Raw genomic sequence first — 56,089 nt, forward strand, 5'->3', positions numbered from 1 at the left:
CGTTGCCACCTACTCGTTTGAGCTCAAAACTCCCACCACCGATGGTCCAGGGGTTGAGAGCAACGTCTTTACCCTGAGCACGTCCGATGGCACCACCAGCTCAGCGAATGCGACGCTGACCGTCAACATCACCGATGATGTGCCGGCGGCTATCACTGATCGTGTGGAGCTTGCGGGTGGTTCCATCACACCGGAGAAACCCAATATCCTCATGATTCTGGACTTTTCTGCCAGCATGCAGGGGAATAACTTTAGCGCTCTTAAGGCGGGTCTAACAACACTTGCAGAAGCCTATGAAGCCAGAGGCGGCTTTACTATGGAAATTGTTGGATTTGGAGGATCCGCAACGGGTGTCAAATCAACGAACGGAACAACGTTCACTCCTACAACAATCCTTTCAGAAACTTTTCTGTTTACAACTGCTGCACAAGTTAAAGCATTCATCAATTCAATCGCCAACACGACGACCGCACTTGACCCCTGGGGTCCAGGCAGTGGTACAAACTACGACGCAGCAGTACTGGGCGGTGTCAGGTACTGGGATTATGCCAAGTCACTCATTTCTGGAGAGACAACAGGAAATTCAGTTGCTTACTTCATATCAGATGGGGCACCCAGCACTACCGCCAATCAACTCGACGCAACTCAACAGAGCAACTGGGAAACCTATGTCAACAACAATTTTTCTAAATCCATCGCGATTGGTATTGGGGCGTCAGCGCCAGCCGATGCCGATCTCCAAACAGTGGCTCATACTCCGGGGGGTCCGTCTGGGAACACTGATGACACAATTTATGGAGCAAGTACGACAGATAACTCTGCTCTGATTCAAGCATTGCTCAATGCTTTGAATAGTGTTCCTACTGTTTCCTCCGGCAATTTGCTCCCCAACGACGTCCCCGGAGCTGACGCTCCCCTGACACTTGTTTCAGTCACCTATGGATCTACCACGGTGACATTCAACTCAACCACCACATCCGCCAGCTTCGTTACGGCAGCAGGCAGCGTGGTGATCAACAACACTGGTGGTGTCACCATCACTGGCGTAACAGGTAATACTACTGGCCTTACAGATTCTATTTCATACATAGTCAAAGACGCAGACGGTGACGTAGCGACATCGACTTTAGTAATCAATCAAGGCGTCACATTGATTGGCACAAATGCCGTCAGCACTCTCACGGGAAGTTCTTATGCTGATGTCCTTTATGGTGGACTCGGCTCTGACAGCATGACCGGAGGAGCCGGTGCCGATCGCTTCCTCTTCCTCAAAGGACAAGGTAGCGCAGCGGACATTGACACGATCACGGATTTCACCACTGGTGTTGATTCTATCGTGGTGCAAGGCTCAAGTATCTCTCAGGTTCAAGTATCAGCCGCGACAGTGACAGGCAGTGGGGCTACCACGGTCAGAGATTACACTGTGACCATCACTTACATCGATGGCACAGCTAACGACACGTTCAAGATCAAGCTGACAAACAACAATTCACTTACAGACGGCAACAAGACAGGAACCATTGCTACTCCCAATGGCATTCAAATTTCCTCTACGTCGGCCACGATCGATGGCACCATCGTTGGCGCCACCCTCTACATCGACATCAACCAGAACAACCAGGAAGATAGCGGCGAACGTCTAGGCGTCACCGATGCCAAGGGCCATGTGGAATGGGTGGTCGATCTCGGCAAATTGGATGTCAACGGCGACGGCCAGTACACCCTTGGAGAAGCCCGAGCCGTTCAATCTGGTGGCCTTGACGTTGACACAGGCCTGACCTATGAGATCAATCTCTACGGTCAGGTGGGCGCCTCCATCGTCTCGCCTCTCACCAGCCTGCTGCAGACGCTGCTGGAATCTGGGAGCAGCCTCGCTTCGGCCAATGCCGAGCTCGCCCAGCATCTGGGTCTGCCTGTGGGAGCCGATCTCACCAGCTTGAACCCGATCGAGGGCAGCCATCAGGTGCTCGTCCAGAACGCGGCGGTGATGACCGCAGCCGTTCAGTTCTCTGAGTTGGCGGCTCTTCACCTCGCTACTGATGAGGGCCATGCCTCCTTCGCCGTGTTCCAGGCCATTTCCACGGCTATCACAGCTTTATCCGATGGTCAGGTGGCTGACTTCAGTGACGCGACTCTGCTCCAATCGATCTCCAGCCATCTTGGCCTCTCGGACTTTGCCGGGCAGGATGTGGTGGAGTTCATGGTTGCCAGTCAGCTTGCTCTCCAGCACAGCATCGATAGCCTCCAGCCTGGCGACAATTCCCTTGCGGCGATCAGTGCTGTGCAGCAACTCACCCAAGGCTCCTATGCCGATGTGCTGCAATCTGTCGCGACCGGTGACCTCTCGGTCCATGCTCTTGATGACCTGACCCACACCCTCACGGCCTACAGCCAAGGGGACATCAGCATCAGCCAGCTAAGCAGCTTCGATCATGCCTTGAATGCCGCTAACGCTGATGATCAGATCACTGATCTTGAGTTCACCCAAGCCCTTACCACACTTCCTGGTCACACCGAACCTGCGGCCTTGGTGCTGGTTGCCGATGATGTACACGCTTTGGTCGATAACTTCCTCACCAACCTCCACACCAACGACAGCGACGGTACTGTTCTTAGCCATAACGACGTGGTCTATGAATTGGATGTGGCGGTTAGCGCCTTCATCACGGACCACGGCATCACGGCCGATCAGTACCATGACATCCACCAGCAGGTAATCGACCACATCGCCCAGGATCTTCAGGACCATGGTCTGGTTGATTCCACTGCCATCCAGCACGATCCCGCGGGCCATGCCGATGGCAGCGATGTTATTGCGGCCCTGGACACCCACTTCCAGGACCTCTACGACACCCACGTCATTCACGATGTCCATGTCGACGATTATTCGTCGCATGTGTGATTAGCTTGATCACAGGCCCAGTTTGCTTAAGCACCATACCCCGATTGCTTCGCCTCTCGGGGCTTTTCCTAAGCTTGCCTGTGACGGCGACGGCTTCCAATGCTGTACGCATTGAAACGATGGGCGCGCAGGCATCGCTTCATCAAGCTCCAGTTCGTCTCCTGGGTTAGCTCCGCCTGCAAGACGTCGCCGACCTCTGGCCATGGCGTTGATCAGTCCATCATTATCTGTTCCGCTGTCCTCAGACAGCCCGGTATCAATGACGTTGGCGGGAGTGATGGCTCCCGCCACTGATTCAACGATTCATTCGTACCTGGGTTGTTTCCATTGTTATGTTGCGCTGATTTTTTCTGATCTCGAAAAGTTTTCATCAGCTGCCCACCACTTCTTCGGCACCTCCAACGTGTCAACCCGACATCCGTGGTTCTGTGGATCGGCATGCGCGCTCTTGCCAGGTCCTGCAGATCGTCCATCTGTCCGACGGACCCAGGAGTCGATTGGTCGCGTCACACAGGTCGTTCGCCAGGGGTCCGTTGAGCTCACTCTGATATGTCCCCCCCCCCCCCTTGAGGCTCCAGGTGCCATGGGAGTGAGAGTCCATGCTGCAGCTGCTTCAACAGCCTCCAGGGGCCTTCGACGCCTGATGAGTTTGCCCTGGATCTGTGGATAGGTCGCTATGGGTCACGCCATGACCATCAGACTCTCCATCGATGACCTACCCCACCAAGCCCCGGTGCCGATTCACGGCGCTGCGGAAACAGGAGGCTGTCGCGTTCTGCCCCCAGGATGGCCTCTCCTGCTCCGCCGTCGCCCGGCGGCTCGGCCTTCCCTCCAGCAGCCTGGCCCGCTGGGTGCTCCAGGCCCGGATAGCCCGTGATGATGGCGGCCCCGGGACCCAGGGCCTGCTGACCATTGAGGAGAGGGCAGCGTTGAACAGGCTCCGCCAGGAGAACCGAGAGCACAGGAGGGAGAAGGATTTTCAGGCTGGCGGCAGCGCACTTTGCGTAGTCCGCAGGTCTTCCCTTTGCGGTGAGAGCAGCTGCCGCCGAGAGGTTTCGGTTGATCCACCATCTGACGGTCCGCTTCTCCGTCTCCTGGCTGTGCCGGCAGCTTGGGGTGGCCCGCAGTGGCTCCTCCGCCTGGCTGCAGCGGCAGGAACACCCAGGACCCAGGGCTCGTGAGAACGCTGTGATCACCGCTGAGATTCAGGAGGTGCTCCAACGGCACCGTGGCTTTTACGGCTCCCCGCGCGTCCACCGGGAGTTGGCGGCTGGCGGCCACGAGGTCGGCCGCCACCGTGTGGCCGGGCTCATGAAACGCACTGACCTCAAGGCCAGGACCCGCAGGGGGTTGCGGCCCTGTCGCAAGGCCAGCAGCGGCGCCTGCGGAGTGGCGAAGAATCTGCAGCAGCAGGACTTCCAGCCTCCGGCTCCGTAGCCGCAGACTTCTCGCGCAGCGAGTATCGCTGCTGGGCTGGTGACATCACCTGCATCCGCACCACGGCCGGCTGGAGGTACCTGGCCGTCTGGGTCGATCTGTTCAGTCGCCGGGTGGTCGGCTGGAAGATCGACCGCCGGATGGAGGCGTCTCTTGTGGTGGAGGCGCACAACCGGTCCCTTGGCCACCGGCAGGTGGAGCCAGAGCAACTTATCCTCCACACGGATCAGGGCAGCCAATACCGGGCTGCTGACTACCGCGATCTGCTCAGGGAGCAGAAGATCGTCTGCAGCATGTCCGCCAAGGGCTGATGCTGGGACAACGTTGTGGTGGAGAGCTTTTTTCCACCCTCACACTGGAATTGGACCTCGATGACAATCGAGAGGTGCTGATCTCACCCCAGCAGCTGCAGCGTGACCTGGCCTTCTGGGTTGATGGCTACTGCAACTGGGAGCGTCGCCATTCAACAATCGGTTACCTCAGCCCGATTGATGATGGGCAACAGTTCATCACTGCCCTTCAACTCACCCCTGTGAAGCCCTGAGCGGTGTCCACGACATCGGGGCAACCACTGACCTATGCACCTCAGACCAGCGGCAAGGCCGAAGCTATGGCCTCCAGCCAACTTCGTCTACATCTAAACGGTCCTGGCGGAATGGACTTGCGTGATCGCCAACCAGACATCAGATGAAAAAAATCAGCTGGCTACCACGCCATCTGGGGCCAGACGGGAGCAGAAGGTGTCACATGGTTCGCTATGGTCTTGTACTTCGGCAATGCCCCCAGGGGTTGCTGATTGCTTAATGAGTTAGTGGGAACAATGTCGATTTAGCTGTGACTTGCTGCAGCACTCCTGCGTTGCTGCGATCGGCGTGTACCGAGGACTGACAACCAATCGTCATCAAGTTCCGCTGCAATGGTTCTGCTGAATCAGGAGGTCATGATCGACGCGAACCGTTCAGTGTCCGTTCGCGTTCCCTGGAGCGTGCAAGTGAAATCCCCAGACAGGAGCAGGGGGTTGATGGAGGCGTGATCAGGCCAGATCCTCAGAAACAGAAGGGAAGAAACTGGGTATGGCAGGCGGTGTAGCCATCAACCAGAGGACCGAGACCGATCTGGTGGGCAATGCCGGCACCGGTCAATCCCTCTGTGATAATGCCGATCACGATGCCGAGCATGGCTGCGCGGCCATTGAAAAGCTCAGCACGCTTGAGTTGCTCCATGTGGACCTGATGGATAGGGCCGTCCTGGAAGAAAGTCTTGTTGGCTGGGGTGTTGGTCATTGATCTGAACAGATTTGTGGGAGGTGTTTGTGGGTCAGTCCGCGAATCTTGGCTGTAGCAGTGCAAGGCAAACCCAGGCACCGATGAGGACGATGCTGAGGGAGGCAATCATCGGTGCCTCGGCGCAAGGTCGCTCGGACGACTGAGCACATAGGTCACCATGGAGGTGAGGGCGAGGACAAGGCCGATGACGGCGGTGATAGCTGTGGTGTAGTCGCTGCTCATGGCAATCAGCCCAGACCGATCTGGGAAAGGATGCCCTGGCCGGTGAGCAGTTCGGTACCAAGTCCGATCACGAAGCCGAGCATGGCCAGACGGCCATTCCAGGTCTCAGCGAAAGCAACGAAACCAAAGCGCGGGGAGGAATCAGCCATGTCTGTTTCAAAATGTTTCGTGAATTGTAACAGGTTGTAAAGGCAGGCGTGTGCGGCCGGTCGGGGAAGCACTTAGCCGATGGCCTGTGGCTGCTGCGCGAAGCCCAGCGCAGACGGCCCAGCCGCTGGGGCCCTGACGATCCAGAGATCCCGACCCGGGCTGCCGGTGAAGGTTTGGCCATCGTTCCCCTGGCCAAACCACGTAGACGACCTGGAGCCTGCAACAACTTGCTGATTGCTGAACGGCCGCCGGTGAACAGGATGGATCGGGTTGTTTCGGATTTGTGCCCGTCAGCCCACCCCGGTGGCCCTTGTCTGCGCAGGCAGGTCCTTGTGTTGAAGAATCCGCCATGTCAGCGTCAGCGGCAGCCTGCGCAGGCCACCCTGACCCCGGCTGAGCCCGCTGGCCGTTCAGCGCCGGCAGGGGCGCACCAACAGGCCCTGCTTCGGCGAGGGGCTGGGGATGAGGCTGAGCGTCAGGTCCTGATCCGGCTCCAGCTCCACGCTCAGCTGTTTGAGCAGCCCCACCGCCAGCAGGCGGATCTCCAGCTCGGCCAGCGCCTTGCCCAGGCAGACCCGCTCACCACCTCCGTAGGGCAGCAGGGTGACGGTGCGCTCGACCGCCAGGTGACGCTGGGGCCGGAACACCTCCAGATCCTCGCTGCCGCTTCCGTAGCGATGGCTGGCGGCGATGCTGACCTGCACCACCCGATCGGCCGGCACCAGCACACCCGCCAGGGCAATCGGCTCCCGGGTGCGGCGGAAGAAGCCCCCCACCGGCGGGGTGAGCCGCATCACTTCTTTCAGCGCCGCATCGAGGCGCGGGGCACGGCTGGCCTCAAAGGCGGTCACGGCCTCCCCGGGCGCTGGAGGCCAGGGCAAGCCGTCGAGTTCCTGCTGCAGCCAGGCCAGCTCGGCGGGGTGTTGCAGCAGGCTCAGCAGCAGGCAGCTCAGCGAAGAGGCGGTGGTTTCGTAGCCGGCGAACAGCAGCAGCAACAGCTGCTCGGCCACGTCGTCATCGCCCAGGGGAAGGCCAGCTTCATCCAGGCCACCGGCCAGCAGATCGAGCCCGCCGGCCGCGAGGGGCGCTCCAGCGGCTGCGGCGCTCTGCGCCTTCTTGAGCACGGCGCCCAGGCGTTGAAGCAGCCGTTGGCGGGCCTGAAGGGCTTGGGCGTAGGGGCTGCCGGGCAGGGCGAACGGCAGGGAAAACAGTCCCTGGCACCAGGTTTCGAAGTCCACGAACAGGGCCTCGCGATCGACGGGATCCAGCCCCAGCACCGTGCTGGCGATCACGCTGAAGGCGAAGCGCCTCAGCTTGGGCACCAGGGCCACGGGCGATGCGCCGCCGAGCAGCTCCCCGCTGAGCTCATCGACCAAAGCCACGATCGCCGGGCTGTAGCGCTTGAGGGCAGAGGAAGCGAACAGCTGGCCCACCACCCGACGACGGGCCTTGTGATCGACGCCGTTGCGGTTGGCCAGCGACAGGGGTCCCAGCAGCTTGCGCACACTCTCCGGCCACCATCCCTCGACGGCATCGCCCTGGGCGAACAGGTCGCTGATCGCCTTCTCCCCCCGGATGAACACGGTGCGCTGCCCCAGAAGGGTGGTGCCGTACACATCGCCGTAGCGCTCGAAGCGGGAGCGGGCGAAATCTGGATCACGAAGGAAGGAGAGGGTCTCGAGCACCCCGCTCACAGCTGGCGTGATCGGCAGCGGCCGAAGGGTGGCGGGATCGAACAGCAACCAATGTCTTCCTCAGTGCTGACCAGACTGGCAGCGAGCAGCCGGCACTGCGAAGGCCCCGGCTGGCCGCGCAGCTGCCAGGCTGAATCGCCCTGCCAAGGAACCATGGCGCCCAACGCGACCATCGCGGTGGCCCTGGAGGGGCAACTCCGGCTCGATGACCAGCCCGCTTTCCACGGGGCCGTGGCGCTGGCTCGCCGCCATCGCGGCGGCCGCCTGGTCGTGCTCGCCTGCCGCCCTGAGCTCCAGCGCCTGCGGGGAGCCCCCCAACGACGCTTGGCCGCGGAGGCGATGGCTTCGTTGCAGGCTCGCCTGGCGGAGGCGGCCATCCCCCTGCTCCATGTCCCCCAACTCACCTGCGCAGCGGCGCTCGAAGCGAACCGTTCCCTGCTGCGCCACGATGCCGTGCTGCACTGCCGCGAGTGCCGGCTCTTCGCCGACTGGCCGGTGGCGGCCGAGACGTTTCCTCGCATGTTCTCGGACTTCCGCCGTGGCCTGAGCCGAACTCCGGAGCCACCGTTGCCCCCAGCAGATCTCGCCGGGCTTGGCGGCGGGCTGCAGGACTGGCCCGAGGCCTGGCTCAGGCCGCCGGCACCAGGTCCGCCTCCAGCGGCCCACGGCGGCGATCTCCGCAGCGCCTTTCCCTTCAGCGGCGATGAGCCCAGCGCCCTGGCCCGGCTGCAGCACTACCTGTTCGGCTCCGATGGCCTGCGGACCTACAAGGCTACCCGCAATGGTCTGGTAGGCACGGAGTTTTCCTCGAAGTTCTCCCCCTTCCTGGGCATCGGCTCCCTCTCGGTGCGGCGAATCTGGCAGGAGCTGCTCCGTTACCAAGCGCTCCATGGCGCCGATGAGGGTTCCGAGTGGATGAAGCAGGAACTGCTCTGGCGTGAGTTCTTCCTCTGGTCGGAGCAGCGCCATGGCGCCGCCTTCCACGCCCCCGGCGGCCTCCAGAACCGGCCGCCGCAGTGGGACGCGGACCGGGAGCGCTTCGCCCGCTGGACCCGGGGCGAGAGCGGCCATCCCCTGATCGATGCCCAGCTGAACGAACTTCTGGCCACGGGGTACCTCTCCAACCGGGGCCGCCAATGGGTGGCCTCCCATTTCGTCAACGAGCTGAGCCTGCCCTGGACCTGGGGCGCCCGCTTCTTCGAGTGGGCCCTGATCGATGCCCACCCCGCCGTGAACACCGGCAACTGGGCCTACCTGGCCGGTGTGGGCTCTGATCCCCGCAGCTTCGGCGGCCAGCCGCGCCGCTTTGATCTCGAGCGCCAGGTGCGTCTCTACGACCCCGGCCAAACCCACCGCCAACGCTGGTCCTGACGCCATGGCCCTGACCCTGTGACTTTCACCCTGATCCTTGGCGATCAGCTGCACCGCGGCTGGTTCAGCCCCTCGCCCCTTCAGCTCGCTCCCGGCAGCCGGGTCTTGATGATCGAAGACCTGGCGGTGGCGTCCGCCTACCGCTACCACCAGCTGCGCCTGCTGCACACCTTCGTGGCGATGCGCAGCTTCCGCGATGCCCTGATCAAGCGTGGCGCCTTGGTGCATTACTTCGAGTTGCCGGCCTCGGCGGGTGTGTCCTTCTGGGAGCGGCTGGCGCTTGAGCTGGCCGGAGGCCAAGAGCTGCGGGTGGCGGAGATCGCCGACCGGAGCTTCGCGGCGCGGTTGGAGCGGTTCTGCCAGGAGCAGGCGGCGACCCTCACCGTGCTGCCCTCGCCCGCTTTCCTCGAATCGGGGGCCGAGAGCCGGGCCTGGTTTGAAGGCCGCCGCCGCCCCTTCATGAAAACCTTCTACGAACGTCAGCGCCGGCGCCTGGGACTGTTGCTCGAAGCCGACGGTTCGCCGACCGGCGGCCAGTGGAGCTTCGACGCGGACAACCGCCGGAAGCTGCCGAAGGGATACAGGGAGCCGCCGCTGCCGGCGGTGGCGGCCAGCCCCCATGAACCGGTGGTGCGGGCGCTGATTGCCAGCCACTTCGCCGATCACCCCGGAGAGCTGGGGCCGCTCTGGATTCCCTTCGATCACGCAGGGGCCCAGGCCTGGCTGCAGCAGTTCCTGATCGAGCGATTGGAGGAGTTCGGCCCCTACGAAGACGCGCTGAGTGCCCACCACGACACCCTGAATCACTCCCTGCTCTCTCCCCTGCTCAACATCGGTCTGCTCACGCCCGCCGGCGTGATCGAGGCGACCCTGGCCCACGCGCAGAGCCGGCAGACCAGCGACCGACCGGTCCCGATCGCCTCGCTGGAGGGGTTCCTGCGCCAGGTGATCGGCTGGCGTGAGTTCGTGCGCGGCATCGACCTGGTGCACGGCCAGCGCCAGGCGAGCAGCAACTTCTGGAACCACCGGCGCCGCCTGGCCCCCTGCTGGAGCGAGGGCAGCACCGGCCTGCCACCTCTGGATGCCGCGATTGAGCGGCTGAATCGCCTGGGCTACAACCACCACATCGAGCGGCTGATGGTGATCAGCAACCTGATGCTGCTCTCGGAGATCCATCCCGGCGAGGTGCACCGCTGGTTCATGGAGCGCTACCTCGATTCCTACGAGTGGGTGATGGGCCCCAATGTGTACGGCATGGGTCTGATGAGCGATGGCGGCCTCTTTGCCACCAAGCCCTACATCAGCGGCTCCAACTACATACTCAAGATGGGCGATTTCAGGAAGGGGCCCTGGTGCGAGATCTGGGACGGTCTCTACTGGCGCTTCATCGAGCGGAACCAGGGGTTCTTCCGCGGGAACCCCCGCCTCTCGATGATGGTTCGCCTGCTGGAGAGGATGGATCCCCTGCGGCGGCAGGGGTTGAACACCGCAGCGGAGGCGTTCCTGGAGCGGGCGACCTTGGGGGCCTAGTGAGTCGACCACGACCCCGCTCAGGAACGACGACACCCGGCTCGAGCACTCAAGGAACTTCAGCCTCCACGGCGTTTCGGCCACCATGGCCCGACCGCTCCACGTCCAGGATCCTTTCCTCTGCTGCTTCCTGTGGGGGGTGTGCCTCGGGCCGGGTCAGGACTGATGGACAGGTGCAGGAGGATGTCAGGCCAGATCCACATCCACCGATGGCACTGATCCCGCGCTGGCGCTACATGAGCGAAGAGGCGAAGGCGCTGACCAAGCGAACGGCTGTGTCGGCTCTGGTGGTGCTGCTGGTGGTTCTGATCTTCCGGGCGCTGCTCCCCTGGGTGGTTGTCGCACTGGCGGCCTGGTGGATGTGGAAGGCAGTGGGCAAGTAGGTCTCCTTGGCTCCGCCGTGGGGAAGGGGCAAGCCCTGCCCCTCTGGACTCCTCCATCAACCGTTCGCCCAGATCCGTTCCAAAGCTTTGCGATTGATCCACCAGACCCGCAGACCGCCGAAAACCAGGGCAAGCAGAGCGCGTGGGAGCGAGCCCCCCGTTCAGGTGGTCGATCACGCCGCCTGCCGGCCCTTCGCCCATTGGCGCTCCAGAGACGCGCGAAACAGCTCCACACCATTCGCTGCTGGCACAGGGTGTCTGACGGCCCAGTAGATCCGCCAGACCTTCAGAGCCACGGCCAAAGAAAAGACGGCCCAAGGCCCCAGGATCCAGAGTGAAGACTCCATCTCTCCATTCTGGCCCAGGAGCCCGGGCACCGCTTCGTCTGCTGGTGTTGTCTGACTGACCATGGGTTCTCTTCCCTGATGCCCCATCCCATCGACCACCCCACCAAGCTTTGCCTGGTCTGTGGGCGACCCTTTCAATGGCGCAAGAAATGGAAAGACGTTTGGGAGGAGGTGCGTTACTGCTCAGGGCGCTGCCGCCAAAACCGCCACCGGAGGACCTCCTTGGAAGCTTCGACGGGTGGTTCCACGACGACGCCCGAGCTCACCCCCCCCAGGTCCCTCCCCCTAGGGTCGAGGACCTCGATGTTTCAGGCCTCCCATGCAATCTCCGATGCGCTCCGGCGCAGACAACGGCTTGGGCGGCCTCTGGCAGCTGACCGTTGCGGCGATTCTGGTCGTGCTGCTGCTGCTGTCGCAGACGGTGTTCATTGTTCCGGCGGGCACCGTCGCGGTGGTCACCACCCTCGGCAAGGTCACCGGTGTGCCGCGGCAGCCGGGGGCCAACTTCAAGATCCCCTTGGCCCAGAACACCTCGCTGTTCGATGTGCGCACCCAGGTGAAGCCGGAGCAGTTCTCCACCCTCACCAAGGATCTGCAGGTGATCCAGGCCACCGCCACGGTGAAGTACGCCATGAAGCCCGACGAGGCGGGCCGCATCTACGAAACGATCGCCACGGACGACCAGCAGATCTATCCGCGGGTGATTCAGCCCTCGCTGCTCAAAGCGCTCAAGTCTGTGTTCTCCCAGTACGAACTGGTGACGATCGCCACGGAGTGGAACTCCATCTCCGAACTGGTGCAGGAGAAGGTCGCCGATGAGCTTCGCAAGTTCGACTACGTGACCGTCCAGGGTCTGGATCTGACCGGTCTGCAGATCGCTGAGGAGTACCGCGCCGCGATCGAGCAGAAGCAGATCGCCGAGCAGCAGCTGCTGCGGGCCCAGACGGAAGTGCTGATCGCTGAACAGGAGGCCAAGCGATACCAGACCCTCAACTCCAGCCTCGATGACCAGGTGCTCTACAAACTGTTCCTCGACAAGTGGGATGGCCAGACCTCGGTGGTGCCCGCCCTGCCGGGAGCGGCCGGGGGCGGCAATCCGGTGATCGTCAACGGGCGCCGTTGATCTCCGTGCTGGTGACGGCCCAGCAACGTCGTTCACCGCGATCCCCGCCAGGATCGAGCTCCTTTCGCCACCCCCCCCGCCCGTGTCCAGCTTCGATCGCCGATCCGTCCTGCTGGCCCACAACGCCGGCGTCTGGGAGGGCTGTTTCATCCGTCTGGATGGACGCGGCGTTGAGAGCGAGCGCTTCGGCACACGCCTGCTGGTGCAGGAAACAGGCGGCCAGATCGAAGCGGCCCTCACCTACCTGAACACCGGCAAGCTGGCCACCATGGGCTTTACCGAGCCGCCGGATCTGATGGCGATCAGCCCCGAGGGCCACTGGAGCCTCGGCCCCGACAGGACCGGCCCCTGGCCCGCGGTGATGGAGCTCTGCCTGGTGGACGGCGAGCGCCGCCGGCGGGTGGTGGTGCGCCACGGCGCCGAACGGCTCGAGAGCGTGGTGGTGGTGGTGGAGGCCCGTCCCGGGGTGGCGGATCCGGCTCCGGCGGCGCCCCTGCGGGCGGCGGTCCTGATGGGGGGCGATGGCCCTGCCTGCACCTGGCAGCTCAGCGCCGACCTCACCCTCACCACAGCGCTGGAGCGGCGCATCGGCGCCCCCCTGGCGGTGACGCTCCGCTGGCAGAGCACGCCCGGCCGGGAGCTGGTGCTGGAGCGGGCCTATGGCGCCAACGGCCTGCCCCAGGTGGCGCCTGCGCTGGTGTGAGCGCGCACGGGGGCCTTCCAGTGTGATCATCACCATCGACGTCCACCGAGCTCCCCTGAGGGAGCGCATGCCATGACGACCCCGCCTCCGACTGGCGTTCCAACGGCGCTCTCCGGCCTCGGTGGCTTGGCCCACATCGGGATCCGCGTTCACGACCTGGAGCGATCGGCGGCCTTCTACGCCCGGCTCGGCTTTCAGTTCGTGGCTGGGCCGATCGGCCCTGAACCGGTGGCGATCCTCAGCCACCCCAGCGGCCTGGAACTCAATCTGATCCTCAATGCGCCCACGGCGGCGGCGGCCAACGTCCTGATGGACGGCCCGGACAAGCCGGCGGGCCTCACCCACTTCGCCCTGCTCTGCAACGACCTGGACACCGCGATCAAGGAGCTGCGGGCCGTGGGCCTGGAGCCGAGCGCCGGGCCGGTGGACTTCGGCGGCCAGGCCCGCGGCCTGTTCCTGCGCGATCCCGACCGCAACGTGATCGAGCTGCACCAGCGGCTCTGATCTGAGGTTCTTTTCTGAGTCCCTGGTCGGGGCAGTGGAGCGGTGAGGAAACGTGAAGCCGCTGCTGAGCCGCGGGAGTGGCCCCGACAATGGGAGCCAGGGACGTCAGGATCCTTCGGTTTGATGCCCATGAAGGCGCCCCTGAGTGAGCGAGAGAACGAGCGGCTGGAAGCTCTTCGCGACTACCGCATCCTCGACACAGCGCCCGAGCGGGCCTACGACGATCTGACGGCCCTGGCGGCCTACATTTGCGATGTGCCCATCGCCCTGGTCAGCCTGGTCGACACGGACCGGCAGTGGTTCAAATCGAGGTTCGGCCTGGAGGCCACAGAAACCAGCCGGGACGTCTCCTTCTGTGCCCACGCCATTCTCGAAGACGACATCCTGGTGGTCCAGGACACCCACCGCGATGCCCGCTTCGTCGCCAATCCCCTGGTCACCTCGGAGCCCCACATCCGCTTCTATGCGGGCGTCCCCTTGCTCTCGCCTGAGGCCTTGCCCCTGGGCACCCTCTGCGTGATCGACCACAGGCCAAGGGAGCTCAATGCCGCCCAGATCCGGGCCTTGGAGGGGATCGCCCGCCAGGTGGTGACCGAGCTGGAGCTGCGGCGGGTGTCCGCCCGGCTGGCTGAGGCCCTGGAGACGATCAACCTGATCGAGGGGCTGATCCCGATCTGTTCCTATTGCAAGGCGATCCGCAACGACGCCGGCTACTGGTCGAGCGTGGAGGCCTTCATCAAGCAGCATGCCGATGTGTCCTTCACCCATGGGGTGTGCGAGGCCTGCATCGACAAGCACTTTCCTGAGGTGGCTGAGGCGATGCGCCAGCAGGACGCCGGGCGTCCTTGACGCGCTGGCCAGGGCTCACGGCGCCGGTGCCCACGCCCAGCGCCAGCGAACTGGGAGGCGGCGAGATGGGGTGCCGCACGACGTCCGCCGGTCGCAGGAGACAGACGCGATGATCAGAAGCCGGTGCGGGCCAAACTCCATCGCCCACCCTTGATCCGTGCGTTCAACACCACAAAGGCGAGCAACCGCCAGGGAACTGGCGCGATCCCCGGGCCCCATCGGCTCCAGGCTTGTTCTCGCCCTGCTGGCGGCGCTGACCCTGCTCCCCGCCGCCCTGGCCCAGCCGGGGATCCCCATCCCCCTGGCGGAGCCCCGGGGCCAGACCCTGCTGCTGCAGAGCAGCGACCGCGCCGACTACGGACCGCTGGCCGAGCAGTTCCTCACCCAGGCCAACCCAGCCTACTGCGGCGTGGCCAGCACGGTGATGGTGCTCAGCAGCCTGGCGGTGCCGGCCCCGGCGGCGGCGGGTTACGGCCGCTACCGCTTCTGGACCCAGGAGAATGTGTTTGAAGCCGCCGCCACCCGGGCGGTGCTCAGCCCCGAGCGGGTCCGCCGCCAGGGCATGACCCTGGAGGAGCTGCGGGCGCTGCTGGCCAGCCATGGACTGCAGGCGCGGGCTGTCCCTGGCGATCGCCTCAGCCTGGCCCAGTTCCGGCTGATGCTGCGCAGCAACCTCAGCGAGGGGGGCGATCGCCTGCTGGTGAACTACGACCGCAGGGCCCTCGGCCAGGCCGGTGGCGGCCACATCTCCCCCCTGGCCGCCTACCACGCCCCGACGGATCGGGTGCTGATTCTCGATGTGGCCCGCTACCGCTATCCATCGGTGTGGGTGCCCCTGGCGGATCTGTGGCAGGCGATCCGCACGATCGACCGCAGCTCCGGCCGCAGCCGCGGGGTGGTGGTGGCGCGGCCGATCTGACGGGGAGACCTCCGTAGGCTTGGGACGGCGGTGTGACTCCCCGGGCTGACGATGCTCTTTCAGATCAGGCATGCCCTGCGCTACGTCTACGACCGCCCGGTGTTCCTGGAGCCGATGACGGTGCGGCTCACCCCGCAGCAGAACGGCCACCAGCGGCTGTTGCAGCATCACCTGCGCGTCATGGCCGAGCCCGCCGGCCTGAGCCGGATCGTGGAACCCGACGGCACCGATGCGCTCGTGGTCTGGTTCGACCGGGAGCGGGCGGAACTGGAGATCGAGATGGAATCGGTGGTGGAAACCCTGCTCGAGAACCCCTTCGGCTGGATCGAGACCCATGGGGCGGCCCAGAAGCTCCCCGTGGCCTACCCGATCGAGGCGGCCGACTCCCTGGCGCCGACCATGGGAGCGGCGACATCAGGGTCGGTGCGGGTCTGGGCGGAGACCCTGGCCGAGGCGGCCGATCGATCAACCACGGCCTTTCTGGTGCGGCTGGCCGATGAGATCCACGCGGGCTTTCACCATGTCGGACGGCTCGATGGCGATCCGATGACGGCGGAGCAGACCTTGCAGACCCGAAGCGGTGCCTGCCGCGACACGGCCACTCTGTTCGTGGAGGCCTGCCGCAGCCAGGGCCTGGCGGCCCGCTTCGTGAGCGGCTATTCGATGCACCATCCGCCGGAAGTGAGCGAACACGAGCTGCATGCCTGGGCGGAGGTCTACCTGCCGGGGGGCGGCTGGCGCGGCTACGACCCCAGCCTCGGCCTCGCCGTCGCCGATGGCCATGTGGCCCTCGCCGCCGCGCCCGATCACCGCCTGGCGGCACCGGTCACGGGCACCTACCGCGGCACGGGCGTGGGCTCACAGATGACCTACAGCGTGAGCGTCAAGGCGACGGAGGCGGAGCCTGAGCTGGAGTGGACACCTTGATCAGCAACGGCTAGCGGGCGACGGAAGGAAGCGAGGCCCTCGCCGTCGTCCTGGCTCCCTTAGTCGTCCTGAACTGTCGCTCGATGGGGAGGTTGGCGCCATTCCTTCAGCCGGTCCCGCAGCTTGTGCTGAAGAATCAGGCCGGCCAGCACGACGGTGACGGCATTGGCGACCATCAGCGGGCCGTTCCGCGTCAACACGCCGTAGACCAGCCAGAGGGCAATGCCGCTGGTGAACAGGCTGTACATGCCCAGGGAGATGCCACGGGTGTCCCCGCGCCTCAGTGTTTTGATCGCCTGCGGAATGAAGCTCAGGGTGGTCAGCGTGGCGGCCCCATAGCCCAGCAGGTCAATGGTTGTTGATGGTGGAGCCATGGAGGTTGTCAGGGCTTTGAGGCTAGGGCGAAAGGTGGCTGGGGCTGATTGCAGCGGTTGCCAGGTCTTTGGCTGATTCGTCGTCAGCTGGGCCCCCGCAACTGGGCGCCTTGCCATCGCGAGTCTTGGCTGAGCGGTTGTTTATCGCGGAAGCCCGGGGGCAGGGGATGCCTCTGCCCCTGGCCACGCGCCGCAGCGGTGCCGGCTGCTCAGGCGTCTCCGACGCCCGATCCTCCTGGGCCTCGCACTGGCTCAGACGCGGGCGGTTGGTGGAGCCGCAGGCCCGCAGTTTGGAGTGGACAAGCCGTCTTCCGCCAGCACAAGGTTGATGGCCCGCCACCGATCACCTCTGCAATGGTGGGGCCATGCTGCTGGCCCTGCTGCACGCGGATGGTGTCGCCGACACCGATCGAGAGCACCGTGGCGGAGCGTTGTTGGTTGGCCTGCGCCGTGCCTACATAGAAAACGTTGCCCCACCCAGCGATGAACGCAGCGGCACCGATCAGCAGCCACCTGATCAAAGGCTGAGCACAGGCTCGATCTGCTCCAGCAGCGCTGGCAATGGCTCGCTCAACGTGATCCACACCTCTTCGAAGTCCCCGCGGTCCGAGGCATGGATCAGCCCATCCCGCATCTCGGCCATCTCCCGCCAGGGAATCTGCGGATGGTGCTGAGGTCAGGAGTCACTCAGACGCTTTGCTGGCCACGAACGTCTCGCGATCGGGGATGGGGAATCCTTGAACCCGACGGATCGCGGTCAGGATGTCGGCCATGGCATCACGGTCCCTTGGCTTGATCACAGGGGAATGGCGTCCCGCTCGGCAGAAGCCAGGACAGCAGGCTTGAGATTGCGTCGGCGAATCAGATCCACGCGGCAGTGCAGCTTGTCCTCCAGAGCCAGCTTCAGGGCAATGCGCCCCAGCAGACCGGTGCGGGGGGGGGGGGGGGATGTCCACGAGGAGATCCATGTCACTGTCAGCTCAAGCCTGATCACGGGCCACCGAGCCAAATGCCGCCACATTGCTGGCGCCGTGCGCCGTTGCGATCTCCCTGATTCTTGGAGCCTGAGCCAGCAGGTCGTCCAGGCGCATGGCTACCCAGAAGCCATGGCCAGCCTAAGAGAGACAGCTCAGCTCGGCACGTCTCCTCGCGGCCTTGTTAGGGCCGAACTCAGTTCCAATGAGAAGGGCGCCCCCTGTCGGGCGCCCTCGGCCGGTTGCAGGGAACTGACTTGAACAGCCCTGGTCGAGGCCTCTGATTCATGGATAGAGCCGCCTGCCATGGTTGTGAGGACGGCAAGCCGATCCTCCCGAGCGCCGGCGGGGGGAGTCTGGATTCATCGCTATTAAGCCTGGATTGAACGCCATTCAGCAAGGAGAGGCCATGACCACGACCCTGGAGAGACCCACCACGCTTCAATGCGACTGCCCGAGCTGCCACTGCACGCTGCAGCCAGATAGCCCGTGCCGCAACGGCGTCCTGCGCTTCTGCAGTGACGCCTGCGCCAAGGGCCATCCCAACCAGGAACCCTGCCCCGCAGGTTGCGGCTGCGACTGCCACGGCTGAGGCCTGGGGTTTGTCCTGCCGAGCTCAGCGATCGGCTTCGATCAGCTGCCTCGATCCGCCCGGCGTCGACAGCGGCCTGGAGGCTGGCGTGATCGCGCTCCGTTTGGTCGGCATAGGCGGTGGCGAAGCGTTCGATCGCCCGGTCGGCCGCCTCCCCCACACCCAGGTAGCCGCTGATCATGGCAGCGTCACCGCCGCGGGCGTGGGCGTGGGCGCGGGCCAGCGACCGGCCGCAGTCGTCGGCGTCATCGTGGAGTCGCAGGGGGGAGATGTCCTCGATCGGGTACGACAGTTTCATGTCACACGGCTGCAGCACGAAACAGTCGTTGCCGATCCGGCTGCGGAACCAGCCGAGAAACAGATCGTTGCCGGATTGCATCAGCCGCTGGCCCATCACGACGCGCTGGCCGTGGTTGGTCAGGGTGTAGGGCTCCAGCACCGACGGGTTGGCCTGCTTGATCTGCAGGATCAGGGGATGGCCATCCTCGGAGACGTGCAGGGCCACCAGGCAGCGGGTGCCGACGCTGCCGATTCACACCACCTTGAGGGCCACATCCTCGAGGGTGTAGCGATCCAGCAACACACGCAGCTCATCGGACAGGGAGAGTCGATAGTCCTCCAGGTCTTCGCTGATCCCCTGCTCCAGTTCTCCATGGCAGACATGGGTGAGCACGGGAGGTTGGTCGGTGAGCCGGCAAGGGCCATTCGCCAGGGTGGTGATCTTGGGGAACAGCTGATCCGCGATCCGCCGGCCGGCCTTGGCGGTGATCGACTGGCGTGACGTTCTGATGGCCTTGGTCGGTGCGGCCTCGATCAGATCGTCGGCATCAAAACGGGCCTATCAGACCTCAAGCGGGCTGGCATGGATGTATTTCCGCAGATGCTGCCGGTAGGAGCGGACGTAGCGCCGGGCGGCTTTGCGGCACTCCGCTTCGTAATGGTTGTTGTCGCGGCCGGCCAGCACGAAGCTGGTGGCCAGACGCCTCACGTCCCACTCCCAGGGGGCGGGGATGGGGATCATCCGGGCTGTGATTGTCTCGCCGCCGCCGCTGAAGCGAACCATCTACTGAACGCCGGCGGAGATGCTCGCACAACGGGAGAGAACCGCGGCCCAGTGAAGAGGTGCTGAACATGGATTGAGCCACTGCGCGACAGTGGGCACCCCGAAAGCAGAAGGCACTCTGCGCGATGAAGCACAACTACAGTTGGCACCATGGCTCACAAAGCCTATGACCGATTGGGTCGATTAATGATCATGCCAACTTTCCCCCAGTGATTCACATAAGCCCCGGTCAGTGGTACCTGGGTCTCAAAGCAGGCCAGTCACAAGCCCGAAGTCCATCAACTATCAGCAAAGGAGTTCACGATGAGTCAAACAAGCAAGCCCAACATCCTGATCATCTGGGGCGACGACGTCGGCATGTGGAACATCAGCGCCTACCACCGCGGGATGATGGGTGGCAGCACGCCGAACATCGACAGCATCGGCAGGGAGGGCCTGATCTTCATGGATCATTACGGCGAGGCCTCCTGCACCGCCGGACGCGCGGCCTTCATCACCGGGCAGTATCCGATCCGGGTGGGTCTGGCCACCGTGGGCCTGCCTGGAGCGGAACAGGGCCTCAGTAAGGCGGATCCAACGCTGGCCAGCCTGATCAAACCGCTCGGTTACACCACGGGACAGTTTGGCAAGAACCACCTCGGCGATCGCGATGAGCACCTGCCCACCGCCCACGGCTTCGATGAGTTCTTCGGGATCCTGTATCACCTCAATGCTGGGGAATACACAGAGCAGTATGACTTTCCGAAAGACCCCGAAGTCGCCAAGCAGTTCGCGCAGCGCGGCGTGATTCACTCCTGGGCGAATCCCGATGGCACCCAGAAGATTGAAGACAAAGGCCCGTTCGGGCAGCAGCGCCAGCGCACGTTGGATGCTGAGATCCTCGTCGAATCCAAGCGCTTCATCCACGAGGCGGTCGAGGCTGAGAAACCGTTCTTCGTCTGGCACAACACCACGCGGATGCACTACCGCACCAACCTGTCGCCCGAGTACGAGGGCAAGAGTGGCTATGGCCTCTATGCCGACGGCATGATGGAACTCGACGACACGGTCGGCGAACTCCTCAAGCAGCTCGACGACCTGGGCGTCGCGGACAATACGATCGTGATGTTCTCCACCGACAACGGCCCGGCCATGAACAGTTGGCCCGATGGCGGTAACACCCCATTCGGCGGTGAGAAAGGTGTCGGCGGTAAGGAAGGTGGCTTCCGCGTGCCGATGCTCGTGAAGTGGCCCGGCAGGATCCCCGCGGGCCAGACGACCGGTGAGTTCATGACCATGCAGGACTGGATTCCCACCCTGATGGCCGCTGTCGGTGAGCCGAATGTGAAGGAGAAACTCCTCACCAGTTACCAGGCGGGCAAGCAGACCTACACCCACATCCACCTCGATGGGTACGACCAGACCGAACTGATCACCGGTAAGGGCAAGTCCAAACGCAAGGAGTTCTACTACTTCACAGAGACCAAGCTGCACGGCATCCGCTTCGGTGACTGGAAGTTCCTGTTCGTCAAGCAGGACAAGTGGTTTAACGGCGTCCAGCAGAACATGCTGACGCCGCTCGTCACCAACCTGAAGCTTGATCCGTTCGAGCGCATGCATGAGGCACGCGGTTTCGACGAATGGCAGGAGAACCACGCCTGGACCTATGCGCCCGCCTTTGCTCAGGTCGGCGTACTGATCAAGTCGCTCAAGGACTATCCCCCGCGCATGGCGAGCCTGGACTTCAACATCGACGAAGCCATGAAGGCGCTCACGCCCAGGGGGGATTGAGAACGCTCCCTGTCGTTGGTGATTGAGCCAGCAGAACCGTTGCGTTAGCTGGCTCAATGACATAGATTAAAAAAATCAACCCGATCGATTCGGATGAAACAAATCACCCTGAAGGTCTTGAACCTCGCGGGCGTTGTGATGGCACTCGGCATAGTAGCCATCGCCCAGCCGGTTAGCGCGCAAAGTCCCGTTCCCAAGCAGAAGATTACGCACCAACGCGCCTCTGAAGCTGGCGTCAAGGTGACGCCGGAAACCTACATCCGCGCAGAAACCGATCGGCAGTTTGCCGAGATTGTAAAAATGGCTGGAGGCGTCAATCGCTTCTATCACTTCCGCACTCCCACGCCGCTCGACAAGCAGAACGTCGTGCGGATGAACCGCGATACGCTTTACTCCATGGGTATTGTCGATACCTCCAAGGGCGCAACGATTTCTGTCCCTGAACTGCCAAAAGGTCGCTATGCGTCAGTGTACCTCGTGGACAACGACCACTACACACCCTTCGTGATCTACACCGCGGGAACTCACGAACTACCGAAAGACACCAGATACCTGGGCGTCGGAGTACGCATCCAGGTGCTCAATCCGAAAGACCCGGACGAAATTGCCTTGATCAATAAGTTGCAGGATCAGTTCGTCATCAAGGCTGGCAACGCCGATCCACTGCCCACATTCAAGTGGGATCGCCCCTCTCTGAAGACCTTGACCGCGCAGTATGAAAAGGATTCAGCGCAGTACAGCAGTTGGAAGGGGATGCAGGGACCGCGCGGTAAGGTTGATGAAACGACCCGTCACATTGCGGCTGCGGCGGCCTGGGGGCTCTTCCCAGAATGGGACGCCACCTACCTGAACTACAGCGGCGGCCATGATCCAAAGGTTTGCCACACAGCCACCTACAAGGTGCCGGAGAACAAAGCCTTCTGGTCCATTTTGATTTACGGCAACGATGGCTTCATCAAGAGCGAGAACAGTCTGGTCAATTCCTCGAATGTGAAGCTCAATGCCGACGGCACGTTCACCGTGTCTTTCGGATCAAAGCAACTGTGTGGTGCCGTTCCGAACCGGCTGGATGTGACCGAAGGATGGAACTTCCTCATGCGTGTGTATCGTCCAGGGCCATCCGTCCTGGATGGAAGTTACAAGCTGCCTAAGGCAACGCCAATTCAATGAGCTGAGATGACAAACTCAACATTCGCTTCACCGTCTGATTTTGGAGTGACGGACACCGCTTACAAAGTCTCGGAGACCGATTTCAACATCAAACGAAGCCTTGTCAAGGCGGGCATCAACACCTGGGCGCACCAACGCGATGTCAGCAACGTCAAGACACAGCAGGTCATCCGGGAGAACCAGGATGTCCTCTATTCCAGCGCTGTGGTTGACGTGCGGAGCGGAGCGACCTTCTCCGTACCCACAAGCACTACCTATCACATCATCGAAGTCATCGATCAACAGAACTACATCGTCGGCGTGGTGTACCCCGGCGAAACATTCTCCATTACGCCCGACAATCTATCTTACGGCTACTACGTTTACCTCAACATGCGCATTCGAAAGCTTCCGGATACGCAAGGTGGACTCACTGCCACCCACCCACTTCAGGAGATGGCAGCCATCGAGGCAGCCTCAGCGATTCCCTATGTAACTCCTGACATTGTGATCGATCAGCCACAGATGGAGGCGATCCGCATGGCCCTGATCAAGGACGTTCAGGCTGGAAAGCTGCCTGATACCAGCAGGGCTCAAGGCGGGGTGACGGATACCGAACCGCAGGCGCATCTTTACGCCACCGCCTACGGATGGGGTGGTCTCTCGGTGGAACATGCCGCCTACGCTCCGATCGCGAATCGTACGGAGATCAAGGAGGGCAAGGCTGCGCCATCGAGCATCACATTCACGCCGCCGGAAATCGATGCTGAGCGAGGCGGTTTCTGGTCGATCACCACGTACAACAGTGAGGGCTGGCTGGCCAGGGACAAAGCCGCCATTTCGAATTCTGAGGCCATCCCTAACCCAGACGGTTCTTTCACGATTCGGTTCAATTCTACGGGCAGCCCGAACAACGTCGAGACACCTTCACCCTTTACCGCTCTGCTTCGAATTTACGTCCCCAGGTCAAAGGAGATTGCGATTCAATATCTAAACGACGAGGCCAAGAACTTGTTAATCAAGTAGTTCCACTCTCGTCAACGAGGCCGAACTGACCAAGCGCGACACCGGCGGCCCCAGGGACACGCCGTCAGGGCCACACAGGCTGGCGTGGTTGATGGGGCCAAGGGACCCCCTCCCAGGCGGTGCGGTGGCGCCATGGGTGCTGAGCCAACTTTCCAGCCCTCTGCCTGCAGCGCCAACACAGCGACAGAACAGGCGTTCTGAATCTCCCTCGATGCGTGTCCATGGGCACCAGCTCCCGTGACACCACCTGGCGCGGCGGGTCATACAGCCTTTGAGGCGCCCAACCTGCTGCGGGCAGCTCAAGAGCATGAAAACAACCACTGTGAGCGACTCTGCCCCTCCATCCATTGATCAGCCATCCATTGATCTGCCAGCGATGGGGGGACGCCTGGGCTGTGCTCAACGTGCCACGGAGTTCTTGGGCAACGCGAGCCATCGCCCCTGGTTTCTGCATCGCCGTTGGGCGCCCCACACGGGACGCCCCTTGCATGGCCTTAACAAAGCGCCCCAGAGAAGCTCCCAGGGAGATCAGACTCCCCACTGCCGCCCTCTCTTCGCTCGCCCATGGGCCTTGCTGGAGACGCCGGCGCTGGAGCGGACCGCCAGGCGGAGCCAGCCGACGGTCCCGCGCAGGCCAGCGCTGACGACAGCACGGGGAGGAGCGCTGTGGTGCCAACACGCATCAGGGCCCGATCGAGGCGCAGCGATCTCCGAGCGGAAGCCCATGGGCCCATCGTGGAACCATGGTCATCCTTGAAGTGTCCGCATGGAAGCCTCAGCAGCGGAGAACGTCGCCGACTACCCCCGGCCTCCGGCCCTGCGCGTCAGCCACTCCCATGTCCTGGTCCGAGCCCTCGGTGAGCTGCTCTGCGAGACCCACCAGTCGTTGCAGGTGCTCGAAACCTTCCATCCACCCACCTACTACCTGCCGCCGGAGGCGATCGCGCGGCATTGGCTTGAGCCGGCGCCCGGCCGCAGCTTCTGTGAGTGGAAGGGTGTGGCCCAGTACTTCGATCTGGTGGTGGGGACACGACGGATCGAGCGGGCCCTCTGGCACTACCCCGAGCCGAGCGCGGCCTTCGCGGCCCTGGCGGGCTGGTTTTCCCTCTATCCAGCCCAAATGGACGGCTGCTGGGTGGACGGTGAGCTGGTGCGCCCCCAGCAAGGGGGCTTCTATGGCGGCTGGATCACCAGCACCGTCAGCGGCCCCTTCAAAGGTGATCCCCTCCACCCGGAACTGGTCTGAACGACCACGCTTCACCGATGAGCCGCCATCAGCCCAGGCGCTGGCAGCTGGGGGACCAGTGGGCCAAGCCCCCGGTGGGTCTGTTGAACCCATCCAATCGATCGACGTCCCCTGCGTTCGCCAGCCACTGGGCATCTGAACCATCGGGGTGGGCTCGGCCCTGGGGTCAGCACCGCGGGAGGAACCGGGGTGTCAAGCGCCAACCGCAGGATTGGATCGATCCCGCCCTGTAAAGGCGATCATCGATCGCTGCAGATACAATCGATTGGATCCACTGTTGCCGCTCACTTGCAGACATTTGTGGGACCACTCCGCAGGGCCTTGATCTATGGCCTGATCAGCTATGTGGGACTTGTTCTGATCAACAACTCAGAGCTGGAACTCCGCAACATGTGGATAGCCTATCTGCCGATGTTCGTCGGTGTCTATGTGGTGACGCAGTGGCTGGACAGGAGGTTCGGAAGCTGAGGGCCAGGCAGCCATGCCACCTCACCGCAAGGCCGACGCCTGCGCCTGGGTGGTCACGTTTGTGAGTTGGTCCAACCCACCAGCACCGCCACGGCGGCATCCGATTCGTGACGCCCCACCAGCGTCAGCGTGGCCAGGCCGACGAGATCTGTCTCCGCCGGGCCCCTGCCGACGAGCTAGCTCGCCAGCGCTACCCCCGTCGTTGGACACGATGGTCCCGCTGGCGCTGTCAGGCCGAGGTGATCTGGTTCAATCCACCACGTCCTGTCATTGACGCCGAACCAGGCTCGTAGGCCATGGTCCCCTGATGAACAACAGGGGCATCAACGTCTTTGGCAGGGGGGGCAGGATGGGCAGGGCCTCAACTACAGAGCTGTGACACCGCTTTGGGCTGTGTAGTTTCGCTTGCCCAGGTCCCATTGCTTCCGGTAAGCCTGCGGCTGGGGCCTGGAAGGTTCAAGCTCGGCCTGGGCAGGAAGCTTCTCCTCCTTGGGAGCTGCCTTCGGCGAGAGACGGGCGTTTTGTTTCTCCAGCTGGAACAGCTGTTTGGCTTCTTCGACCTGCATCCCTTCCTGCGGCTGACGTCAGCGGTGGAGGGTCGGGTCGGTCGGCTTGGATCGCGCCGATGGCCCAGCAGCCATCGGCGACGCCCTTGCCCTGGGCGATCTGCTGCTTGGCTGTTTCGTTTCCTGGTGCATCCCAGGCCCAGCCGGGCTGGATGGGCGGGGTCCACGTCACTCCGATGACGCTTCCGCTCCCCTGGGGACCCCTGATCGCTGCCCACGACATCGGGGCAACCCAAGGTCCAGAGAGACCTTGCATCGAGTCGCCCATCCCGGCTGAGCATCGGCGCAACGGCGATGGGCAGATGGAACGGCAGTAGCCGATTCGCCCTGGCCTCGCCTGTGACGACCATGGAACATGGCACCGAACCCCTGGCTCAAGGGGCCTGGGTGCCCCGCTCAGACCAGGTTTCTACGCCTGGGATTCAAGAGCGCCACCAACGGCAGTCCTGCCAGACAGAGCACCCCCATCAGCGACCACAGGCCCACTGCGTGGCCCTGGCTGTCCAGCAGTTGACCGGCCAGGAGTGGCGCCAGGAAGGCACTGAGGGCGAAGCATTGTGAGAACAGGGCCATCGCCAGCCCTTGGTGCTCCGGTGGGGTGAGCTCCACCACAGCTTCGGTGGCGGTGGGCAGAAACGCCGCCTCCCCCAGGGCCAGGGGCAGCTGCGCCAGCAGAAGCACGGCGCCACTGGCCAGTCCCAGAGCGGAAAGCGCCAGCAGGGCATTGCCCAGGGCAAAACAAACCAAGCTGAGTCCCAGGCCGAAGCGCACCGGCCGGTCCGCCAAGGTGCGCCCCACCGGCCACTGGAGCGCCAGCAGCAGAATCAGTTGCAGCCCGATCAGCAGGCTGCCCAGCTGCTCGCCCATCGCCGGACGGCCCAGTCCGCCCCGGAGCAGGTCGAGGGGGAGGGCGCTCTGCAGCAGGGCCGGCATTGCCGTGGCCAGCACCGTTACCCCCAGCATGGGCAGCAGTGGTGTCCACCAGCGCTTCGCCCCAGCGATGCCTGCGGCAGCGGCCCGGGGTGGGGCCAGGGGCAGGGGGCGCAGGCCCAGCACCGCGATCAGCACCACCATGCAGATGATGTCGACCAGGTAGATGCCGCGCAGCTGGCCGAGCTGCGCGAGCAGCGCCCCCAGCAGTGCCCCGGTGGCGATCCCGGCGGCATCGGCGCTCCGGGCCAGGGCATACCCCCGGCTGGAGGGGAACGAGCCGCAACACTGCGCCACGGCCAGCTCGATTGCGGGCCAGTAGAGCCCCATCGCCATCCCCAGCAGCAGCTGGCCGCGCAGGTAGCCGCCGAAGCCATCCGCCAGCACCAGCTGGGTGTCGGCCAAGAGCGAGAACAGGGCTGCGAGCTGCACCGGCACGGAGCCCTTGAGCCCCCGATCCAGCAGCCAGCCGCTCAGGAAGCGCCCCACGGTGCCGGCCAGGGCCGCTGCGGCCAGGCCGCGGCCCACACCGGTGGCCGAGACGTGCAACGCATGGAACACCATCGGCGTCAGGTAGAGCACCCCGCCCGCCCCCACGCTCGCGATCATTCGGATCAGAGCGACTTCGCGCAGCGGCACGGGAAACTGGCACCACCAGGCCCTGGCCCTGGATTCCGCACGAGGCTGTGTCAAACCGCTCCCGCTGGTTGTCGATGCTGCTCAGCAGTCTGCTGCTGGGGGGCGCCCCCGCTGGGGCTGCCGAGCAGCTCGACGTGCACCTCGACGGGCTCATTCTGCCCTTGGACCTCCGTCAGCTGGAGGACTGGAGCCGTTCCCCCACCAGCCCCCAGGGGGACCTGGGGGTGTGGATGACGGCGCTTGATGCGGGAAGCCGCGAGGACTTGGCGCGGTTGCTGCGGGCGCCGCTGCTACGCGATCGCAGCCTTGGCCAGCAATTGCTTCAGAGCTGGGCAGGACGCCAGGTGGTGGCGGAAGTGGGGGAGCTGATCAGCGCCGAGGGCGGCGGCAGCGGCGAACTGCTGCTCTCCTCGTTGCGGGAGCTCCTGCGGCGACAGGCGCAGGTGAATGTGCTCGATCTCCTGCGGGCCGTGCCGGTGCAACGGCTGACGCTGCAGCTCGATGGCCTGATCAGTCTGGCGGACCGGTGGCGCCATCAGTTGCAGGAGCAGGGGCGGGCGATGGAACGGTTGCGGCAGTTGTCCCTGCCGCTGACGGTTTCGCCCGCCGAGGCGACCGCTGGCGGCCGGGTCGGTTCTGGGGACCTGGCGGATCGTCCCCCTGCCCCCGAGCGCCTGTCGTTGCCGGTGGCCCACCGGCCAGGTCCCCTCCCGTTGCTGCTTTGGCGCGCCCGGCCTGAGCGCCAGCGCCATTGGGTGTTGCTGATGCCCGGCCTGGGGGGCAGCGCTGAACAGTTGGACTGGCTGGGGGCCGAACTGGCGGCCAGGGGCTGGTCGGTGGTGGCCCTGGAGCACCCCGGCAGTGACGAAAAGGCCGTCAAAGAGTTGCTCGATGGCCGACGGCCCTTGCCGGGGGCAGAAACCCTGCCCGATCGGCTGGCGGATCTGGAGGCGGTGCTCGACGCTGAACGCAGCGGCCGGCTGCCCCGGCTTGGCGATTCGGTGGTGTTGATGGGCCATTCCCTTGGCGGACTCTCGGCACTGCTGGCGGCGGGGTTGCGCCCGGAACCGGGCCTGGGTCGCCGTTGCCAAAGGGCGCTTGATGCCATCCCTTTGATCAACCTTTCGCGGCTGTTGCAGTGTCAGCTGGAACAGGTCAACCTGCCCCCCGCCCGAACGAGCGTGCCGGTGGCTGGTGTGGTGGCCTTCAACGGTTTTGGCAGCCTGCTCTGGCCCCACAGGGGTCTGCAGCGCTTGAAGGTTCCTGTGCTGCTGCTGGGGGGCAGTCTCGATCTGGTCACACCACCGGTGACGGAGCAGCTGGATCTATTCCTGCCCGCCAACCACCCCCTCAGCCGTCTGGTGGTTGTCGATGGGGCCAGCCATTTCTCGCCCGTGCGTCTCCCCTCAAGGGAGCAGGCCCTGTTCAAGATCGGCGACGCCCTCGTAGGGGTGGAGCCCTTGCAGGCCCAGGCGCTGATGCTGCAGCTCACCACGGGTTTCCTCGCCGGACTTGATCAGGGCAGGGGCTTGCCCGCCCAGAAACTCCAACGGGAGCGTGTGACCGCCTACGTGCTCGATGCTGAGGCCGCCGAGCACTGGCGGCTGGGACCCTGAGGCTCAGAAGCGGATGCGTGGATCCAGCAGCGCCACGAGCACATCCACCGTCACGCTCACAAGCACCACCAGGGCCGCCACCACCACCACGATCCCTTGCACGAGGTTGTAGTCGCGCTGGCTGATCGCCTCCTGCAGCCGGAAGGCAATACCAGGCCAGGAGAAGGTGACCTCGATCAGCAGCGCCCCACCGATGAGCGAGGCCACGGTGATGCCGGTGATCGTGAGCACGGGCAGCAGGGCGTTGGGCAGGGCATGGCGCAGCACCACCTGCCGTTCGCCGATCCCCCGGCTGCGGGCCGCCTCCACATAGTCGGAGCGCAGGGCGCGGCGCAGATTCAGGCGCAGGGCGTTGTCAAAGATGCCGCTGAGCAGCAGACCGAGGGTGGCCGCCGGCAACACCAGGTGGCGCAGGCTGCCGAGCAGTTGTTGGCTGTTGCCCGCCAGCAGGCTGTCGAGCAGGTAGAAGCCCGTGCCGCCCGGGGGCATCAGGGTGGGAGGGAAGCGGCCGCCCACGGGAAACCACCCCAGACCGACCGCAAAGATCAGCTGGACCACCATCGCCGCCCAGAAGGGGGGTAGGGCGTAGGTGCCGATGCCATACAGCCGCCCGGCCAGGTCGAGCTTGCCTTCGGGCCTCGCGATGCCGCTGAACCCAGCCGCCAGCCCCAGGACCGCCGCGATCAGCAGCGCCACCACCCCCAGCTCCAGGCTGGCGGGCAAGCTCTGGCGAATCACCTCGGCCACAGGGGTCTGGTTCGTGAGTGATTCGCCCAGGTTTCCCCGCACCAGATCGTTGAGGAAATGGCCGTACTGCACCAACAAGGGCTGATCGAGACCGAGCTGCTGGCGCAGGGCGGCGCGGGCCGCCTCCGGGGCGCGGGTGCCCAGCAGGGCGTCGATGGGATCCCCCGGCGCCACCCGCAGCAGCAGGAACACCAGACTGGCGATCAACCACAGCATGATCGGCGCCAGGGCCAGGCGGGCACCCACGTAGCGCACGAGCTCCCGGCGGCGGCTCATGGCTTGGGGCCTCCCATTCGCTGTTGGCGCAGGCGGCTCAGCACCACTCGGCCGGAGCCATCGAAGGCGGGCTTGCTGATGGTCGGCCGGCTCCAGGCCCGTGGCGCCACGAGCCAGACCGGCAGGTAGGGCACCGCCGCGGCCGCCTCGGCCTGGATCGCATGGATCAGGGCCAGCCGCTCTGGCCCTGAGATCCCTTCGCTGCGCCGCAGATCGGCCTCCAGGCCGGGGCGGGTCCAGAAACTGCCGCTGGCGGCACTGGGCCCTTTGAGGCAGTGGTTGCCCTGGGCCTGGTCACAGCCCAGCAGGGGGGTCAGGTAGTTGCCGGCATCGGGGAAATCTCCCATCCAATCCAGCAGGATCAACGGGAAGGCCCCATCCCCCAGCTGGCGGTAGGCGGTGGTGGCCTCCATGCCTGTGATCTCCAGGCGGACGCAATCGCCCAGGTCCCGTTGCAGCTGGGCCTGCCAGGTGAGCGCGAAGAGGCGATCGGAGGGGACGTTGGAGCGAAAGGTGAGCGGCAGCTCAAGGGTGCGGCCGCGGCAGTAACCCGCCTGGCTGAAGAGCCGGCGGGCGGCGGCCGGGTCGTAATCGGGCCAGGCCCGGGGGCTGGAGCCTTTCAAGCTGGGCGGCACCAGGTCGCGCAGGGGGACGCGCAGCCCCCGGCTGACGCGTTCACTGATCAGGTGCCGGTCGAGGCTCAGGGCCACGGCCCGCCGCAGTGTGAGCCTGTTGAGGGGGGGCTGGTCGGTGAGCAGGCTGAGGTAGCCGATCTCCAGGGCTGGTCCCACCCCCTCGTTCAGTTGGCCCTGCGCAGCGGCCTGGTGCAGGGCCTGTTGCTGGTCCCCATCGAGGCTGGTGGAGAGCAGCACATCCACTTCACCGCTGCGCAGGGCCCCGTAAAGGGCGGTGGAGTTGGCAAGGCTGACTAAATCAAGGCCGCTGTTGGCGGGACGTTCGCTCCAGTAGCGATCAAACGGCTCCAGCCGCTGCTGCTGATCGTTGGCGCTGGTCAGTCGGTAGGGGCCGGTGCCGATGAAGCGGTCGTTGAGAAAGCGCTTGCCGTAGGCCCGATAGGCCGCAGGGGAGAGGGGGGTGAGGTTGACGGCGCTGAGCAGCTCCGGCAGGGCCGCGAACGGTCGTCTCAGTCGCAGTTCCAGTTCGTAGGGGCCGCTGGCGCGCACGGCGCTGAGCCGATCCCCCACCAGGTAGCTGAGCTTGCCGATCGCCATGAACCGCTGGAGCGTGAACACCATGGCGGCGGCATCGAAGCGGCTGCCGTCGTGGAAATGCACGCCCTGGCGGAGGGGCACCCAGGCGGTGAGTCGATCGGCACTCAGCCGGGGCAGGGCCGTGGCCAGCCGAGGCACGATCTGGCCCTGTTCATCGATCGCGTACAGGGGGTCACCCAGGGCGCTCAGCAGCTGCATGGCCCCGAAGCTGTAGGCCTGGGCCGGATCCACCGAGTCGATGCGGTTCTTGCTGGCTACCACCAGGCGGCCGGATTGACGCGGAATCTGGCAGGCGGCCAAGGGAAGGAGAAGCGCCCCGGTGAGGGCGATTTGGGCCAGCCTGTTCAGCGCGCGCAAGCCCGTAGGTTCAGCAGCCTGCCATTCAAGACCGCTGCAGGCTGCGGCGGGGCAGTGGATGGCGTTCGTTGGCCACCTGCTGGAGGGAGATTTCAAAGACGGGCGATCCGTGGGGTGCCAGGGGCCAGGCGCGCACCCAGCAACGTTCCTCCCTGTCATCGACTCCGATCACCTGATACAGCTGTTCGTCAGTTTGGAGACGGATGCAATCGCCTTGGTGAAGTGTCATAGGGGCGGCTTCGCTCGAAAAGAGTTGGTTGGGATTCAGGGGTGGAGAGAAGAGGTGCGTGAGGCCAGGGCTGCTGGGCTGGTGCCTGGATGGGGGTGGGTGCCGATCGCTGGGAGCTGATGGTTGACCCGATGGAGCGAGCAAACTCTTAAGGATTCCTTCCATCTTGGCCCACCAGCAGGGGCCATGGCCCCTGCTGGTGGGTTTTGTCAGAGAGTCCTGAGCGTTGCGGCCACTGTCTGCACCTCAGGCAGATCAGCGATGGCGGCCAGGGCGGCCCGGAAGCTGGCCTCACTCACCTCGTGGGTGATCACCACGATTTCAGCGGCCCCGCCGGAGGTCTCGAACTGCACGATCGACTGGATCGACACCTGCTCACGGCCGAAACAGGTGCCGATCCGGCCGATCACCCCCGCCTCGTCGGTGGTCTCCAGGCGCACGTAGTTGCGGTGCTGGGTGAGGCCGCTCTCCACCAGCCGGCATTGGCGCCAGCTGCCGGCCGCCAGGAGCGGGTCAAGGGCGCCGTTCGCTCCGGCGGCCTGGCGGATGCCGGCGATGTTCAAGATGTCGGCCACCACCGCCGAAGACGTGGGCCCGGCGCCGGCGCCGGGTCCGTAGAACATCACCTGGCCCACGGGCTCGCCCTCCACCAGGATCGCGTTGTTCACCCCGTGGACCCCCGCCAGGGGGTGGTCTTTGGGCAGCAGGGTGGGGTGCACCCGCACATCCAGCTGCTCGGTGCCATCGGGGTCGCTGCCCAGGTGCTCGGCCACCGCCAGCAGCTTGACGACGAACCCCAGCTGGGCGGCGTAGTCGACGTCGCGGGCCTCCAGGCGGCTGATCCCTTCGGTGGGGATGGCGCTGCGCTCAATGCTGCCCCCATAGGCCAGGGTGGCCAGGATCGAGATCTTGTCGGCGGCATCGCCCCCTTCCACATCCGCAGCGGGATCGGCCTCGGCGTAGCCCAGCCGCTGGGCCTCGGCCAGCACATCGCCATAGGCGGCCCCTTCGGAGGCCATGCGGCTGAGGATGTAGTTGGTGGTGCCGTTGATGATCCCGCTCACGCGCTGAATCCTGTTGGCTCCCAGGGATTGCTTCAACGGTTCGATGATCGGGATGCCCCCGCCCACGGCCGCCTCGATCAACACATAGACCCCCCGGGCGGCGGCGGCGGCGGCGATCTCCTGGCCGTAGCGGGCGATCACGGCCTTGTTGGCGGTGACCACAGGCTTGCCCGCGGCAATCGCCCGCAGGATCAGGCTGCGGGCCGGCTCAAGCCCCCCGATCACCTCCACCACGATGTCCACGGCCGGATCGTCCACCACCGCCTCGGGGTCGGTGGTGAGCAGGTGATCGGCGAGGGCCACCGGGCGGGGCCGCGACACATCACGCACCGCCACCCGGCGCAACTCCAGCTGGCCCACCAGGGGATGGCGCCCTGAGGGGTTGGACAGGATGTCGGCCACACCGGCTCCGACCGTGCCCAGACCGAGCAATCCGACGCCGATGGTCATGCCGTTGGACCCCGCAAACCCCTGATCCTAGAAATCCCCTGGTCAGGCAGCTGGCTCTAGGCCACGGGCCTGGGCCTGCATCGCCTTGAGGATGTTCAGAAAGCCATTGGCTCGGGAGGGCGTGAGGCTGGCCTGGAGCCCGGTGTCGGCCAGAAACGCCGCATCGATCGCCGCCGCTTCGCTGGGGCTGAGCCCCTCAAGTCCTTCGATCAGCAGGGCCAGCAGACCCTTGGTGATCTGGGCATCGGAATCCCCTTGCCAGTGCAGGCGGCCCTCCACAAGTTGCGCCACCACGTACACCTGGGAGACGCAGCCGCGCACCTTGAAGACGTCCTGGCGCAGCTCCTCGGGGAAGGGGGCGAGCTTGCGCGCCAACCAGAGCACGTATTCGTAGCGGCGCTTCGGGTCACTGGTGCCCCGGAGCCGGGTCACGATCCGATCGAGCGCCTCACTGCCGGTGGCCATCACTCCACTCAGGTGCGGGGGCCGCGCCGCGCGAGCCGCTCGGCCGCCAGCACGCCCCCCAGGCCGCCCAAGCTACCGAGCAGCAGCAGGCCGTGCAGGGGCGTGAGGCCGAAGGGAGCGTTAGCGGGGCTGGACTGCTGGCTCAGGCGGTCCAGCTGGGCCGTGCCTGTGGTCACGGGCAGCTCGAGGTAGTCGCGGTGGCCGGGGCCGCCGTCCACCTGAACTTCCCAGGTGCCGTTGGCTCCTTTGGGCAACGCGAAACTGAGGCGGCCACTGCCGTCGGTGCGGCCCACCTCGATGGCCGGACCCCCACCGGGGGGCACCAGGCGCACCAGGGCGTTGGCGGTGGGGTCACCGCTCGAGAAGTGGCTTTGCAAGGTGAGCCCATCGCGCACCGACTGCAGGCGCTCGAGGCTGCTTTCAATTGCGTGGGCTCGGGCTGCCCCGCCGTCGAGGCCACTAGCCATGGTGACCGTCAGGGCCAGGCCACCCCAGAGGCCTGAGCTCCACAGGCTGCCTGCAAGGCCACCGGCGTAGGGAGAGCCGACGCGAAGCGACGATGATCCAGCTGGTAGAAAACGATGGGCCATCGGAGGGCTGTCGCGCTTCGGTGATCCAGTCAAGCGCAGGCTCAGGAGGCGGACCAACGGCCGCTGCTGCCTTGGCCAGCCTGGACCATCCGCACCATCGAGCTGACCATCAGCGAGAGCGCTTCGCTGGTTTGATCGCGATGGCGCAATTCGGCGGCGATCACCCGATCGGCGGCGGAACCTTTGCCGCTGATCGCGGTGGAGGTGCGGGCGGCCGGGGAAAGCATCTGACCGACCGATGGTGATTCCACAGAGCAAGCCTTGCGCGCAGACAAGATCTTGGCAAATGAGCGATCCAAACGCTCGTGGGGGAGCAAGCCCTTACACAGGTTGCAACCAATGGAGCCCGTTTTCATCCAACCTGCCGTCGAAGGGCACATCCCAGGGATCAGCCGGAAGGGTTGGCACGGAGCATCCGGCTGGGGCGACGATCAAGGCGGGGACGGCCCGCCAGGCGGGCTCCTGCCGCAGCCGGTCGTACCAGCCGCCCCCTGAGCCCAGGCGCAGTCCGCGGCCATCGAAGGCCAGGGCCGGCACCAGCATCAGCGCCAGTTCTGCCGGCTCCAGGGCTCGGCCGGCGGCCGGGGCGGGCACCCCACAGCCATCGCTTTTGAGTGGTTCAGCGGGATTCCAGGCGCGATAGGTGAGTTTCAGGTGGGAATCGACGTTCCGTGCCACCACCGCTGGCAAGGCGAGGCGCCCAGGCAGCCGCTCCGCCAGGGCGAGCAGGTCGGGCTCGCCGGCCAGGGGCCAGTAGAGCCCCAGGCGTTGACCTGGGCCCACCAAGGGGGGCACCACCACAAGGGCGACGTTCAACAGTGCCTGCTGGGATGCTTCCAGCAGCGCCAGGCGCCGTGGCCGCCACTGCCGGCGCAGGGCAGTCTTGGCGGTCCCGGAGGCCTGCGGCCAGTCGTTGTTCATCGCTGGAACCAGCCCGTGAGCGCCACCGCCAGGGCATCGGCAGCATCATCGGGCCGGGGCGGTTGCTCCAGGTTCAGCTCCCGCATCACCGCTACAAGCACCTCGTCCTTGGCGGCGTGGCCGGAGCCGGTGAGGGCCAGCTTCACCTGCATGGGTGGAAACTCCACCGCCGGCACGTTCAGGCGGGCCAGGGTCATCATCACCACCCCCCGGGCCTGCACCACGGAAATGGTTGTGCTGGAGCGGTAGAAGAAGAACTTCTCCACCGCCGCCAGTTGGGGGCGCCAGGTGCGCACCAGGGCACGCAGGTCCCGGGCGATCTCGACCAGGCGCTCCCCCTCGGGTTGGCCGGCCTCGGTCTGGATCACGCCGCAATCCACCAGAACCTGGCGGCCGGCGGCGATGTCGATGACCCCATAACCGACCCGGGCCAGGCCGGGGTCGATGCCCAGGATCCTCACCCCGCCAGCACGAGGCTGAAGGCGCTGCGATCGCTGGGCTCGGGTCGCTCGAACACCTTGCAGAACACCTTCACCACCCGATCGCCGGAATCGATCTGTTCGAGCGGGTCCTTGCGCAGCCGGTGGCGCAGGCAGCAGGCCACCACCCGGGCCACGTCGTCGTCAGTGACTTCACTGCGCCCTTCGAAGGCAGCCAGGGCCCGGGCCGCCCGGTTGGTGACGATGTCGCCGCGCAGGCCGTCCACATCCAGTTCACCGCAGACCGCCGAGATGCGCAGGCGCAGGTCGGGGTCGAGGGCCACTTGGGGAAGGCGTTGCTGGGCCTCCAACACCTTCTGCTGCAGGGCGTCCTGGGTGGGCTGCACTCGGTCGTTGAAGCCATCGGGGTCGGCATCGAAGCCCGTGCGCTGGTCCACCACCTGCACGCGCAGCTCCGGCTCGCGCACGGTGCGCACTTCGACGCTCATGCCGAAGCGATCGAGCAGCTGGGGCCTGAGTTCGCCCTCCTCAGGGTTGCCTGAGCCGATCAGCACGAAGCGGGCAGGGTGGCGCACCGACACCCCTTCGCGCTCCACGGTGTTCCAGCCGGAGGCGGCCGAATCGAGCAGCACGTCCACCAGGTGGTCGTCGAGCAGGTTCACCTCATCGACGTAGAGCAGGCCGCGGTTGGCTTTGGCCAGCAGCCCGGGCTCGAAGGCGCGGATGCCTTCGCTGAGGGCCTTTTCGATGTCGATGGTTCCGCAGAGCCGGTCTTCGGTGGCCCCCAGGGGCAGGTCGACCATCGGCACCTGGCGGGGTTCCACAGGCAGGGTTTCGCCGCCATTGGCCCGCTGGCGCACCTCGGCGCTTTGCAGGTCGGGATCCGTGGGGGAGCTGTTGTAGGGATCACCCGCCACCACGTCGATCTCGGGAAGCAGGTCGGCGAGGGCCCGGATCGCCGTGGATTTGCCCGTTCCCCGGTCGCCCATGATCATCACGCCGCCGATGCGGGGATCGATCACATTCAGCAGCAGGGCCAGCTTCATCTCCTCCTGGCCGACGATGGCGGTGAAGGGGAAGACCCTGCGCTTCCGGTTCGGACTCACGGCGTGCCTGGGGAAACTCCGGATTGTTTCACAGCCGGCTTTGGCCCTCCTGCCTGAACCGGCTCAGCCAAGGGCAGCAAGCTCAGCGCCTGGGGCGGGGTGGCATCGGCTGGATAGATCAGGCGCACGCGCAGGCGCCGCTGCTCCCGGGGCTCGAGGCTGACCGTGCCGAGGGCCGGACCGCTCTGGCCCTGGCGCAGCACGAGGTGGAAGCCCTGGGGGCCCATGGGGCGGCCGGAGGCGCCATCGAGGCCCCGCACTTCGATCAGGCCGCGGAAGGTCACGGCCCGGGGCGGGGTGGTGTTGAAGCGCAGCCCACCGATCGGGGCGTCGCCCTTGAGGGGAGAGTCGAGGGCCAGCTGCAGGCGCACCGGGGCGCCGGTGTCGTTGACCAGGGGCAGGGTGAGGTCGTATTCGATGCCGTAGTTGCCGTGGGCGGCCCAGGCGGTGTCGGGGTAGCGGCTTTTCAGGGGGGCGGTCTGCACCTGACCGCTGCCGAGGCGGCCCCGCTCCAGGCTGCTGATCGGCCAGGACACGGGGGCACTGCGCACCGAAAGGGTGGCCCTGCCCGGGTCGGTGAGGCTGGCGCGCCAGAGGCTGCCCTGCTGGAGACCGCTCACGCGCGAGTAGATGATCGGCCCGCTGGTGCCCAGCGGCGAGGGGGGGTGCTCCTTGGGGCTGAGCTCGCCCTGGAGCAGCCTCAGCCATTCCGCTGTGGCGGGCGGTTGGTCACCGCCCAGGCTGGCCAGGGTGGCCACAGACACCGGTCCATCGCTTTCAAGGCGCAGCTGCAGGTTGCGGCCATTGAGCAGCGGGTCGAGGCCGCGCACCGGCAGGGGCAAGGCCAGCAGGGTGGTGAGCTCGCCGGGGGCCAGGGTCCATTGCTCCGGCAGCAGCGGGTTGCGGGGTTGACGGGTGAGCAGTTCTCCCGCCACACGGCTGCCAGGGCCGGCGTAGGGGCCCTCGCCGTTCTGGGCGAGCAGGGGGGGCAGGGGAAGGAAGGGGGCGGCCGGCTGACGCGGATCACTGGATTGGGAGAGGGCCGTGGCACCGGCCAGCAGGCGCAGGCGCACGGGCCGGTGGCTCCGGGGAGCGGCCACCACCCCCAGCCAGAGGGTGGACGCCGCCGTTTCCGGCCGACCGGCGTAGACGTGGTGGCTGAACAGTTCGAAGCGGCCTTGAAGGGGCAGATCCAGGTGGGCTCCGGGCACCGCCAGCGGTTGGCCGCCCAGCACCGCCTTGGGCTCGAAGCTGGAGAAAAGAATCCCGGGGCTTCGGATCAGTTCGGGGTTGTTGTCGTTGATCACCAGCACCGGATCAAGCCTCCCCGGCAGCGGCCTGACCTGCTGGGGTCTCAGCACCACCTCGGGTGAGGGATTCGCCCCCGCCAGGAGGGTCTGGGCCCCGCCGGGGCCAGCGACGATCAGGGGCAGAGCCAGCAGTGCGGCAACGACAAGTGGTCGGTTCATGGGGATGGTGCGCTGGCGGCCTTGGGATCCACCAGGCTTTGGGCCGCGGCCGCGGCCATGGCCCTGATCAGGTCGGTGGAGCGGGGATCGTTGAAGGGGCCTTTGACCATGAAGGCGGCCACGGCCCGATGGCCATTGGGCAACTCGATCAGGCCGGCGTCGGCGTAGGCGATGCCGATGTCGCCGGTCTTGTTGTAGATGGTGATGCCCTTGGCCAGCAGTTCGCTGTCGGGGTCGGAGGAATCCCCTCCCAGTCCCTGCAGGACCCCGAGGGGGATCAAGGTGTTGGTGCGTGATTTCCCCATGATCTCCCGGAAGAGGTCCCGGGCCCGGGGGCTGAGCTTGTCTCCGGTGTCCACCAGGGCGATGGTGCGGGCCAGATCATGGGCACTGGTGGTGTTGGTGCCCTCGAGATCCGGCAGCCAGTTGTTGATCACCGAGGCCCCCAGCCCCAGCGCCTGGAAGCGGGCGTTGAGGGTCACCTTGCCCCCCAGACGCTTGATCAGCAAGTTGGTGGCGCTGTTGTCGCTGACCCGGATCATTTCGGTGGCCGCCTCGTAAAAGGGAAACCGTGTGCCGAGCGGTTTGTTGGCCATCCAGCCGGCACCGGCGCCGATCACCTCCTTGCTGAGGATCAGGGGCTCGTTCCAGCGCAATTTGCCTTCATCGAGATCCTCCAGGGCCGCCAGCAGAATGGGGCTCTTGATCGAGCTGGCGGCCGGCAGGGGGGTGTCGGCATTGAGCTGGGCGTAACGACCGTCATCGAGCACCAGCAGGAATCCTGAGGTCTGCAGACCCTTCTGGGCTGCAGCGAGGGCGGCCCAGCGCTGGCTGAGCTCCGTGAGTTCGGTCTTGGTCTCGAAGCGACCCAGGGGCAGACCCCGAGGCAGGCCACGTTCCAACCCAGGCACAGGGGGAAGTTTCGGAGGCGTCAGGCCATTGACCCCCGCCAGTCGGGGGGCCAGCACCTTGAGGGTGGTGCCGGTGATCACCCCCAGACCCACGCCGATCACCAGCAATCGCAGCACCAGCCGCAGGGGACGTCCCCAGCTGCCTGAACCTGGGCGGGTGGAGCGGCCGGAACTCACGGTCGGAGGTGTTGCCGGGAACTGGGGCGACCCTAAGGGGTTGGCCTGCGGCTCGCCCAGCGCAGTTGCCGGACCATGCCCCGGACCAGGGCCACTTCCTCGCTGCTGATCTGCGCCCGTTGCAGCAGGGTGCGCACCTTGGCCATGCGGGCATGGCGGGTGTGGGGCAGCAGGAATCCCACCTCCAGCAGCAGGTTCTCGGCATCGCTCAAAGTGGCTTCCAGGTCACCGCGCAGTGCCGGATCGTCGATTGACCCAGGGGCGCTCAGCGCGGCAGGTCCTGGCGCTGCGGGGGGAAACTCCGCGAGCCGCCGCAGCTCGTGCAGGGCGATCGCCACCGCGTGGGAGAGGTTCAAGGAGGGGTAGCCGTCGTCCGTGGCGATGCGCAGAACCCGGCCCGCCAGCAGCAGCTCATCGGTGCTCAGGCCCCGGTCCTCGCGGCCGAACACCAGGGCGGTGGGGGCGTTCTGCTCCGTGGCCCGCAGCCAGGCCAGGGCGTCCACCGGCGCCTCCACCGGCACGGCAGCGGAATCCACGCGACCGCTGCAGGCCACCACCCGGCGGCAATCGGTCAGGGCAGCGGCCAGGTCGTCAAACAACTGTGCTTGCTCCAGCAGGGGTTGGGCGTGCACGGCCATGCGCCGGGCCTCTTCCCCCAGGTGATCGCAGCGGGGTGCGACCAGCCGCAGGTGCTGAAGCCCGAAGTTGGCGGCCAGGCGGGCGACGCTGCCCACGTTCAAGGGGCCGGCTGGCTCCACCAGCACCAGCACGGGTTGGACCGCGCTGTTCACACGAGGCTGTGCAGGTAGGCCAGCAGATCGGCCATCGCCTGGGGTTCGGGCTGGAACTTGGGCATCGGTGGGGTGCTGCCGCTGACCACCTGGTGGATCAAACGCGCATCGGAGCGGCGCTGGCTGACCCCATGCAGGTTGGGGCCCACCAGGCCCTGGGCGGCGATGCCGTGACAGCCGGCGCAGTTGATCAGGAACAGGCGGCCGCCGTTCTCGGCTGAACCCGTGTGCTCCAGGGTGCTGACGGTGTAGGGATCGCTGCGGGAGGCAGGGAGCACCACCAGCACGAGAAGTAGGCAGGCGGCGCTGGCCAGCAGCAGCAGGGCGGCGATCAGGCCGCGACGCGGCGGCGCAGGAGTGGTGCCGTCGGCTGTGCCGGTGGCAGCGACGGGCGGGCTGGTCACGGTTATGGAGGGTTGATTAACAAGCCTGCCTCGGCCATGGAAGAATTGTGCATCGAAGCCTCCGCCAGCTCCCTCCATGATCGAACCCCTGCTCTGCGGCATCGTGCTCGGTCTGATCCCCGTGACGCTGCTGGGTCTGTTCGTGGCTGCCTGGAACCAGTACCGCCGCGGCAGTGCCCTCGAGGGCTGAAGTCGTACCAACCCCCAAGCGGCTGGCTCCTCAGCGGCTGAGGATCAACAGACTTGTGCTGCCATAACGGCGTTGGCCGCGGAGGGCCCAGCCATCCGGTACGTCGGGGATGGCGGTGCTGGAGCATTCCCACACCATGCGGCCCTCCGGTGTCAGCCAGCCGCGCTGGGCGATCCGTTCGGCCACCGGTCCGTGGAGGCCTGCTCCGTAGGGCGGATCGGCGTAGATCAGATCGAAGGCTGTCACTGGCGCTGATTCCAGCCAACCCAACACCTCCCGGGCTTCCAGCTGGGTGCTGGGGCGCTTCCCCGACCCTGCCAGGCCCAGGGCCACCGCCTCCAGGTTGCGCCGGGCAGCGGCGGCCACCCGGTGATGCCGTTCAACCGCCACCACGGCTGCGGCCCCCCGCTGCAGGGCCTCGCAGCCCATCACGCCACTGCCACAGAACAGATCCAGCCAGCGGCAACCGGCCAGGTCCGGCGCCAGCAGGTTCATCACCGCCAGGCGAACGCGGGCGGTGGTGGGGCGGGCGATCTCCCCAGGCGGACTTATCAGCTTGCGGCCGCCACTCAGCCGCAGGCTCATCGCACCAGCGCCGCAGGTCGCTCCACCCACGCGAGCCAGCGGCGCAGCAGCGCCTGGCCATCGCTGGAGGATTTCTCAGGGTGGAACTGGCAGGCGGCGATGGGGCCCGCCCAGATGGCGGCGGCCACCTCGGTGGCGCCGAAGGCCACCCGGGCCGTGATGCAGGCGGGATCGCTGGGGTCGGCGGCGTAGGAATGCACGAAGTAGACCCAGCTGGGCGATTCGGCGGTGATCAGCGGGCTGGGGGTTGCCGGAATCAACGGGGCCCAGCCCATGTGCGGCACAGGATGGCCGGGGCTGCGGGGCAGGGCGCGTACCCGACCCTTGATCAGGCCCAGGCCTTTGGACTGGCCTTCGTCGCTGCCCTCGAACAGCAGTTGCAGCCCCAGGCAGATCCCCAGCAGGGGGCGCCCGGCGCGGGTCCAGGCCTCCAGGGCCGGCACCAGCCCCGAGCCCTGCAATCGCTCCATCGCCGGATCAAAGGCTCCCACTCCCGGCAGAACCAGGGCCTGGCAGTCGGCGAAGGCCCCAGGCCGTTGCAGCAGCACCACCTCGGCCCCCAGGCGCTCGAAGGCCCGGGTGACGGAATGGAGGTTGCCCATGCCGTAGTCGATCAGGCCGATGCGGCTCATGGTTCCACGGCGCAGAGCCGCTCGCCTGGATGTTCCAGGGCTCCGCAGGGGGGCAACTCAAGGCTGTTGAGACGGTCGATCAGCTGGTAGAGCCTGCCGATGCGGCGCTTGTCGATCTGAAGGCGCAGGCAGGGCCGCAGGATGCCGTTGTCATCGCAGCTCTCGCCCGGCTGGATCGATCCCTCCTCCAACAGGTCGGCGAAGGCGTGGTTGAGCTGGCCCAGCTGGCTGCTGGGGAAGGGCACGTGCAGCAGCAATTCCAGTCGGTCGGCGCCGAACTGGGCGGTGTGGAAGACCCGGTAGAAGCGGCAGATCAGCTCGATGGCCCCATGGGCGGAGCGGGCTCGCATCAGCAAGGAGCTGTCCTCCGGGGAGATCAGCCCCCGCTGGGCCAGGCCCTCATGCACGTGGCGCTCCCAGCCCTCCCAGAAATCGTCACCCTCCGGGGCCAGCAGCACCAGGGGAATCGGCGGGGTGCGGCCCGTCTGGATCAAGGTGAGGGATTCGAACAGTTCATCGAGGGTGCCGAAGCCCCCGGGCAAGACCACCAGGGCGTCGCTTTCGCGCAGGAAGAAGAGCTTGCGGGTGAAGAAGTAACGGAAATGCAGCAACCGGCCATCGCAGCCACTGACGTAGCGATTGGCGTGCTGCTCGAAGGGCAGGTCCACATTCAGACCGATGCTGTTCTCACAGCCTGCGCCCTGGTTGGCGGCCTCCATCACGCCGCCGCCAGCACCGGTCATCACCTCGAAACCCTGGGCTACCGCCACCTCCGCCAACTCCTTGGCGACCGCATAGGCCGGCTCGCCGCGTGCCGTGCGGGCCGAGCCGAACACGGTGATCTTGCGGGTGGCCCGGTGGGGATGAAAGACCGCCAGGGCCTCGCTGATGTCGGCGAGGGAACCGCTGATCAACCGCCAGCTGTCTTCGTCCGATTCATTGCGGCTGATCTCCAACAGGCTTACCAAAGCCCGCTGGATCAAGCGCCGTTGGGGGTGCCCCTGCAGCGCGGTCCTGAGGGCCTCCAGGGGACTCTGACCAGGCAGATGGGGAGGGGTGGAGAAAGCGCTCAGAGGTATTTGGTGATAGTGCCGGAGAGGGTCGTCTTGGGCACAGCGCCCACCACGGTGTCGACCTTCTGGCCACCCTTGAAGACCATCAGGGTGGGGATGCTGCGGATGCCGTACTGGCTGGCAACGTTGGGGTTCTCGTCGGTGTTGAGTTTGAACACCTTGATGCGTCCTTCGAATTCCTTGGCGATCTCATCGACGATCGGCGCCACCATCCGGCAGGGGCCGCACCAGGGGGCCCAAAAGTCCACCAGCACGGGAACGTCGCTCTTGAGCACGTCCAGCTCAAAGGAGGCGTCGGTGACGGCAGCAGCGCTGGACATCCGAAGGGAGATCAGGGTTGTTGGAATCTAGCAACCCTGTATGCGCAGACTCTCACGCCCGCGGCAAGGTGAAAGACAAAAGGCCCGGACGCGCCGGGCTGGGGGGTGTGAGGAGTGTGTGAGCCGTAGCCCCCACAGCCCCAGGCTACGCCCGACTCGGATCGTTTATGTGTCGTTTGCGTGTGGGACGCATCACTTACCCATGCCCAGTTGCTGGGCCTTCTGGTACACCTTGCCTTCGGTCAGCAGGGACGGTGCCACCACCACCTCGACCCGCTGCATCTCTTTGATGGTGCGGGCCCCCAGGGTGCCCATGGAGGTGCGCAGAGCCCCCAGCAGATTCTGGGTGCCGTCATCGAGACCGGCGGGGCCGCGCAGGATTTTTTCGAGCGAGCCTGTGGTGCCGACCTTGATGCGCGTGCCGCGGGGCAGCACCGGGCTGGGGGTGGCCATTCCCCAGTGGAAGCCACGGCCGGGGGCTTCGCTGGCCCGGGCAATCGGTGAGCCGATCATCACGGCGTCGGCGCCGCAGGCGATGCATTTGCAGATGTCGCCCCCCGTGACGATGCCACCATCGGCCACGACCGGCACGTAGCGGCCGCTCTCCCGTTCGTAATCGTCGCGGGCGGAGGCGCAGTCAGCCACCGCCGTGGCCTGGGGGATGCCCACGCCGAGCACGCCACGGGAGGTGCAGGCGGCCCCGGGGCCAATGCCCACCAACACGGCCGCGGCTCCGGCCCGCATCAATTCAAGAGCCACTTCGTAAGTGACACAATTGCCGATTGCCACGGGCACGCCCAGGTCCCGGCAGAGCGCCTTGAGGTCGAGGGTTTCGCGGCCCTCGGGGCCGACGTGCTCGGTGGAGACGACAGTGGCTTGCACGAACAGGAGATCGGCGCCGGCCTCGGCGATGGCCTGACCGAAGCGCAGGGCGGCCACGGGGGTGGCGCTGACCGCGGCGATGCCCCCACCGGCCTTGATCTCGCCGATGCGCTGGCGGATCAGGTCTTCGCGCACGGGCACGCTGTAAAGCTCCTGCATCAGGGGCACGAAGGCCTCCTTGCCCACGGCAGTGATCCGATCCAGCACGGGGTTGGGATCGTCATAGCGGGTCTGAACGCCCTCCAGATTGAGCACCCCAAGGGCACCCAGGCGCGAGAGCTCGATGGCCACAGCCACATCCACCACGCCATCCATGGCACTGGCGATGATCGGTATCTCCCGCTCGAAGCCCCCCACTCTCCAGCTGCTGTCGGTGACGTCAGGGTCCACCGTCCGTCCGCCCGGCACCAGGGCGATTTCGTCGATCCCGTAGGCACGACGCACGGTTCGGGAACGACCTAACTGAATGTCCACCGGTGTGCGCTGTGACAGTCGGGCCAAGCTATCAACCGGCCTGTCACCAATCGCAAGGCAAAAGCCGAAGCTGGGATCAGTGGCTGCCCAGGAAGGCGTTCCAGCGTTGTTGGAGTTCGCTCAGGAGCGCTTGGCGGTCGCGGCTGCGCACCAAGTGGGTGACCCCGAAGCGGGCCAGCCAGATCACTCCGGTGAGCTCCAGCAGGCCGCCCACCAACGGCAGGCTGTCGATGGCCCCGAGGAGGGCCCCGTAAACCCGCAGCACCAGCACCAGAGCGAGGAAGGCCCCCAGGGCCAGCAGGGGGGTGCGGCTGCGCCGGAGGGCGCCCTGCAGTTCACCGCTCTGAAGCCAGTGCTGGATCTTGTTGACCAGCAGCTCCCATTCGCCGCCGCCTCCGTTGTCGGCCTCGGGGTTGGCTGGCACCTCGATGCTGCTCAGGAAAGTGGGATCGCCCAGGGTCGCCGGAGCCGTTTGGGGTTCAAGGGCCGGCGCGCTCGCCACCGCTGGGGTGGGCTCCGGGGCAGGGACTTCCTGTGCCGGCTCGGGGGCGATGGGTTCCGCGCTGTTGTCGGCGGCGGATTGGCCCCAGGGCTGCAGGGTGGGCCCGGGGGTGGCCGCAGGGGCAGCCGCACCGGGGGCACTGGTTTCGCTGCCGTCTTCCATGCTGGTTTCGTGGCTGAGCCCGCTGTCCGGCCCGTCGCTGGGTTCCCTGGGCGGGGCGGGAGTGGAGGCGGTGAATTCCCCGTTCCCGGGGGCGCTGGACTCGACCATCGGTCGCCTGGTGTGCCGTCGCCCGGGAGCTTACGGCCGTTTCCCCGGGCTGGTCTGGGGCGGTGGATCAGCTTTCCAGGGGGATCAAAGCGGAGCGCCCGCTGAGCGACAGTGCCGGCAACCGCAGGGGGAAGTGGCCGGAGAGCAACCGCTCGATCAGTTCGATGGCGATGCTCTCCGCCAGCCTTGGGCTGTGGGCCGGGGCGCAGCTGAGTTGGCGGCCGTCCACCTGAATCCGGCCCGAGAGCAGCTGGCTGTAGGGCACACCGCCGAAGCCCGGTTTGATGCGCCGCGGGATCGAGAAATCCAGCACCGGAGCCTCCAGCTGGTCGTTCGCCGCCGTCGCCTGGAGCGCCACGGTGGCGTTGGTCAGGGGCACGGGGGCGGCGATCGCCACCAGCAGACCGCTGCCGTGGCCTTCAAAGAAGCAGGGCCGCACCCATTCGGAGTTCAGTCCATGCAGATCGGCGCTCACGGCCGCCACGGCGCCAGGCACCCGGGCGTGGCCGCTGGGCAACCGTCGGGTGTGGGGCATGTGGCCACTGCCGGCGCCGCTCACCCAGCCCAGGGCTCCCCCCACCAGCACCGGCGAGCCTGGCCCCAGCAAGGACAGCCCCGGCATGGTCAGGCCGATGCTGCCGCTCCCGGCGCAGGTGTAGAGGGCCGTGACATAGGGGCCCAGCAGGGGACCGAACGGGCTGCGGGTGAGGCCCTCGGCACTGCTGACGGCCACGACCCCGTTCTCGCCGATACCCCGGTGCAGCAGCAACCGGCCGCAGCCGATGCGCTCCAGGCTCAGCCTGCTTTCCAGCTCCCTACGGGGATGGAGTGTGGTGGCCTCACCGCTGGCCACCAGTGCCACGTCGTCGCCGGCCAACAGGGCAGCCAACACCTGGGCTCCGCCCTGGCGCAGGGGCTCGCCCAGTCCGCCGCCGATCGGCAACAGCAGCTCGGTGCTACCGTGGCCACCGCGTCCCTCCACCCCGCCCAGGTGGAACTCGCGCACCCGTATCGGTGGATCCGAGGGCCCAAGGCTGAGTTGGAGCGTGGCTTGGTCGGTGAACTCCGCATTGCTGGCCACCACCACGTCGGTGGCGGCATAGGCGGCCTCAAGCCCCCGTTCGGCCACCAGAGCCCTGTAGGCCGCTGCGCTGCGCACCTGCAGGTCGCCGCGTCGCTGGCGCTCCTGCAGTTCGGCTTCCGTGCGGGGTGTCAGAGGCATCGGCGCAGGGTTTCGTTAAACTGCTAGTTGGTTAAGACGGTCATGCATGGCGGATCCCACCGGTCCCGGCGAATTGACGCCCGGTGACTCCGACGGACGGATCATCCAGACGGACCTGCGCATTGAGATGTCGCGCTCCTATCTGGAGTATGCGATGAGTGTGATCGTGGGCCGGGCCTTGCCCGATGCCCGCGATGGCCTCAAACCGGTGCATCGCCGCATTCTCTATGCGATGTACGAGTTGGGTCTGACCAGTGACCGGCCCTACCGGAAATGCGCGCGGGTGGTGGGGGAAGTGCTCGGCAAGTACCACCCCCACGGCGACACGGCCGTCTACGACGCCCTGGTGCGCATGGCCCAGGACTTCTCCATGCGCATGCCCCTGATCGACGGGCACGGTAACTTTGGCTCCGTCGATAACGATCCGCCTGCGGCGATGCGATACACGGAATCGCGTCTGCAGGCCCTCACGACTGACAGCCTGCTCGCGGACATCGAAGCGGAAACGGTCGATTTCATCGACAACTTCGATGGCTCCCAGCAAGAACCCACGGTGATGCCGGCGCGGGTTCCCCATCTCCTTCTCAATGGCTCCTCCGGCATCGCCGTGGGGATGGCCACCAACATTCCGCCCCACAACCTCACCGAGCTGATCGACGGCCTGCTGGCGTTGATCGAGAACCCCGAGATCGAAGATCGCGCCCTGATGGCGATCATTCCCGGCCCCGATTTTCCCACCGGTGGCCAGATTTTGGGGCGCCGGGGCATCCGTGAGACTTACCTGAGTGGCCGCGGCTCGGTGACCATGCGCGGGGTGGCCGCGATTGAAACGATCGAAGTGCCTGGACGGCCTGATCGTGATGCGGTGATTATCACCGAACTTCCTTACCAGACCAACAAGGCGTCGCTGATCGAGCGCATCGCTGAGATGGTCAACGATAAGAAGCTCGATGGCATCTCCGACATCCGCGATGAGAGTGATCGTGATGGCATGCGGATCGTGATCGAACTGCGCCGTGACGCCTACCCCCAGGTGGTGCTCAACAATCTGTTCAAGCTCACGCCACTTCAGAATAATTTCTCGGCGAACCTGCTGGCGCTGGTGAATAGCGAGCCCGTGCTGCTCACCCTGCGCAAGATGCTCGAGGTCTTCCTCGACTTCCGCATCACCACCATCGAGCGGCGCACGCGCTATCTGTTGCGCAAGGCCGAGGAGAGGGACCACATTCTGCTGGGGCTGCTGCTGGCCCTCGAGCAACTCGATCCCATCATCGCCCTGATCCGCGCCGCCGCCGATACGGCCACGGCACGCCTGCAGTTGCAGGAACGCCACGGCCTCAGCGAGATCCAGGCCGACGCGATCCTCCAGATGCAACTGCGGCGGCTCACCGCCCTCGAGGCGGACAAGATCCGGCTGGAGCACGAGGATCTGGTCGCCAAGATCGCTGACTACACGGACATCCTCGGCAGACGTGAGCGTGTGCTTGGACTGATCACCGAGGAACTGGGCCACATCCGCACCCGCTTCGACTCCCCCCGCCGCACCGAGATCCTCGACCTCGAAGGCGGCCTCGAAGATATCGACCTGATCGCCAACGAGCGCTCGGTGGTGCTGCTCACCGAGAACGGCTACCTCAAGCGCATGCCGGTGAGCGAGTTCGAGGCCACCAGCCGCGGCACCCGTGGCAAGGCCGGCACCAAGAGCCAGGGGGAGGAGGCGGTGCGGTTGTTCATCAGCTGCAACGACCACGACACCTTGGTGCTCTTCTCGGACCGCGGTGTGGCCTATGCCCTGCCCGCCTACCGGGTGCCGTTTTCCAGCCGCGCCGCCAAGGGCACCCCGATCGTGCAGCTGTTGCCGATCCCCCGGGAGGAGCAGATCACATCGTTGCTGGCCGTGAGCGCCTTCGAAGACAACGTGCAGTTGCTGATGCTCACCAGCGGTGGCTACATCAAGCGCACCCGTCTGTCGGCCTTTGCCAACATCCGGTCCAATGGACTGATCGCCATCGGCCTGGAGGAGGGCGATGCCCTGCGCTGGGTGCGCCTGGCCCTTCCCGGAGACAGCATCTTGATCGGATCCCTCAAGGGCATGACGATCCACTTCCGCATCAGCGAGGAGGAACTGAGGCCCCTGGGACGCACGGCCCGGGGGGTGCGGGCGATGGCCCTGCGCCCGGGCGATGAGCTGGTGAGCATGGATGTGCTATCCGCGGAGCTGGCTGATCAGATCGCCAACAGCGCTGTTGAGGTCGCCGATGAGGAGGCTGATGGCGAGGCTGAGGAAGCGACGGCCAGTGAGGGCCCCTGGGTGCTGGTGGCCAGCGCCAGCGGCCTGGGCAAGCGTGTGCCGGTGAACCAATTCCGGTTGCAGAAGCGGGCTGGTCTAGGCCTGCGAGCCATCAAGTTCCGCCGCAACGGCGATGTGCTGGTGGGCCTCAAGGTGCTGGGGGCCGGCGAGGAGCTCCTGCTGGTGAGCGAGAAGGGCGTGATTGTGCGCATGCAGGCCGACGCGGTGCCCCAGCAGTCACGGGCGGCCACGGGCGTGCGCCTGCAGCGGCTCGATTCCGGCGATCGCCTGGCCGAGGTGGTGCTGGTGCCGCCGGCTGCCGAGGAGGAGGTGGCCGAGGTCCCCGGTGCCAAGGCCCTCTCGCCTGAGGGGAACTCCGAGGGCTCGGAGTCGTCTGACACTCCGGGCGCCTGAGGATCCGCCCCTTGAGTGTTCTGGGCTCAGTGGCTTCTGCTGACGGCTTCTTGCCCGTGGATGTGCTCGTGGTGGGGGCGGGTCCGGCGGCCCTGGCCATCGCCACCGCTCTGCTGGAACAGGGTGTCAGCGTCGCGGCGCTCGCCCTCGGTGACCCCCAGGAGCGCTGGCCCAACACTTACGGCATCTGGGGAGAGGAGGTGGATCGGCTCGGCCTGGCCCACCTGCTCGCCCACCGCTGGTCGAACACGCTCAGCTGGTTTGGCGACGCGTCCTGTCCCCATGGCCGCGATTACGGACTGTTTGACAAGGACCGGCTCCAGCGCCATTGGCTCGATCGGGCGGAGGCCGCGGGGCTGATCTGGCACCGTGGCCGGGCGGTGGCGATTCACCACACCTCCAACCAATCGGCGGTGTGCACCGATGGCGGCTCAGACATCTGGGCGCGCCTGGTGGTGGATGCCAGTGGCCACGATCCGGTGTTCGTGCGCCGCCCCGATGAAGGCCCCGTGGCCGGTCAGGCCGCCTACGGAATCGTGGGCCGCTTCAGCGCGCCGCCGGTGGAGCCCGGGCAGTTCGTGCTGATGGATTACCACTCAGGCCACCTCACCCCAGATGAGCGCCTTGGGCCACCCACCTTTCTCTACGCCATGGACCTCGGCGATGGGGTGTTCTTCGTCGAGGAGACTTCCCTGGCCCAGGCCCCGCCCCTGCCCTTGGCCGTTCTCAAGGAACGGCTGACGCGCCGACTGGCGGCCCGGGGGGTCGAGGCGCTCGAGGTGCAGCACGAGGAGCACTGCCTGTTTCCGATGAACCTGCCCCTGCCGGATCTGGAGCAGCCGGTGGTGGGCTTCGGGGGGGCGGCTTCGATGGTGCATCCGGCATCGGGGTACATGGTGGGTGCCCTGCTGCGGCGGGCACCTGATCTGGCCGCGGCGATCGCCGCCGGGCTGGCCGATCCCGAGCTCTGCAGCGCCGAGCTGGCCCGCAGGGCCTGGGCGGGCCTCTGGCCCCTGGAGCTGCGCCGCAAGCACGCCCTTTACCGCTTTGGCCTCGAGAAGTTGATGCGCTTCCCGGAGGCTCAGCTGCGCGCCTTTTTCGCCACCTTCTTCGCCCTGCCAGCGGAGCAGTGGTATGGGTTTCTCACCAATACCCTTTCCCTGCCGGACCTGGTGGCGGCGATGCTGCGGCTGTTCGTCACTGCCCCGGGTTCCGTGCGCTGGGGTTTGATGGAAATGAAGGGGCGGGAGCTGGGTCTGCTGGGGCGGTTGCTGCGCCCCTGACCCTGATCTGGTGCGCCTGCAGCTCGTGGCTCAGGAGGCGGTGGCCCCGGCGCAGGAGCTGCCCTGGCCGGCGCTGCAGCCGTAGCAGTGGTTGCCCCAGGCGATCGGGCTTCCTTCCAGTTCACCGCTGGTGAGGTCGGCGATGGTGCGCTCTATGGGCTTCCCTCCGGCCAGGGGCAGATCGAGCATCTGGTTGAAGTCACAGTCGTGAAGGTCCCCATCGGGGGCCACCGAGAGGGTGTCGCGGCACATGAGGCCGCCGAGGGCCCCGGGGTTGAAGGCCCCCTGCAGCAGCTTCAGATAGTCGTTGACAAGCCCATCACGCTGCAGCTGCTGCAGGAAGCGGGCGATCGGCATGTTGTTGAGGCCGATCAGGCGATCGAAGCGCACCCCATGGGCCTCCAGCAGCTGGCGCTTCCAGCGCTGCTCGTCGCAGGCGGTGAGCTGTTGCAGCCGGGTGCCCGCCGGGTTGCTCATCAAGGTGAGCGGGCGAGCCGGATCCCCCTGGCCATAGCCAAGGGCATTCAGTTTTCGGAGGGCCTCGATCGAGGCGGCCCAGGTGCCCTCGCCCCGCTGGACATCGGTGGGGCCGGCCTCGGGGTCCGGCAGGCTGGCGACGATCTCCACTTCCTGCGCGGCCAGAAAGGCGCCCAGATCCGCCATGGCCGGAAGCAGCAGCACGGTCAGGTTTGATCGATCGATCACGTGGCAGCCCTGCCCACGGGCGGCGCGCACCAGATCGCGGAAGCGGCCGTGCAGCTCAGGGGCCCCGCCGGTGAGGTCCACCACCTTCGGGCGCAGGCGCTCGATGGCCGCGAGGCATTGCTCCACCACCGCTTCGCCCATCTGGGTGGCGCCCTGATCAGGACCGGCATCCACGTGGCAGTGGTGGCAGCGCATGTTGCAGAGGCGGCCGAGGTTGAGCTGCAGCACGCGCAGGGGCCCACGGAGCGGGGGCTCCAACGCGCGACGGCTGAGGTTGCTGGCGAAGCTGACCTCCCGGGGCAGGGCCCCCTGGAGCAGATGGCGCTGCAGCGTGGGTTCGAGGGCGGCATCGCGGCGCATCAGCGGCTGGCCCAGTCGGCCGCGTTCAGCTGGGGGAAGAGGCTGTCCTCGACCTTCACGGCGTTCAGCCAATGGGCAGGGGGCTCCACACCGCGCTCGATCGCATTCAGCAGCCGCCAGAAGCGGTCCAGGTGGCGATCGATGCGCTCGCGGGCCAGCTCGGTGGTGGTGCCCGCCCGCAGGATGAAGCTCCAGTCAGAACTCTGAGCCAGCAGCAGTTCGCGACCCGCCTGGGCCAGCAGCTCCCGTTGACGGACACTGCCCACCCCCCGGTTCACACGGCTGACCATCGCGCTGGAGGCCCGGTGCCACTCCGGCACCACCCAGGCGTTGCTCTCGTTGAGCCAGTAATGGTGGTAGCCCCCCTGGCCCCAACTCGAGGGGGAAGGGCGGCAAAGCTGGAGCTCGCCAGGGCGTTCCAGCACCTGGCGCAGGGTCACCAGGCCCACGCCGGCGGCCGGCGCCTGGCGGAACAGCTCCGCCAGGAACGTGGGGCCCTCGTACCACCAGTGGCCGAACAGCTCGGCGTCGAAGGGAGCCACCAGCAGCGGGCACTCCATGGCCTGAGCCAACCCGGAGAGCTGCTCAGCGCGCCCCGCCAGATAGTGGCCGGCATCTGCGGCCGCCTTGGCCTGGGCAGCGGCGGGGGCGTAGGGCTGTTTCTGATTGAGCGGGCAACTCTGGGCGGTGACCCGGTGCAGCTTGAGGCCCAGGGGCCGGCGACTGCCGATGCCCTGCTCCGAGAGGGCTTCGTCGCTCAGGTCCCAGCCGAGGTCCCGGTGGAATTCGCGGTAGACACCATCACCCGGGTAGCCGCTGCTGGCGGACCACACCGGCAGGGTGGCATCGCCGTCACGGGCGAAGAAGGCCACCCCGCCTGGGGAACAGATGGGTGCGTAGACCCCGTAGCGGGGCCGCGGCAGGGCATGCAACAGCCCGTGGGCATCGAGCACGGCATAGCGCAGGCCGCTATCGGCCAGCAGCTGGTCGAGGCCCTCGAAGTAGGCGCACTCCGGCAGCCAGATGCCCTGGGGGCGAACACCGAGCAGGCGCTCGTGTTCGCGCACGGCGTTGAGCAGTTGGGCGCGTACCGCTTCGGGGTTGTCCCGCAACAACGGCAGGTAGCCGTGGGTGGCGGCGCAGGTGAGCAGATCGAGCACGCCCTGCTGCTGCAGGCGCCGGAACCGCGGCAGAAGATCGCCCTTGCAGGCCCGCCACTGGCGCTCGACGCGCTTCAGCTGAGTGGCCAGGGCTGAGGCCGCTTCCTGCAGCTGGCCGGGTGCCTGCCGCAGCAGCTCCAGGCGCCGCTCCAGCCAGGGGGAGAAGCGTTCGCGCAGGTCGGGGGCGATCAGCAGTGAGAGCAGGGTGGGCGAAAGCCCGAGGCTGAGGCGGGGGGTCTGGGCACGGTCTTCGGCGCTGGCCTCGAGCACCTCCAGCAGGGGCAGGTAGCTCTCGAGCAGCGCCTGGAAGAACCAGTCTTCCTCCAGGGAGCCGGGCTCGCTGGAGCGCACGTAGGGAAGATGGGCGTGGAAGACCAGGGCCAGATCGCCTGCGGCCATGGACATCCTTTGCAGGGTCTGCAGTTTAAAGGTGTCGCGGCCGGGCCATGGTCGGCCCCGGGCTCAAGGTGCCCACCGGCCCCTAGACTGAGTCAACTCATACTCACTTCGACTTGTAGCGGTCATGGCTTCCGCCGTTGCCTCCAGCAGTTCGGGTCCCGCCGGCTTCGCTCCGCCCCGGGCCCGCGATCCCGGTCGGGTGTTGATCTTCGACACCACCCTGCGCGATGGCGAGCAGTCGCCGGGCGCCAGCCTCAACCTGGAAGAGAAGCTGGCGATCGCTCAGCAGCTGGCCCGCCTCAAGGTCGACATCATCGAGGCCGGCTTCCCCTTCGCCAGCCCCGGGGATTTCAACGCCGTGCAGCGCATCGCCGCTGCTGTGGGCACCCCCGAGGGTCCGGTGATCTGCGGCCTGGCCCGGGCTGCCTGCGGCGACATCAAGGCCTGCGCCGATGCCGTCGCCCCGGCCGCCCGCAAGCGCATCCACACCTTTCTGGCCACCAGCGACATCCATCTGGAGCACAAGCTGCGCAAGAGCCGCGCCGAGGTGCTGGCGATCGTGCCTGAGATGGTGGCCTATGCGTGCTCCCTGGTCGAGGACGTGGAGTTCTCCTGCGAGGACGCCGGCCGCAGCGATCCGGAGTTCATGTATCAGGTGATCGAGGCGGCGATCGCCGCCGGCGCCACCACGATCAACATCCCCGACACGGTGGGATACGCCACCCCGGGCGAATTCGGCGCCCTGATCGCCGGCATCGACCGCCATGTGCCCAACATCGGCGGGGCCGTGATCTCTGTCCATGGCCACAACGACCTGGGGCTGGCGGTGGCCAACTTCCTCGAGGCGGTCAAGAACGGTGCCCGCCAGCTGGAGTGCACGATCAACGGCATCGGCGAGCGGGCCGGCAACGCTTCGCTGGAGGAGCTGGTGATGGCCCTGCATGTGCGCCGTTCCTACTTCAACCCCTACTTCGGCCGCAGCGAAGACAGCACTGAACCGCTCACGGGGGTGCGCACCGAGGAGATCTACAAGACCTCACGGCTGGTGTCGAACCTCACCGGCATGGCCGTGCAGCCCAACAAGGCGATTGTGGGCGCCAACGCCTTCGCCCACGAATCGGGAATCCACCAGGACGGGGTGCTCAAGAACCGCCTCACCTACGAGATCATCGACGCCCGCACCATCGGTCTGGCCGACAACCGCCTGTCGCTGGGCAAGCTCAGCGGCCGCAGTGCCTTCCGGGCCCGCCTGGAGGAGCTCGGCTACAACCTGGAGCGCGAGGATCTCGACGACGCCTTTGCCCGTTTCAAGGAGCTGGCCGACCGCAAGCGCGAGATCACCGACCGCGACCTCGAGGCGATCGTCAGCGAACACATCCAACAGGCGGAGGCACGTTTCACCCTCAAGCTGGTGCAGGTGAGCACGGGCACCAACCTGCAGCCCACCGCCACCGTCACCCTGATCACCAGCGATGGCGCCGAGCTCACCGAGGCCTCGATCGGCACCGGCCCTGTCGATGCGGTCTGTCAGGCACTGAACGCTTTGGCGCGGGTGCCCAATGAGTTGGTGGAGTTCTCGGTCAAGAGCGTCACCGAGGGCATCGACGCCATGGGCGAGGTGACGATCCGCCTGCGGCACCAGGGGGTGCTCTACTCCGGCCACGCCGCCGACACCGACATCGTGGTGGCGGCGGCCCAGGCGTTCGTGAACGCCCTTAACCGGCTGGTGCAGGCTCAACAGAGCGTGCCGCTTCATCCGCAGAAAGCGCCCTTGCCCGTGGCCGAGCGCCAGGGGGTCTGATGGGAACGGGGCGGTTGGGGCCAGGGCAGTTGCGAGCGGGCCGGTCGGGTACAACAGGGGTTCCGGCGCTGCAGCTGGTCCTGCTGCTGCTGGTGGCGCTGCTGATGCTGCTGCCGCTGCTGTGGCTGCTGAGCACCTCGCTCAAGGGTCCAGCGGAAGACATCTTCACCACCCCGCCGGCCCTGCTGCCGCAGCAGCCCAGCCTGCAGGCCTACGGCCGCCTGTTCAACGACAACCCCCTGGGCCAGTACCTGCTCAACAGCACGGTGGTCAGCGCCCTGGCGGTGGTCGCCAACCTGTTGTTCTGCTCCCTGGCGGCCTACCCCCTGGCGCGGTTGCGCTTCAAGGGGCGCGGCCTGGTGCTGGCCCTGGTGGTGGCGACGATCCTGATCCCCTTTCAGGTGGTGATGATCCCGCTCTATCTGCTGATGGTGCAGCTGGGGTTGCGTAACACTCTCTGGGCTCTGATCCTGCCCCAGGCGGCCACCGCCTTCGGCATCTTCCTGCTGCGCCAGAGCTTCATGGGGGTGCCGGTGGAGCTGGAGGAGGCGGCCCGGATCGATGGCTGCACGCCCCTGGGCGAGTGGTGGAACGTGATGATCCCGGCGGCCCGGGCGGATCTGATCACCCTGGCGATGTTCGTGTTCATCGGCACCTGGAGTGATTTCCTCTGGCCGCTGATCATCCTGGATGACCCCAAGCTCTACACCCTGCCCCTGGGGCTGCAGCAGCTGGCGAGCAGCTTCTCGCTGGATTGGCGGCTGGTGGCCGCGGGTGCGGTGGTCTCGATCCTGCCGGTGCTGGCGCTGTTCATCGGCCTGCAGCGGTTCATCCTGCCCAGCGCCAGTGGCGATGCGGTCAAGGGTTGAGGCTGAAGGCTCAGCTGCCGTTGCCGTAGGCCACCAGGCAGGCGGCATTGAGAAGTTGGGCCTGATCGGCCGTGCTCGGTGGCGCGCCATTGAGCCACCCCTGCTGGCAGTCCACCTGCGCAGCGAGGGGAGCCCCCCCCTCCAGGTAGGTGAAGCTGGCGCCGTAGGGGGCCACCGCCTGCAGGGAGGCGTAGTCAAGCTGATAGCTCGTGCTGGGCACCGTGAAGGCGGTGGCCTGGGCCGCCACCGCCTGATCCACCATGGAACTG

57 protein-coding genes and 2 pseudogenes (1 of these 59 cut by a window edge) are annotated in these 56,089 nt (G+C 66.1%); 27 read left to right on the top strand and 32 right to left on the bottom strand.

What is annotated here, in order from left to right; all coding sequences use genetic code 11:
• The 5 genes from KBY88_RS12950 to KBY88_RS12965 all read left to right on the top strand — a co-directional run.
• Positions 1 to 2,902: hypothetical protein (locus KBY88_RS12950; protein ID WP_254940356.1), on the top strand; the 2,902-nt coding region annotated here is incomplete at its 5' end.
• A gap of 710 nt (positions 2,903 to 3,612) precedes the next feature.
• Positions 3,613 to 4,083: a transposase gene (locus tag KBY88_RS16305; RefSeq protein ID WP_396103143.1), complete on the top strand. Its 471-nt coding sequence runs from the start codon at positions 3,613 to 3,615 to the stop codon at positions 4,081 to 4,083.
• Entirely contained in the window at positions 3,965 to 4,339 is a 375-nt protein-coding gene (locus tag KBY88_RS12955) for an IS3 family transposase (protein ID WP_396103179.1), read from the top strand. The genes KBY88_RS16305 and KBY88_RS12955 overlap by 119 nt, the downstream gene beginning before the upstream one ends.
• Before the next feature lie 80 nt (positions 4,340 to 4,419).
• Entirely contained in the window at positions 4,420 to 4,650 is a 231-nt protein-coding gene (locus tag KBY88_RS12960) for a DDE-type integrase/transposase/recombinase (RefSeq protein ID WP_254940450.1), read from the top strand.
• Positions 4,650 to 4,883, top strand: a complete 234-nt coding sequence (locus KBY88_RS12965; protein ID WP_254940358.1) for a hypothetical protein — start codon at positions 4,650 to 4,652, stop codon at positions 4,881 to 4,883. Before KBY88_RS12960 ends, KBY88_RS12965 begins: the two co-directional genes overlap by 1 nt.
• Positions 4,884 to 5,385: 502 nt before the next feature.
• On the opposite strand, the gene KBY88_RS12970 is transcribed toward KBY88_RS12965, so the two are convergent.
• The 3 genes from KBY88_RS12970 to KBY88_RS12980 form a co-directional block, all read right to left on the bottom strand.
• Positions 5,386 to 5,622 carry a chlorophyll a/b-binding protein gene (locus KBY88_RS12970; RefSeq protein ID WP_254940359.1) on the bottom strand — a complete coding sequence of 79 codons (237 nt, stop codon included), beginning with the start codon at positions 5,620 to 5,622 and terminating at the stop codon, positions 5,386 to 5,388.
• Positions 5,623 to 5,852: 230 nt separating this feature from the next.
• Positions 5,853 to 5,996, bottom strand: a complete 144-nt coding sequence (locus KBY88_RS12975; RefSeq protein ID WP_254940360.1) for a CAB/ELIP/HLIP family chlorophyll-binding protein — start codon at positions 5,994 to 5,996, stop codon at positions 5,853 to 5,855.
• A 411-nt stretch (positions 5,997 to 6,407) separates the two neighbouring features.
• The gene (locus KBY88_RS12980) at positions 6,408 to 7,739 is read right to left on the bottom strand and encodes a cytochrome P450 (protein ID WP_254940361.1); all 1,332 of its coding nucleotides are present in this window, start codon (positions 7,737 to 7,739) and stop codon (positions 6,408 to 6,410) included.
• A 105-nt stretch (positions 7,740 to 7,844) separates the two neighbouring features.
• Between KBY88_RS12980 and KBY88_RS12985 the strand changes: the two genes are divergently transcribed.
• The 10 genes and pseudogenes from KBY88_RS12985 to KBY88_RS13030 all read left to right on the top strand — a co-directional run bounded on the left by KBY88_RS12985 (position 7,845) and on the right by KBY88_RS13030 (position 16,347).
• Positions 7,845 to 9,062, top strand: coding sequence for an FAD-binding domain-containing protein (locus KBY88_RS12985; protein ID WP_254940362.1), 1,218 nt, complete (start codon positions 7,845 to 7,847; stop codon positions 9,060 to 9,062).
• A gap of 18 nt (positions 9,063 to 9,080) precedes the next feature.
• Positions 9,081 to 10,592: a cryptochrome/photolyase family protein gene (locus KBY88_RS12990; protein WP_254940363.1), complete on the top strand. Its 1,512-nt coding sequence runs from the start codon at positions 9,081 to 9,083 to the stop codon at positions 10,590 to 10,592.
• Positions 10,593 to 10,801: 209 nt separating this feature from the next.
• Complete coding sequence (locus tag KBY88_RS12995; protein WP_254940364.1) at positions 10,802 to 10,975, top strand: hypothetical protein; 174 nt, start codon at positions 10,802 to 10,804, stop codon at positions 10,973 to 10,975.
• A 425-nt stretch (positions 10,976 to 11,400) separates the two neighbouring features.
• Positions 11,401 to 11,514 (top strand): annotated as a pseudogene (locus tag KBY88_RS13000) (DUF2256 domain-containing protein); the annotation flags it as partial.
• 127 nt (positions 11,515 to 11,641) lie between these two features.
• Entirely contained in the window at positions 11,642 to 12,445 is an 804-nt protein-coding gene (locus tag KBY88_RS13005; RefSeq protein ID WP_254940365.1) for a prohibitin family protein, read from the top strand.
• Positions 12,446 to 12,527: 82 nt separating this feature from the next.
• Positions 12,528 to 13,148 carry a hypothetical protein gene (locus KBY88_RS13010; protein ID WP_254940366.1) on the top strand — a complete coding sequence of 207 codons (621 nt, stop codon included), beginning with the start codon at positions 12,528 to 12,530 and terminating at the stop codon, positions 13,146 to 13,148.
• A gap of 72 nt (positions 13,149 to 13,220) precedes the next feature.
• Positions 13,221 to 13,652, top strand: coding sequence for a VOC family protein (locus KBY88_RS13015; protein WP_254940367.1), 432 nt, complete (start codon positions 13,221 to 13,223; stop codon positions 13,650 to 13,652).
• Between the two features lie 129 nt (positions 13,653 to 13,781).
• On the top strand, positions 13,782 to 14,501 hold the full coding sequence (locus KBY88_RS13020; RefSeq protein ID WP_254940368.1) for a GAF domain-containing protein: 720 nt from the start codon (positions 13,782 to 13,784) through the stop codon (positions 14,499 to 14,501).
• 157 nt (positions 14,502 to 14,658) lie between these two features.
• Positions 14,659 to 15,420, top strand: coding sequence for a phytochelatin synthase family protein (locus tag KBY88_RS13025; RefSeq protein ID WP_254940369.1), 762 nt, complete (start codon positions 14,659 to 14,661; stop codon positions 15,418 to 15,420).
• Positions 15,421 to 15,471: 51 nt separating this feature from the next.
• Positions 15,472 to 16,347: a transglutaminase family protein gene (locus KBY88_RS13030; RefSeq protein ID WP_254940370.1), complete on the top strand. Its 876-nt coding sequence runs from the start codon at positions 15,472 to 15,474 to the stop codon at positions 16,345 to 16,347.
• Positions 16,348 to 16,406: 59 nt separating this feature from the next.
• Here KBY88_RS13030 and KBY88_RS13035 read toward each other — a convergent pair whose 3' ends face one another.
• From KBY88_RS13035 to KBY88_RS13045, 3 genes are all read right to left on the bottom strand, one after another.
• Complete coding sequence (locus tag KBY88_RS13035; protein ID WP_254940371.1) at positions 16,407 to 16,721, bottom strand: SWEET family sugar transporter; 315 nt, start codon at positions 16,719 to 16,721, stop codon at positions 16,407 to 16,409.
• Positions 16,722 to 17,238: 517 nt separating this feature from the next.
• Entirely contained in the window at positions 17,239 to 17,364 is a 126-nt protein-coding gene (locus KBY88_RS16310; protein ID WP_396103149.1) for a ribonuclease HepT family protein, read from the bottom strand.
• Between the two features lie 153 nt (positions 17,365 to 17,517).
• Positions 17,518 to 17,694: a hypothetical protein gene (locus tag KBY88_RS13045; RefSeq protein WP_254940373.1), complete on the bottom strand. Its 177-nt coding sequence runs from the start codon at positions 17,692 to 17,694 to the stop codon at positions 17,518 to 17,520.
• Between the two features lie 410 nt (positions 17,695 to 18,104).
• On the opposite strand from KBY88_RS13045, the gene KBY88_RS16420 reads away from it, so the two are divergent.
• Positions 18,105 to 18,287 (top strand): metallothionein, encoded by a 183-nt coding sequence (locus KBY88_RS16420; RefSeq protein WP_254940451.1) that lies wholly within the window; start codon positions 18,105 to 18,107, stop codon positions 18,285 to 18,287.
• An 85-nt stretch (positions 18,288 to 18,372) separates the two neighbouring features.
• Here KBY88_RS16420 and KBY88_RS13055 read toward each other — a convergent pair.
• Positions 18,373 to 19,350: pseudogene (locus tag KBY88_RS13055) on the bottom strand (DUF2252 family protein); the annotation flags it as partial.
• Between the two features lie 303 nt (positions 19,351 to 19,653).
• On the opposite strand from KBY88_RS13055, the gene KBY88_RS13060 reads away from it, so the two are divergent.
• The 5 genes from KBY88_RS13060 to KBY88_RS13080 all read left to right on the top strand — a co-directional run bounded on the left by KBY88_RS13060 (position 19,654) and on the right by KBY88_RS13080 (position 25,009).
• Positions 19,654 to 21,120, top strand: coding sequence for an arylsulfatase (locus KBY88_RS13060; protein ID WP_254940374.1), 1,467 nt, complete (start codon positions 19,654 to 19,656; stop codon positions 21,118 to 21,120).
• Positions 21,121 to 21,213: 93 nt separating this feature from the next.
• Positions 21,214 to 22,290 (top strand): DUF1254 domain-containing protein, encoded by a 1,077-nt coding sequence (locus tag KBY88_RS13065; RefSeq protein WP_254940375.1) that lies wholly within the window; start codon positions 21,214 to 21,216, stop codon positions 22,288 to 22,290.
• A 45-nt stretch (positions 22,291 to 22,335) separates the two neighbouring features.
• Complete coding sequence (locus KBY88_RS13070) at positions 22,336 to 23,295, top strand: DUF1254 domain-containing protein (RefSeq protein WP_254940376.1); 960 nt, start codon at positions 22,336 to 22,338, stop codon at positions 23,293 to 23,295.
• Positions 23,296 to 24,061: 766 nt separating this feature from the next.
• Positions 24,062 to 24,541: a DUF427 domain-containing protein gene (locus tag KBY88_RS13075; protein ID WP_254940377.1), complete on the top strand. Its 480-nt coding sequence runs from the start codon at positions 24,062 to 24,064 to the stop codon at positions 24,539 to 24,541.
• A 321-nt stretch (positions 24,542 to 24,862) separates the two neighbouring features.
• A complete protein-coding gene (locus KBY88_RS13080; RefSeq protein ID WP_396103152.1) occupies positions 24,863 to 25,009 on the top strand; it encodes a hypothetical protein in 147 nt (48 codons plus the stop codon).
• Positions 25,010 to 25,971: 962 nt separating this feature from the next.
• Here KBY88_RS13080 and KBY88_RS13085 read toward each other — a convergent pair.
• Positions 25,972 to 27,114 (bottom strand): MFS transporter, encoded by a 1,143-nt coding sequence (locus tag KBY88_RS13085; protein WP_254940379.1) that lies wholly within the window; start codon positions 27,112 to 27,114, stop codon positions 25,972 to 25,974.
• A 104-nt stretch (positions 27,115 to 27,218) separates the two neighbouring features.
• On the opposite strand from KBY88_RS13085, the gene KBY88_RS13090 reads away from it, so the two are divergent.
• The gene (locus tag KBY88_RS13090; protein WP_254940380.1) at positions 27,219 to 28,760 is read left to right on the top strand and encodes an alpha/beta fold hydrolase; all 1,542 of its coding nucleotides are present in this window, start codon (positions 27,219 to 27,221) and stop codon (positions 28,758 to 28,760) included.
• Positions 28,761 to 28,763: 3 nt separating this feature from the next.
• Here the strand turns inward: KBY88_RS13090 and KBY88_RS13095 are convergent, their stop codons facing one another.
• From KBY88_RS13095 to KBY88_RS13160, 14 genes are all read right to left on the bottom strand, one after another.
• Positions 28,764 to 29,783 (bottom strand): ABC transporter permease, encoded by a 1,020-nt coding sequence (locus KBY88_RS13095; protein WP_254940381.1) that lies wholly within the window; start codon positions 29,781 to 29,783, stop codon positions 28,764 to 28,766.
• Positions 29,780 to 31,372: an ABC transporter substrate-binding protein gene (locus KBY88_RS13100; RefSeq protein WP_254940382.1), complete on the bottom strand. Its 1,593-nt coding sequence runs from the start codon at positions 31,370 to 31,372 to the stop codon at positions 29,780 to 29,782. The genes KBY88_RS13095 and KBY88_RS13100 overlap by 4 nt, the downstream gene beginning before the upstream one ends.
• A 25-nt stretch (positions 31,373 to 31,397) precedes the next feature.
• Positions 31,398 to 31,766 carry a DUF8657 domain-containing function gene (locus tag KBY88_RS16425; protein ID WP_514130643.1) on the bottom strand — a complete coding sequence of 123 codons (369 nt, stop codon included), beginning with the start codon at positions 31,764 to 31,766 and terminating at the stop codon, positions 31,398 to 31,400.
• A gap of 44 nt (positions 31,767 to 31,810) precedes the next feature.
• Complete coding sequence (locus KBY88_RS13110) at positions 31,811 to 33,115, bottom strand: homoserine dehydrogenase (RefSeq protein ID WP_254940384.1); 1,305 nt, start codon at positions 33,113 to 33,115, stop codon at positions 31,811 to 31,813.
• A gap of 42 nt (positions 33,116 to 33,157) precedes the next feature.
• Positions 33,158 to 33,580 carry a SufE family protein gene (locus KBY88_RS13115; protein WP_254940385.1) on the bottom strand — a complete coding sequence of 141 codons (423 nt, stop codon included), beginning with the start codon at positions 33,578 to 33,580 and terminating at the stop codon, positions 33,158 to 33,160.
• An 8-nt stretch (positions 33,581 to 33,588) separates the two neighbouring features.
• Positions 33,589 to 34,170, bottom strand: coding sequence for a hypothetical protein (locus KBY88_RS13120; RefSeq protein WP_254940386.1), 582 nt, complete (start codon positions 34,168 to 34,170; stop codon positions 33,589 to 33,591).
• 41 nt (positions 34,171 to 34,211) lie between these two features.
• The gene (locus KBY88_RS13125; RefSeq protein ID WP_254940387.1) at positions 34,212 to 34,397 is read right to left on the bottom strand and encodes a hypothetical protein; all 186 of its coding nucleotides are present in this window, start codon (positions 34,395 to 34,397) and stop codon (positions 34,212 to 34,214) included.
• 94 nt (positions 34,398 to 34,491) lie between these two features.
• Positions 34,492 to 35,091 (bottom strand): 5-formyltetrahydrofolate cyclo-ligase, encoded by a 600-nt coding sequence (locus tag KBY88_RS13130; protein WP_254940388.1) that lies wholly within the window; start codon positions 35,089 to 35,091, stop codon positions 34,492 to 34,494.
• Complete coding sequence (ruvC, locus tag KBY88_RS13135; RefSeq protein ID WP_254940389.1) at positions 35,088 to 35,552, bottom strand: crossover junction endodeoxyribonuclease RuvC; 465 nt, start codon at positions 35,550 to 35,552, stop codon at positions 35,088 to 35,090. Before ruvC ends, KBY88_RS13130 begins: the two co-directional genes overlap by 4 nt.
• Complete coding sequence (bchI, locus tag KBY88_RS13140) at positions 35,549 to 36,637, bottom strand: magnesium chelatase ATPase subunit I (protein WP_254940390.1); 1,089 nt, start codon at positions 36,635 to 36,637, stop codon at positions 35,549 to 35,551. The genes ruvC and bchI overlap by 4 nt, the downstream gene beginning before the upstream one ends.
• Positions 36,634 to 38,106, bottom strand: coding sequence for a DUF3370 domain-containing protein (locus tag KBY88_RS13145; RefSeq protein ID WP_254940391.1), 1,473 nt, complete (start codon positions 38,104 to 38,106; stop codon positions 36,634 to 36,636). The genes bchI and KBY88_RS13145 overlap by 4 nt, the downstream gene beginning before the upstream one ends.
• A complete protein-coding gene (locus KBY88_RS13150; protein WP_254940392.1) occupies positions 38,103 to 39,194 on the bottom strand; it encodes a serine hydrolase in 1,092 nt (363 codons plus the stop codon). Before KBY88_RS13150 ends, KBY88_RS13145 begins: the two co-directional genes overlap by 4 nt.
• Positions 39,195 to 39,226: 32 nt before the next feature.
• Positions 39,227 to 39,985, bottom strand: a complete 759-nt coding sequence (locus KBY88_RS13155) for an RNA methyltransferase (RefSeq protein WP_254940393.1) — start codon at positions 39,983 to 39,985, stop codon at positions 39,227 to 39,229.
• Entirely contained in the window at positions 39,982 to 40,389 is a 408-nt protein-coding gene (locus tag KBY88_RS13160) for a c-type cytochrome (RefSeq protein WP_254940394.1), read from the bottom strand. The genes KBY88_RS13155 and KBY88_RS13160 overlap by 4 nt, the downstream gene beginning before the upstream one ends.
• A 76-nt stretch (positions 40,390 to 40,465) precedes the next feature.
• On the opposite strand from KBY88_RS13160, the gene petG reads away from it, so the two are divergent.
• Positions 40,466 to 40,579, top strand: a complete 114-nt coding sequence (gene petG / locus KBY88_RS13165; protein WP_254940395.1) for a cytochrome b6-f complex subunit V — start codon at positions 40,466 to 40,468, stop codon at positions 40,577 to 40,579.
• A gap of 30 nt (positions 40,580 to 40,609) precedes the next feature.
• Here petG and rsmD read toward each other — a convergent pair whose 3' ends face one another.
• The 7 genes from rsmD to KBY88_RS13200 form a co-directional block, all read right to left on the bottom strand.
• Complete coding sequence (gene rsmD / locus KBY88_RS13170; RefSeq protein WP_254940396.1) at positions 40,610 to 41,164, bottom strand: 16S rRNA (guanine(966)-N(2))-methyltransferase RsmD; 555 nt, start codon at positions 41,162 to 41,164, stop codon at positions 40,610 to 40,612.
• On the bottom strand, positions 41,161 to 41,796 hold the full coding sequence (gene hisH / locus KBY88_RS13175) for an imidazole glycerol phosphate synthase subunit HisH (protein ID WP_254940397.1): 636 nt from the start codon (positions 41,794 to 41,796) through the stop codon (positions 41,161 to 41,163). The genes rsmD and hisH overlap by 4 nt, the downstream gene beginning before the upstream one ends.
• Complete coding sequence (locus tag KBY88_RS13180) at positions 41,793 to 42,764, bottom strand: LOG family protein (RefSeq protein WP_254940398.1); 972 nt, start codon at positions 42,762 to 42,764, stop codon at positions 41,793 to 41,795. Before KBY88_RS13180 ends, hisH begins: the two co-directional genes overlap by 4 nt.
• 101 nt (positions 42,765 to 42,865) lie before the next feature.
• Complete coding sequence (gene trxA, locus KBY88_RS13185) at positions 42,866 to 43,189, bottom strand: thioredoxin (protein ID WP_254940399.1); 324 nt, start codon at positions 43,187 to 43,189, stop codon at positions 42,866 to 42,868.
• Between the two features lie 192 nt (positions 43,190 to 43,381).
• A complete protein-coding gene (locus KBY88_RS13190) occupies positions 43,382 to 44,545 on the bottom strand; it encodes a GuaB3 family IMP dehydrogenase-related protein (RefSeq protein WP_254940452.1) in 1,164 nt (387 codons plus the stop codon).
• A gap of 76 nt (positions 44,546 to 44,621) precedes the next feature.
• A complete protein-coding gene (locus KBY88_RS13195) occupies positions 44,622 to 45,317 on the bottom strand; it encodes a CAAD domain-containing protein (protein WP_254940400.1) in 696 nt (231 codons plus the stop codon).
• A 67-nt stretch (positions 45,318 to 45,384) separates the two neighbouring features.
• Positions 45,385 to 46,539 (bottom strand): homocysteine biosynthesis protein, encoded by a 1,155-nt coding sequence (locus KBY88_RS13200; protein ID WP_254940401.1) that lies wholly within the window; start codon positions 46,537 to 46,539, stop codon positions 45,385 to 45,387.
• Positions 46,540 to 46,585: 46 nt separating this feature from the next.
• Between KBY88_RS13200 and gyrA the strand changes: the two genes are divergently transcribed.
• A complete protein-coding gene (gyrA, locus tag KBY88_RS13205; protein WP_254940402.1) occupies positions 46,586 to 49,243 on the top strand; it encodes a DNA gyrase subunit A in 2,658 nt (885 codons plus the stop codon).
• 56 nt (positions 49,244 to 49,299) lie between these two features.
• Positions 49,300 to 50,526, top strand: a complete 1,227-nt coding sequence (gene crtL, locus KBY88_RS13210) for a lycopene beta cyclase (protein WP_254940453.1) — start codon at positions 49,300 to 49,302, stop codon at positions 50,524 to 50,526.
• A gap of 30 nt (positions 50,527 to 50,556) precedes the next feature.
• Here crtL and arsS read toward each other — a convergent pair whose 3' ends face one another.
• Both arsS and KBY88_RS13220 read right to left on the bottom strand, forming a co-directional pair.
• Positions 50,557 to 51,591: an arsenosugar biosynthesis radical SAM (seleno)protein ArsS gene (gene arsS / locus KBY88_RS13215; RefSeq protein WP_254940403.1), complete on the bottom strand. Its 1,035-nt coding sequence runs from the start codon at positions 51,589 to 51,591 to the stop codon at positions 50,557 to 50,559.
• On the bottom strand, positions 51,591 to 53,150 hold the full coding sequence (locus KBY88_RS13220) for a glycoside hydrolase family 57 protein (protein WP_254940404.1): 1,560 nt from the start codon (positions 53,148 to 53,150) through the stop codon (positions 51,591 to 51,593). Before KBY88_RS13220 ends, arsS begins: the two co-directional genes overlap by 1 nt.
• 124 nt (positions 53,151 to 53,274) lie before the next feature.
• Here KBY88_RS13220 and KBY88_RS13225 point away from each other — a divergent pair, with 124 nt between their 5' ends.
• A complete protein-coding gene (locus KBY88_RS13225) occupies positions 53,275 to 54,951 on the top strand; it encodes a 2-isopropylmalate synthase (RefSeq protein ID WP_254940405.1) in 1,677 nt (558 codons plus the stop codon).
• A gap of 29 nt (positions 54,952 to 54,980) precedes the next feature.
• Entirely contained in the window at positions 54,981 to 55,820 is an 840-nt protein-coding gene (locus tag KBY88_RS13230) for a carbohydrate ABC transporter permease (RefSeq protein ID WP_254940406.1), read from the top strand.
• A gap of 10 nt (positions 55,821 to 55,830) precedes the next feature.
• Here the strand turns inward: KBY88_RS13230 and KBY88_RS13235 are convergent, their stop codons facing one another.
• A protein-coding gene (locus tag KBY88_RS13235) for a hypothetical protein (RefSeq protein WP_254940407.1) crosses the window boundary here: on the bottom strand, positions 55,831 to 56,089 show its final stretch. The gene runs 458 nt beyond the window's last position; 259 of the gene's 717 nt are visible here — the last part of the coding sequence; its start codon lies beyond the right edge, outside the window — the gene reads right to left on this strand; its stop codon occupies positions 55,831 to 55,833.

Source organism: Cyanobium sp. Morenito 9A2 (genome assembly GCF_024345575.1).
Taxonomy (GTDB): Bacteria; Cyanobacteriota; Cyanobacteriia; order PCC-6307; family Cyanobiaceae; genus ATX-6F1.

What these genes read in the sequence shown, in the direction of transcription:
- KBY88_RS13120 (WP_254940386.1), bottom strand. Translation starts at nt 34,170, where the DNA reads ATGGCCCATCGTTTTCTACCAGCTGGATCATCGTCGCTTCGCGTCGGC.
- KBY88_RS16305 (WP_396103143.1), top strand. Translation starts at nt 3,613, where the DNA reads ATGACCTACCCCACCAAGCCCCGGTGCCGATTCACGGCGCTGCGGAAA.
- gyrA (WP_254940402.1), top strand. Translation starts at nt 46,586, where the DNA reads ATGGCGGATCCCACCGGTCCCGGCGAATTGACGCCCGGTGACTCCGAC.
- KBY88_RS12985 (WP_254940362.1), top strand. Translation starts at nt 7,845, where the DNA reads ATGGCGCCCAACGCGACCATCGCGGTGGCCCTGGAGGGGCAACTCCGG.
- KBY88_RS12975 (WP_254940360.1), bottom strand. Translation starts at nt 5,996, where the DNA reads ATGGCTGATTCCTCCCCGCGCTTTGGTTTCGTTGCTTTCGCTGAGACC.
- KBY88_RS13110 (WP_254940384.1), bottom strand. Translation starts at nt 33,115, where the DNA reads ATGACCATCGGCGTCGGATTGCTCGGTCTGGGCACGGTCGGAGCCGGT.
- KBY88_RS13145 (WP_254940391.1), bottom strand. Translation starts at nt 38,106, where the DNA reads ATGAACCGACCACTTGTCGTTGCCGCACTGCTGGCTCTGCCCCTGATC.
- KBY88_RS16420 (WP_254940451.1), top strand. Translation starts at nt 18,105, where the DNA reads ATGACCACGACCCTGGAGAGACCCACCACGCTTCAATGCGACTGCCCG.
- KBY88_RS13085 (WP_254940379.1), bottom strand. Translation starts at nt 27,114, where the DNA reads ATGATCGCGAGCGTGGGGGCGGGCGGGGTGCTCTACCTGACGCCGATG.
- KBY88_RS13225 (WP_254940405.1), top strand. Translation starts at nt 53,275, where the DNA reads ATGGCTTCCGCCGTTGCCTCCAGCAGTTCGGGTCCCGCCGGCTTCGCT.
- KBY88_RS13200 (WP_254940401.1), bottom strand. Translation starts at nt 46,539, where the DNA reads ATGCCTCTGACACCCCGCACGGAAGCCGAACTGCAGGAGCGCCAGCGA.
- KBY88_RS13065 (WP_254940375.1), top strand. Translation starts at nt 21,214, where the DNA reads ATGAAACAAATCACCCTGAAGGTCTTGAACCTCGCGGGCGTTGTGATG.
- trxA (WP_254940399.1), bottom strand. Translation starts at nt 43,189, where the DNA reads ATGTCCAGCGCTGCTGCCGTCACCGACGCCTCCTTTGAGCTGGACGTG.
- KBY88_RS12970 (WP_254940359.1), bottom strand. Translation starts at nt 5,622, where the DNA reads ATGACCAACACCCCAGCCAACAAGACTTTCTTCCAGGACGGCCCTATC.
- KBY88_RS12995 (WP_254940364.1), top strand. Translation starts at nt 10,802, where the DNA reads ATGGCACTGATCCCGCGCTGGCGCTACATGAGCGAAGAGGCGAAGGCG.
- KBY88_RS12965 (WP_254940358.1), top strand. Translation starts at nt 4,650, where the DNA reads ATGCTGGGACAACGTTGTGGTGGAGAGCTTTTTTCCACCCTCACACTG.
- hisH (WP_254940397.1), bottom strand. Translation starts at nt 41,796, where the DNA reads ATGAGCCGCATCGGCCTGATCGACTACGGCATGGGCAACCTCCATTCC.
- KBY88_RS16425 (WP_514130643.1), bottom strand. Translation starts at nt 31,766, where the DNA reads ATGGAAGGAATCCTTAAGAGTTTGCTCGCTCCATCGGGTCAACCATCA.
- arsS (WP_254940403.1), bottom strand. Translation starts at nt 51,591, where the DNA reads ATGCGCCGCGATGCCGCCCTCGAACCCACGCTGCAGCGCCATCTGCTC.
- KBY88_RS16310 (WP_396103149.1), bottom strand. Translation starts at nt 17,364, where the DNA reads ATGGCCGAGATGCGGGATGGGCTGATCCATGCCTCGGACCGCGGGGAC.
- petG (WP_254940395.1), top strand. Translation starts at nt 40,466, where the DNA reads ATGATCGAACCCCTGCTCTGCGGCATCGTGCTCGGTCTGATCCCCGTG.
- KBY88_RS13015 (WP_254940367.1), top strand. Translation starts at nt 13,221, where the DNA reads ATGACGACCCCGCCTCCGACTGGCGTTCCAACGGCGCTCTCCGGCCTC.
- KBY88_RS13060 (WP_254940374.1), top strand. Translation starts at nt 19,654, where the DNA reads ATGAGTCAAACAAGCAAGCCCAACATCCTGATCATCTGGGGCGACGAC.
- KBY88_RS13075 (WP_254940377.1), top strand. Translation starts at nt 24,062, where the DNA reads ATGGAAGCCTCAGCAGCGGAGAACGTCGCCGACTACCCCCGGCCTCCG.
- KBY88_RS13035 (WP_254940371.1), bottom strand. Translation starts at nt 16,721, where the DNA reads ATGGCTCCACCATCAACAACCATTGACCTGCTGGGCTATGGGGCCGCC.
- KBY88_RS13195 (WP_254940400.1), bottom strand. Translation starts at nt 45,317, where the DNA reads ATGGTCGAGTCCAGCGCCCCCGGGAACGGGGAATTCACCGCCTCCACT.
- KBY88_RS13090 (WP_254940380.1), top strand. Translation starts at nt 27,219, where the DNA reads ATGCTGCTCAGCAGTCTGCTGCTGGGGGGCGCCCCCGCTGGGGCTGCC.
- KBY88_RS13125 (WP_254940387.1), bottom strand. Translation starts at nt 34,397, where the DNA reads ATGCTTTCCCCGGCCGCCCGCACCTCCACCGCGATCAGCGGCAAAGGT.
- KBY88_RS13005 (WP_254940365.1), top strand. Translation starts at nt 11,642, where the DNA reads ATGCAATCTCCGATGCGCTCCGGCGCAGACAACGGCTTGGGCGGCCTC.
- KBY88_RS13220 (WP_254940404.1), bottom strand. Translation starts at nt 53,150, where the DNA reads ATGGCCGCAGGCGATCTGGCCCTGGTCTTCCACGCCCATCTTCCCTAC.
- KBY88_RS13115 (WP_254940385.1), bottom strand. Translation starts at nt 33,580, where the DNA reads ATGGCCACCGGCAGTGAGGCGCTCGATCGGATCGTGACCCGGCTCCGG.
- rsmD (WP_254940396.1), bottom strand. Translation starts at nt 41,164, where the DNA reads ATGAGCCTGCGGCTGAGTGGCGGCCGCAAGCTGATAAGTCCGCCTGGG.
- KBY88_RS13030 (WP_254940370.1), top strand. Translation starts at nt 15,472, where the DNA reads ATGCTCTTTCAGATCAGGCATGCCCTGCGCTACGTCTACGACCGCCCG.
- KBY88_RS13095 (WP_254940381.1), bottom strand. Translation starts at nt 29,783, where the DNA reads ATGAGCCGCCGCCGGGAGCTCGTGCGCTACGTGGGTGCCCGCCTGGCC.
- KBY88_RS13130 (WP_254940388.1), bottom strand. Translation starts at nt 35,091, where the DNA reads ATGAACAACGACTGGCCGCAGGCCTCCGGGACCGCCAAGACTGCCCTG.
- KBY88_RS13020 (WP_254940368.1), top strand. Translation starts at nt 13,782, where the DNA reads ATGAAGGCGCCCCTGAGTGAGCGAGAGAACGAGCGGCTGGAAGCTCTT.